72 protein-coding genes (1 of these 72 cut by a window edge) are annotated in these 51,793 nt (G+C 60.7%); 31 read left to right on the top strand and 41 right to left on the bottom strand.

Annotated features, from left to right (window positions below; genetic code table 11):
* The 35 genes from ACY3GB_RS04930 to ACY3GB_RS04760 all read right to left on the bottom strand — a co-directional run.
* Window positions 1–177 carry the 5' portion of a hypothetical protein gene (locus tag ACY3GB_RS04930; protein WP_463087773.1) on the bottom strand. It extends 111 nt beyond the left edge of the window, so only the first 177 of its 288 coding nucleotides appear in the window; the start codon lies at window positions 175–177; its stop codon lies off the left edge, out of view.
* Window positions 177–488, bottom strand: a complete 312-nt coding sequence (locus ACY3GB_RS04925) for a hypothetical protein (protein WP_463087772.1) — start codon at window positions 486–488, stop codon at window positions 177–179. Before ACY3GB_RS04925 ends, ACY3GB_RS04930 begins: the two co-directional genes overlap by 1 nt.
* A 7-nt stretch (window positions 489–495) precedes the next feature.
* Window positions 496–1,206 (bottom strand): hypothetical protein, encoded by a 711-nt coding sequence (locus ACY3GB_RS04920; RefSeq protein WP_463087771.1) that lies wholly within the window; start codon window positions 1,204–1,206, stop codon window positions 496–498.
* The gene (locus ACY3GB_RS04915; RefSeq protein WP_463087770.1) at window positions 1,196–1,432 is read right to left on the bottom strand and encodes a hypothetical protein; all 237 of its coding nucleotides are present in this window, start codon (window positions 1,430–1,432) and stop codon (window positions 1,196–1,198) included. The genes ACY3GB_RS04920 and ACY3GB_RS04915 overlap by 11 nt, the downstream gene beginning before the upstream one ends.
* Complete coding sequence (locus tag ACY3GB_RS04910) at window positions 1,429–1,794, bottom strand: hypothetical protein (RefSeq protein ID WP_463087769.1); 366 nt, start codon at window positions 1,792–1,794, stop codon at window positions 1,429–1,431. Before ACY3GB_RS04910 ends, ACY3GB_RS04915 begins: the two co-directional genes overlap by 4 nt.
* A gap of 5 nt (window positions 1,795–1,799) precedes the next feature.
* Window positions 1,800–5,870, bottom strand: coding sequence for a TipJ family phage tail tip protein (locus ACY3GB_RS04905; RefSeq protein WP_463087768.1), 4,071 nt, complete (start codon window positions 5,868–5,870; stop codon window positions 1,800–1,802).
* On the bottom strand, window positions 5,861–6,244 hold the full coding sequence (locus tag ACY3GB_RS04900; RefSeq protein WP_463087767.1) for a hypothetical protein: 384 nt from the start codon (window positions 6,242–6,244) through the stop codon (window positions 5,861–5,863). The genes ACY3GB_RS04905 and ACY3GB_RS04900 overlap by 10 nt, the downstream gene beginning before the upstream one ends.
* A 13-nt stretch (window positions 6,245–6,257) precedes the next feature.
* The gene (locus ACY3GB_RS04895) at window positions 6,258–6,734 is read right to left on the bottom strand and encodes a DUF1833 family protein (RefSeq protein ID WP_463087766.1); all 477 of its coding nucleotides are present in this window, start codon (window positions 6,732–6,734) and stop codon (window positions 6,258–6,260) included.
* Window positions 6,735–6,989: 255 nt separating this feature from the next.
* Complete coding sequence (locus ACY3GB_RS04890) at window positions 6,990–7,337, bottom strand: hypothetical protein (RefSeq protein WP_463087765.1); 348 nt, start codon at window positions 7,335–7,337, stop codon at window positions 6,990–6,992.
* Window positions 7,338–7,346: 9 nt separating this feature from the next.
* Window positions 7,347–10,265: a phage tail tape measure protein gene (locus tag ACY3GB_RS04885; protein WP_463087764.1), complete on the bottom strand. Its 2,919-nt coding sequence runs from the start codon at window positions 10,263–10,265 to the stop codon at window positions 7,347–7,349.
* Between the two features lie 58 nt (window positions 10,266–10,323).
* The gene (locus ACY3GB_RS04880; RefSeq protein ID WP_463087763.1) at window positions 10,324–10,761 is read right to left on the bottom strand and encodes a hypothetical protein; all 438 of its coding nucleotides are present in this window, start codon (window positions 10,759–10,761) and stop codon (window positions 10,324–10,326) included.
* Between the two features lie 14 nt (window positions 10,762–10,775).
* Window positions 10,776–11,069: a DUF1799 domain-containing protein gene (locus ACY3GB_RS04875; RefSeq protein WP_463087762.1), complete on the bottom strand. Its 294-nt coding sequence runs from the start codon at window positions 11,067–11,069 to the stop codon at window positions 10,776–10,778.
* 17 nt (window positions 11,070–11,086) lie between these two features.
* Window positions 11,087–11,398, bottom strand: coding sequence for a phage tail assembly chaperone (locus ACY3GB_RS04870; protein ID WP_463087761.1), 312 nt, complete (start codon window positions 11,396–11,398; stop codon window positions 11,087–11,089).
* 24 nt (window positions 11,399–11,422) lie between these two features.
* On the bottom strand, window positions 11,423–12,067 hold the full coding sequence (locus tag ACY3GB_RS04865; RefSeq protein WP_463087760.1) for a phage tail protein: 645 nt from the start codon (window positions 12,065–12,067) through the stop codon (window positions 11,423–11,425).
* A gap of 47 nt (window positions 12,068–12,114) precedes the next feature.
* Window positions 12,115–12,555, bottom strand: a complete 441-nt coding sequence (locus tag ACY3GB_RS04860; RefSeq protein WP_463087759.1) for a hypothetical protein — start codon at window positions 12,553–12,555, stop codon at window positions 12,115–12,117.
* Window positions 12,552–12,899 (bottom strand): DUF3168 domain-containing protein, encoded by a 348-nt coding sequence (locus ACY3GB_RS04855; protein WP_463087758.1) that lies wholly within the window; start codon window positions 12,897–12,899, stop codon window positions 12,552–12,554. The genes ACY3GB_RS04860 and ACY3GB_RS04855 overlap by 4 nt, the downstream gene beginning before the upstream one ends.
* A 2-nt stretch (window positions 12,900–12,901) precedes the next feature.
* Window positions 12,902–13,357, bottom strand: a complete 456-nt coding sequence (locus tag ACY3GB_RS04850) for an HK97 gp10 family phage protein (protein ID WP_087697510.1) — start codon at window positions 13,355–13,357, stop codon at window positions 12,902–12,904.
* A gap of 8 nt (window positions 13,358–13,365) precedes the next feature.
* Window positions 13,366–13,677 (bottom strand): phage head closure protein, encoded by a 312-nt coding sequence (locus ACY3GB_RS04845; RefSeq protein WP_463087757.1) that lies wholly within the window; start codon window positions 13,675–13,677, stop codon window positions 13,366–13,368.
* Window positions 13,674–14,270, bottom strand: coding sequence for a head-tail connector protein (locus ACY3GB_RS04840; RefSeq protein ID WP_463087756.1), 597 nt, complete (start codon window positions 14,268–14,270; stop codon window positions 13,674–13,676). The genes ACY3GB_RS04845 and ACY3GB_RS04840 overlap by 4 nt, the downstream gene beginning before the upstream one ends.
* A gap of 2 nt (window positions 14,271–14,272) precedes the next feature.
* Window positions 14,273–14,548: a hypothetical protein gene (locus ACY3GB_RS04835; protein WP_463087755.1), complete on the bottom strand. Its 276-nt coding sequence runs from the start codon at window positions 14,546–14,548 to the stop codon at window positions 14,273–14,275.
* Window positions 14,549–14,597: 49 nt separating this feature from the next.
* Window positions 14,598–15,917, bottom strand: a complete 1,320-nt coding sequence (locus ACY3GB_RS04830) for a phage major capsid protein (RefSeq protein WP_463087754.1) — start codon at window positions 15,915–15,917, stop codon at window positions 14,598–14,600.
* 75 nt (window positions 15,918–15,992) lie between these two features.
* Window positions 15,993–16,946 (bottom strand): S49 family peptidase, encoded by a 954-nt coding sequence (locus tag ACY3GB_RS04825; RefSeq protein WP_463087753.1) that lies wholly within the window; start codon window positions 16,944–16,946, stop codon window positions 15,993–15,995.
* Window positions 16,946–18,202, bottom strand: a complete 1,257-nt coding sequence (locus ACY3GB_RS04820) for a phage portal protein (protein ID WP_463087752.1) — start codon at window positions 18,200–18,202, stop codon at window positions 16,946–16,948. The genes ACY3GB_RS04825 and ACY3GB_RS04820 overlap by 1 nt, the downstream gene beginning before the upstream one ends.
* The gene (locus ACY3GB_RS04815) at window positions 18,202–18,369 is read right to left on the bottom strand and encodes a hypothetical protein (RefSeq protein ID WP_463087751.1); all 168 of its coding nucleotides are present in this window, start codon (window positions 18,367–18,369) and stop codon (window positions 18,202–18,204) included. The genes ACY3GB_RS04820 and ACY3GB_RS04815 overlap by 1 nt, the downstream gene beginning before the upstream one ends.
* Window positions 18,366–20,066 (bottom strand): terminase large subunit, encoded by a 1,701-nt coding sequence (locus ACY3GB_RS04810; protein ID WP_463087750.1) that lies wholly within the window; start codon window positions 20,064–20,066, stop codon window positions 18,366–18,368. Before ACY3GB_RS04810 ends, ACY3GB_RS04815 begins: the two co-directional genes overlap by 4 nt.
* Window positions 20,067–20,070: 4 nt before the next feature.
* The gene (locus ACY3GB_RS04805) at window positions 20,071–20,568 is read right to left on the bottom strand and encodes a phage terminase small subunit P27 family (RefSeq protein ID WP_463087749.1); all 498 of its coding nucleotides are present in this window, start codon (window positions 20,566–20,568) and stop codon (window positions 20,071–20,073) included.
* Window positions 20,569–21,151: 583 nt separating this feature from the next.
* Window positions 21,152–21,301 carry a hypothetical protein gene (locus ACY3GB_RS04800; protein ID WP_463087748.1) on the bottom strand — a complete coding sequence of 50 codons (150 nt, stop codon included), beginning with the start codon at window positions 21,299–21,301 and terminating at the stop codon, window positions 21,152–21,154.
* 475 nt (window positions 21,302–21,776) lie between these two features.
* Window positions 21,777–22,025, bottom strand: a complete 249-nt coding sequence (locus ACY3GB_RS04795) for a hypothetical protein (protein ID WP_463087747.1) — start codon at window positions 22,023–22,025, stop codon at window positions 21,777–21,779.
* Window positions 22,022–22,405, bottom strand: a complete 384-nt coding sequence (locus tag ACY3GB_RS04790; RefSeq protein ID WP_463087746.1) for a hypothetical protein — start codon at window positions 22,403–22,405, stop codon at window positions 22,022–22,024. The genes ACY3GB_RS04795 and ACY3GB_RS04790 overlap by 4 nt, the downstream gene beginning before the upstream one ends.
* Window positions 22,406–22,413: 8 nt before the next feature.
* On the bottom strand, window positions 22,414–22,872 hold the full coding sequence (locus tag ACY3GB_RS04785; RefSeq protein ID WP_463087745.1) for a RusA family crossover junction endodeoxyribonuclease: 459 nt from the start codon (window positions 22,870–22,872) through the stop codon (window positions 22,414–22,416).
* Window positions 22,869–23,432: a hypothetical protein gene (locus ACY3GB_RS04780; RefSeq protein ID WP_463087744.1), complete on the bottom strand. Its 564-nt coding sequence runs from the start codon at window positions 23,430–23,432 to the stop codon at window positions 22,869–22,871. Before ACY3GB_RS04780 ends, ACY3GB_RS04785 begins: the two co-directional genes overlap by 4 nt.
* The gene (locus tag ACY3GB_RS04775) at window positions 23,432–23,809 is read right to left on the bottom strand and encodes a hypothetical protein (RefSeq protein ID WP_463087743.1); all 378 of its coding nucleotides are present in this window, start codon (window positions 23,807–23,809) and stop codon (window positions 23,432–23,434) included. Before ACY3GB_RS04775 ends, ACY3GB_RS04780 begins: the two co-directional genes overlap by 1 nt.
* Entirely contained in the window at window positions 23,806–25,203 is a 1,398-nt protein-coding gene (dnaB, locus tag ACY3GB_RS04770) for a replicative DNA helicase (protein ID WP_463087742.1), read from the bottom strand. The genes ACY3GB_RS04775 and dnaB overlap by 4 nt, the downstream gene beginning before the upstream one ends.
* Window positions 25,203–26,093, bottom strand: coding sequence for a replication protein (locus ACY3GB_RS04765; RefSeq protein ID WP_463087741.1), 891 nt, complete (start codon window positions 26,091–26,093; stop codon window positions 25,203–25,205). Before ACY3GB_RS04765 ends, dnaB begins: the two co-directional genes overlap by 1 nt.
* A 186-nt stretch (window positions 26,094–26,279) precedes the next feature.
* Window positions 26,280–26,738, bottom strand: a complete 459-nt coding sequence (locus tag ACY3GB_RS04760) for a phage regulatory CII family protein (protein WP_463087740.1) — start codon at window positions 26,736–26,738, stop codon at window positions 26,280–26,282.
* A gap of 144 nt (window positions 26,739–26,882) precedes the next feature.
* On the opposite strand from ACY3GB_RS04760, the gene ACY3GB_RS04755 reads away from it, so the two are divergent.
* A complete protein-coding gene (locus tag ACY3GB_RS04755) occupies window positions 26,883–27,455 on the top strand; it encodes a hypothetical protein (RefSeq protein WP_463087739.1) in 573 nt (190 codons plus the stop codon).
* Window positions 27,456–27,787: 332 nt separating this feature from the next.
* Here ACY3GB_RS04755 and ACY3GB_RS04750 read toward each other — a convergent pair whose 3' ends face one another.
* The 4 genes from ACY3GB_RS04750 to ACY3GB_RS04735 form a co-directional block, all read right to left on the bottom strand.
* Window positions 27,788–28,111 carry a helix-turn-helix domain-containing protein gene (locus ACY3GB_RS04750; RefSeq protein WP_463087738.1) on the bottom strand — a complete coding sequence of 108 codons (324 nt, stop codon included), beginning with the start codon at window positions 28,109–28,111 and terminating at the stop codon, window positions 27,788–27,790.
* A 112-nt stretch (window positions 28,112–28,223) separates the two neighbouring features.
* On the bottom strand, window positions 28,224–28,568 hold the full coding sequence (locus tag ACY3GB_RS04745; protein WP_463087737.1) for a helix-turn-helix domain-containing protein: 345 nt from the start codon (window positions 28,566–28,568) through the stop codon (window positions 28,224–28,226).
* Between the two features lie 209 nt (window positions 28,569–28,777).
* Complete coding sequence (locus tag ACY3GB_RS04740; RefSeq protein WP_463087736.1) at window positions 28,778–29,335, bottom strand: hypothetical protein; 558 nt, start codon at window positions 29,333–29,335, stop codon at window positions 28,778–28,780.
* A 509-nt stretch (window positions 29,336–29,844) separates the two neighbouring features.
* On the bottom strand, window positions 29,845–30,186 hold the full coding sequence (locus ACY3GB_RS04735) for a hypothetical protein (RefSeq protein WP_463087735.1): 342 nt from the start codon (window positions 30,184–30,186) through the stop codon (window positions 29,845–29,847).
* Between the two features lie 573 nt (window positions 30,187–30,759).
* Here ACY3GB_RS04735 and ACY3GB_RS04730 point away from each other — a divergent pair.
* Window positions 30,760–30,936 carry a hypothetical protein gene (locus ACY3GB_RS04730; protein WP_230644046.1) on the top strand — a complete coding sequence of 59 codons (177 nt, stop codon included), beginning with the start codon at window positions 30,760–30,762 and terminating at the stop codon, window positions 30,934–30,936.
* Window positions 30,937–31,182: 246 nt separating this feature from the next.
* Here the strand turns inward: ACY3GB_RS04730 and ACY3GB_RS04725 are convergent, their stop codons facing one another.
* On the bottom strand, window positions 31,183–31,386 hold the full coding sequence (locus ACY3GB_RS04725) for a hypothetical protein (protein WP_230644044.1): 204 nt from the start codon (window positions 31,384–31,386) through the stop codon (window positions 31,183–31,185).
* Window positions 31,387–31,438: 52 nt separating this feature from the next.
* Here ACY3GB_RS04725 and ACY3GB_RS04720 point away from each other — a divergent pair, with 52 nt between their 5' ends.
* The 11 genes from ACY3GB_RS04720 to ACY3GB_RS04670 all read left to right on the top strand — a co-directional run bounded on the left by ACY3GB_RS04720 (window position 31,439) and on the right by ACY3GB_RS04670 (window position 38,424).
* Window positions 31,439–31,690, top strand: coding sequence for a hypothetical protein (locus ACY3GB_RS04720; RefSeq protein ID WP_230644042.1), 252 nt, complete (start codon window positions 31,439–31,441; stop codon window positions 31,688–31,690).
* On the top strand, window positions 31,687–32,364 hold the full coding sequence (locus ACY3GB_RS04715) for a hypothetical protein (RefSeq protein ID WP_463087734.1): 678 nt from the start codon (window positions 31,687–31,689) through the stop codon (window positions 32,362–32,364). The genes ACY3GB_RS04720 and ACY3GB_RS04715 overlap by 4 nt, the downstream gene beginning before the upstream one ends.
* A 10-nt stretch (window positions 32,365–32,374) precedes the next feature.
* Window positions 32,375–33,325, top strand: coding sequence for a recombination-associated protein RdgC (locus ACY3GB_RS04710; protein WP_463087733.1), 951 nt, complete (start codon window positions 32,375–32,377; stop codon window positions 33,323–33,325).
* Window positions 33,313–33,735, top strand: a complete 423-nt coding sequence (locus ACY3GB_RS04705) for a hypothetical protein (RefSeq protein WP_463087732.1) — start codon at window positions 33,313–33,315, stop codon at window positions 33,733–33,735. Before ACY3GB_RS04710 ends, ACY3GB_RS04705 begins: the two co-directional genes overlap by 13 nt.
* Entirely contained in the window at window positions 33,732–34,076 is a 345-nt protein-coding gene (locus tag ACY3GB_RS04700) for a hypothetical protein (RefSeq protein WP_463087731.1), read from the top strand. Before ACY3GB_RS04705 ends, ACY3GB_RS04700 begins: the two co-directional genes overlap by 4 nt.
* Window positions 34,073–34,399 (top strand): hypothetical protein, encoded by a 327-nt coding sequence (locus tag ACY3GB_RS04695; RefSeq protein WP_463087730.1) that lies wholly within the window; start codon window positions 34,073–34,075, stop codon window positions 34,397–34,399. Before ACY3GB_RS04700 ends, ACY3GB_RS04695 begins: the two co-directional genes overlap by 4 nt.
* Window positions 34,400–34,556: 157 nt before the next feature.
* A complete protein-coding gene (locus ACY3GB_RS04690) occupies window positions 34,557–35,027 on the top strand; it encodes a hypothetical protein (protein WP_463087729.1) in 471 nt (156 codons plus the stop codon).
* A 54-nt stretch (window positions 35,028–35,081) separates the two neighbouring features.
* The gene (locus ACY3GB_RS04685) at window positions 35,082–35,318 is read left to right on the top strand and encodes a hypothetical protein (RefSeq protein ID WP_463087728.1); all 237 of its coding nucleotides are present in this window, start codon (window positions 35,082–35,084) and stop codon (window positions 35,316–35,318) included.
* Complete coding sequence (locus ACY3GB_RS04680; RefSeq protein ID WP_463087727.1) at window positions 35,308–37,509, top strand: DNA cytosine methyltransferase; 2,202 nt, start codon at window positions 35,308–35,310, stop codon at window positions 37,507–37,509. Before ACY3GB_RS04685 ends, ACY3GB_RS04680 begins: the two co-directional genes overlap by 11 nt.
* Entirely contained in the window at window positions 37,506–38,033 is a 528-nt protein-coding gene (locus ACY3GB_RS04675; RefSeq protein ID WP_463087726.1) for a hypothetical protein, read from the top strand. Before ACY3GB_RS04680 ends, ACY3GB_RS04675 begins: the two co-directional genes overlap by 4 nt.
* A gap of 94 nt (window positions 38,034–38,127) precedes the next feature.
* Window positions 38,128–38,424 carry a hypothetical protein gene (locus ACY3GB_RS04670; RefSeq protein WP_463087725.1) on the top strand — a complete coding sequence of 99 codons (297 nt, stop codon included), beginning with the start codon at window positions 38,128–38,130 and terminating at the stop codon, window positions 38,422–38,424.
* A 273-nt stretch (window positions 38,425–38,697) separates the two neighbouring features.
* Here the strand turns inward: ACY3GB_RS04670 and ACY3GB_RS04665 are convergent, their stop codons facing one another.
* Complete coding sequence (locus ACY3GB_RS04665; protein WP_463087724.1) at window positions 38,698–38,853, bottom strand: hypothetical protein; 156 nt, start codon at window positions 38,851–38,853, stop codon at window positions 38,698–38,700.
* A gap of 56 nt (window positions 38,854–38,909) precedes the next feature.
* Between ACY3GB_RS04665 and ACY3GB_RS04660 the strand changes: the two genes are divergently transcribed.
* The 18 genes from ACY3GB_RS04660 to ACY3GB_RS04575 all read left to right on the top strand — a co-directional run bounded on the left by ACY3GB_RS04660 (window position 38,910) and on the right by ACY3GB_RS04575 (window position 51,451).
* Window positions 38,910–41,405, top strand: coding sequence for a DNA methyltransferase (locus ACY3GB_RS04660; protein WP_463087723.1), 2,496 nt, complete (start codon window positions 38,910–38,912; stop codon window positions 41,403–41,405).
* Window positions 41,402–41,965 (top strand): hypothetical protein, encoded by a 564-nt coding sequence (locus tag ACY3GB_RS04655; RefSeq protein WP_463087722.1) that lies wholly within the window; start codon window positions 41,402–41,404, stop codon window positions 41,963–41,965. Before ACY3GB_RS04660 ends, ACY3GB_RS04655 begins: the two co-directional genes overlap by 4 nt.
* A 25-nt stretch (window positions 41,966–41,990) precedes the next feature.
* Entirely contained in the window at window positions 41,991–42,413 is a 423-nt protein-coding gene (locus ACY3GB_RS04650; RefSeq protein ID WP_463087721.1) for a hypothetical protein, read from the top strand.
* A gap of 2 nt (window positions 42,414–42,415) precedes the next feature.
* Entirely contained in the window at window positions 42,416–43,045 is a 630-nt protein-coding gene (locus ACY3GB_RS04645; protein ID WP_463087720.1) for a hypothetical protein, read from the top strand.
* Between the two features lie 2 nt (window positions 43,046–43,047).
* Window positions 43,048–43,464 (top strand): hypothetical protein, encoded by a 417-nt coding sequence (locus tag ACY3GB_RS04640; RefSeq protein ID WP_463087719.1) that lies wholly within the window; start codon window positions 43,048–43,050, stop codon window positions 43,462–43,464.
* On the top strand, window positions 43,464–44,339 hold the full coding sequence (locus ACY3GB_RS04635; protein ID WP_463087718.1) for a hypothetical protein: 876 nt from the start codon (window positions 43,464–43,466) through the stop codon (window positions 44,337–44,339). Before ACY3GB_RS04640 ends, ACY3GB_RS04635 begins: the two co-directional genes overlap by 1 nt.
* Complete coding sequence (locus ACY3GB_RS04630; RefSeq protein WP_463087717.1) at window positions 44,339–44,677, top strand: hypothetical protein; 339 nt, start codon at window positions 44,339–44,341, stop codon at window positions 44,675–44,677. The genes ACY3GB_RS04635 and ACY3GB_RS04630 overlap by 1 nt, the downstream gene beginning before the upstream one ends.
* A complete protein-coding gene (locus tag ACY3GB_RS04625) occupies window positions 44,674–45,252 on the top strand; it encodes a hypothetical protein (RefSeq protein WP_463087716.1) in 579 nt (192 codons plus the stop codon). Before ACY3GB_RS04630 ends, ACY3GB_RS04625 begins: the two co-directional genes overlap by 4 nt.
* Window positions 45,253–45,254: 2 nt before the next feature.
* Window positions 45,255–45,674: a hypothetical protein gene (locus ACY3GB_RS04620; protein ID WP_463087715.1), complete on the top strand. Its 420-nt coding sequence runs from the start codon at window positions 45,255–45,257 to the stop codon at window positions 45,672–45,674.
* Entirely contained in the window at window positions 45,671–45,892 is a 222-nt protein-coding gene (locus tag ACY3GB_RS04615) for a hypothetical protein (protein ID WP_463087714.1), read from the top strand. Before ACY3GB_RS04620 ends, ACY3GB_RS04615 begins: the two co-directional genes overlap by 4 nt.
* Before the next feature lie 163 nt (window positions 45,893–46,055).
* Window positions 46,056–46,346 (top strand): hypothetical protein, encoded by a 291-nt coding sequence (locus ACY3GB_RS04610; protein ID WP_463087713.1) that lies wholly within the window; start codon window positions 46,056–46,058, stop codon window positions 46,344–46,346.
* On the top strand, window positions 46,343–46,732 hold the full coding sequence (locus tag ACY3GB_RS04605) for a hypothetical protein (protein WP_463087712.1): 390 nt from the start codon (window positions 46,343–46,345) through the stop codon (window positions 46,730–46,732). Before ACY3GB_RS04610 ends, ACY3GB_RS04605 begins: the two co-directional genes overlap by 4 nt.
* The gene (locus tag ACY3GB_RS04600) at window positions 46,726–47,028 is read left to right on the top strand and encodes a hypothetical protein (protein WP_463087711.1); all 303 of its coding nucleotides are present in this window, start codon (window positions 46,726–46,728) and stop codon (window positions 47,026–47,028) included. The genes ACY3GB_RS04605 and ACY3GB_RS04600 overlap by 7 nt, the downstream gene beginning before the upstream one ends.
* Window positions 47,012–47,422 (top strand): hypothetical protein, encoded by a 411-nt coding sequence (locus tag ACY3GB_RS04595; protein WP_463087710.1) that lies wholly within the window; start codon window positions 47,012–47,014, stop codon window positions 47,420–47,422. Before ACY3GB_RS04600 ends, ACY3GB_RS04595 begins: the two co-directional genes overlap by 17 nt.
* 63 nt (window positions 47,423–47,485) lie before the next feature.
* Entirely contained in the window at window positions 47,486–48,121 is a 636-nt protein-coding gene (locus ACY3GB_RS04590) for a nucleoside/nucleotide kinase family protein (RefSeq protein ID WP_463087709.1), read from the top strand.
* Window positions 48,122–48,215: 94 nt separating this feature from the next.
* Window positions 48,216–48,458 (top strand): DUF4224 domain-containing protein, encoded by a 243-nt coding sequence (locus ACY3GB_RS04585; RefSeq protein WP_463087708.1) that lies wholly within the window; start codon window positions 48,216–48,218, stop codon window positions 48,456–48,458.
* A gap of 1 nt (window position 48,459) precedes the next feature.
* On the top strand, window positions 48,460–49,545 hold the full coding sequence (locus ACY3GB_RS04580; RefSeq protein ID WP_463087707.1) for a tyrosine-type recombinase/integrase: 1,086 nt from the start codon (window positions 48,460–48,462) through the stop codon (window positions 49,543–49,545).
* An 889-nt stretch (window positions 49,546–50,434) separates the two neighbouring features.
* The gene (locus ACY3GB_RS04575; RefSeq protein ID WP_463087706.1) at window positions 50,435–51,451 is read left to right on the top strand and encodes a tyrosine-type recombinase/integrase; all 1,017 of its coding nucleotides are present in this window, start codon (window positions 50,435–50,437) and stop codon (window positions 51,449–51,451) included.
* The last annotated feature ends 342 nt before the right edge of the window (window positions 51,452–51,793 follow it).

The following is a 51,793-nucleotide window of genomic DNA, read 5'->3' as shown; positions in this document are numbered from 1 at the left end:
GCACGCCGCCAGTAGCGCGAGCTTGGTCAGCAGCAGCGCGGGCAGCACGCCGACGCGGCCCATCGCGCGGGCCAGCCAGCCATTGGCCTCGCGGCCGATCCCGGTGCGCAGCGCGTACCAGGTGCTGGCGATGTCCAGCAGTTGCTGGATCGAGACGATGGCCATCAGCAGGCGCATCACGACGTGCCCCCCGCCGCGGCATTCGCGAGCTGCGCGCGCAAGCCCGCGATCTCTGCGTCTCGCTCCGCCAACTGCCGTCTCAGCGCCTCGACCTCGGCTAGAGCGTTGACGTTGAGCGCAGCGGCGATGTCGCCCAGCGCCTCGCCGGCGGCGCCGGCCACCAGCGCCACCGGCTGGGCCATGCCAGTTTCCGTTCGACTCTCGCCAGTCAATGCGTTTTTCGCCTCGGCGGCATAGATCACATGCGCGCCGGCGATGCCGTTCGCCGTACCGCGCACCAGAAATTCATACAGATAGGGTTCGCTCATATGGCCCTCAAAGGTCTGTCATTGTTTGAATGCGCCATTTCTGGCCGTTGCTGAAAACATGCGACTGCCCGGCCGGCCCGTCGGTAATATATGCGACCGCTGCAGGCCACAGATCTGCAGCCGGCAGCGTAGCCCTGGTATATGCGCCAGGGACAATGAGCCCGCGAGCGAGAACGTGCCCACCTCCACTCAGCTTCACATTTTGACCACCGGCAGGGCTTACAACCGTGAATGAGCCGTCACCCATCATTTCAAAAACAGCATCTCCCTGCGTCGCATCCGCGCCATTCGCAACCCGAAACTGCACGGTCGCAGACGAGCCATCGTAGTTGCGCGCATGAACCATGCAGTTCGCCAGGAAGCGGGCTGCCGAATCAGCCCGCCAGAGGGTGTAGGCCGCATCGTTCCGCGCGCAGTACAGCGACAGAAATGACCCAGCGGATCGCCACTGCGAGAATCCTGAACCGATGTCCGCCGCCTGCCGCATGCTGCCGTTGGCGACACCCGTGAACGTCATCTGTCCGGAAATCACGCGATTGTTGATGGCATTCGTCATCGCCCGCCAGGACGGCACCTGCCGCGTGCTGCCGTCCTCGGCAATGATCGTCGCAGTATCAGCACCAGGGTCGAACACGCTCCAGTAACTCCGCGCAGCGACATACCACGCCTGCTGCATTTTCCCAAGCTGGGCCGCCAAGCCCGCCCAATCATCCGCCATGTTCCTCGCCCTCCAATGAATCAGCCCCGCCGGTTTGATCCTGGCGGGGCTTCGGGAAATTTGTTTTTACGGCCCTGATGCGGTCCAGCATCTGCCGCATCTCGTCGTTGAGGAGCTCCGGCGGCAGGCTGGCAACCCAACGCCACAACACGTCCCATTGATCACCCAGCGGCGGGTACTGCGATTTGCGCGCGGCGCGGTGGTCGCCGTGGTGATGGATTTTCATGTCGCTACCTCGAACGTGGCGGACTGGGCTGGCCAGGCCTCAACCTGGATGTGATGCAGTCCCGGCAGTGCAAACGACAGCTCACACTCGGCGTCGTCGCAGTCGTACGGCGTGCCGTCCACCACCAGCACGCATGGCGCCGGCAGATCGCGCAGCACCATGCCATCCAGCCGGGCCGGGTTCGGCGGGCGCGCCTCAAACACTCCGTCGCCGCGGACATATTGCGTCAACGGGTCCGCCTCGCCCTGCAACAGCGGTTTGCCCATGGCAAATTCGACCTCGACGTTTTCGAGCGAGGCGAGACCGGTTTGCAAAATGCGGCCGGTCTCCTCCTCATACTCAATGATGCTGATTTTCTCCATGCATCCTATCTCCTGTACAAAACGGCACCATAACGAATCTGGCCTGATGTTCCCTGGTTCTGGATCGGCATGTTGACGCCCACCGTTACCGTTTCGCCTGCTGACACATCAAGCACCAACACACCGCTACGCCCCCCGAGCGGCGTGCCACGCCCACGCGCATATAGGTTTGCAGCAGTGGTTACCGGATCATCGGCAAACACGAGCAGCGTGCCACGATCACTGCAGTAGAACGGAAATGAATAATCGAACCGCGGGGCCCATGCCTGAACAGAAATCGACCTGGTGTCGTTTTTGCTGACTGCCTCCCCTTTGATTTGCAGGGTGTCCACCTGCAGGTTACGGATGTACGATGCGTCCATGCCGTTCATGCTGACTATGACGCTACCGAGCGAGTCGCGGATGGTCATGCCGCGAGTGTCGATCTGCCCGACCGTCAACAGCCCCTTGATGTACCCGGCGCCCATACCCGTCATGTCGACCACGACATTGCCGGCCATGTCCCTAATTGTCAGGCCTCGACTGTTGATCTGCCCGGCATCCACCGAGCCGTCTACCAACACGCGCCGACCGACCAGCGATCCGTCGGCAATCAGATCGCCAGCCAGGCCCAGCGCCGGCCGCCCGTTGATGCTGGTGAGGATGAACACCTGGCGCGAGCCGTTGCCATCCGGTTGAGAGACCACCAGTCGGTCGCAGAGAAAATCGACCGCGCTGCCATTCGGATCAGTCCGCAAGCCGATGCCGGCGACCTTCCCCGAAGAGTTCAACTTGATGATTTTCTCGGCCACCACGCCGTCTACCGTCCGGCTGATCTCCTGTAGGCTGGCCGTGTGGTTGCCGACCGTGGTCTGCATCGTCCCGACTCGCTCCGTCAGCGCCGAGTCAGCCGCGGCGCGCGCCGTGGACTCCTCGACAATGCCGGCGGCGGCCGCATCCACCCGAGCGGCCAGCAGCAGCCGCTCGTTCGCCTCCTGCCGCAGGCTGTCGCCCAGCGTGCTGAGCTGGCGCTTGGCGAACGCGTAGTGGTTGCCCTGCGTGCTGCGGATCTCGTCCGCCGTCAGCATCTGCTGCATCTGCGCCTGGATCAACGAGTTGACGCTGCCCTGGACACCCGCGGCCTGCTCGATGGGCGTCCGCAGCGACTCCTGCAACTGCGAGCTGGTGAGGCTGTTTTTCAGTTGTTCCAGCAGAAGATCGACATTGCGTACCGTGGTAGCGCGCGCGGTTACGGCATCGCCAACATTTCCCCAGGTATCCACGATACGCAATTGATACTGCACCGTCGTCCCAGCGATCAGGCCCAGGTGCGTGTACACCGCGGCCGGGTAGGCAATGTCGGCCAATTTCACCCAGGCCGAGCCATCGGTGCTGGCGAACAGCTGCGCGCCGCGCAGATCGGCCCGGTCCGGGTAGGCCCAGCGCAGGGTGATCTGCATCATCTCGCCGGTCGCTGTGAACGCGGTCGCCACCGTCGGCGGCGTGGCGTGGCCCTGGATTTTGAGCGAGGCCACCGCCGGCGCCGAGATCGTGCCGTCGGCGAACACTGCCGACACCGACACCTCCAGGTCCTGTGGATCGGTATCCCAGCTGTACGACGTATCCGGCACCACAGCCGCCTGCCACGCGCCGCCTGCGCGCCGGTATTTCAGCTGGTAGTTGATCGCGCCGCGCAGCGGTGGCCAGACGGCCGTTACCACCGCCACGCGCCGGCCATCACCGGTCACCCGGCTGGACTCCGACAGCCGTAGGAAACCCAGCGCCGGCGGCAGCGACGGCGCCGCGCCGCCGGTGCTGAAATCGCCCGACTCGGCTGCGTAGTACGCCGGGTTGTCGTCGATCGCCGTGAATTTCACGCCGTCGGCGGCAGGTTTGACGTCTACGATTTTGACGCGGCGGCCAGGCTGCGAGCCGTTGTCGTAGAACCACATCCAGTCATACGGCACGCTGTCCGGCGACTCATCCGGCACCGGCAACGGGCCGCCGGCATCTGACGCGGGAATCAGGTCACGCAGCTGCAGTACATCGCCATCGCCGCTGCCCGGCTTGACCCGGTAGGTCGCATAGCGGCCATCCGGAAACCGGATGCCGATCCAGCCGCTGGCGCCCAGCGGCACGGCGCGGTCCAGCCGCAGCTGGCCGCGACTGCCGCCGAGCAAACGGCCGGAATAGGACCAACTGGCCAGGTCGTGGCTCAGCAGCACCACGTCGCCGCGCGTCGCCACCAGGCCCTCGAAATCGGTCTCCCAGCTGACGCGGCGGCGGTGGTACAGCTGCGAGGCGGCGATCAGGTTCGCCTCGCGGCCGGCCATGCTGGCATCGCAGCAGCCGACGAAATCCAGCGTGACCGGATTGGTCGGCGCCACGACGCCCGGCACCCGTACTCGCACCTGGTCGAGCTCATATCCGCGAGTGGGGTTGCTGAAATTGACCACCACCTCGTCGGCGGTCTGCTCAGCCGTGTACTCGATCCGGAACGAGCCGGCGCGGATGTTGGCCGGGCCGAACACCGCAACCACCGGCAGGTCGGCGGCATCCCAAATCACCCCGAGTTTGCCGGTCTGCCAGGTGTAGCGGGCGCGGCCGCAGCGGGCGATCATCGTCAACACGTCGGCGATGCTGTAGGCGCGGTCCAGCACCAGGCCGACGCTCAACTTTTTGGCGTCGCACCAGGCGGCCCACACCCTGATCGCGTCGATGTCGATGCGCGCATCCGGCAGGCCGGCGCCATACATCCGCCGGCCCTGGGCGTCGAATGCGCCGCGGGCAAACCACAGATACCACCACGCCGGGTTCGTCGTGGCTTGCGTCGTCCAGCCGCTGCCGGTCCACACCGGGCAGCTGGCCACTGCCATCGCCGACAGCTCGTCGACGGCGCCGTTGAGCTGGCTGGAGGCCTTGATCTTGAGCCCGACGCGGCGCTGGCCGGCGTAGTTGGTCGTGTCCTGCCGGTAGGCGCGCAGGCCGGCCAACGCGAAATCGTTGCGCTCGCGGCTGGTGCTGACGTCGCCGCTGGTCTTGCGGACGCGGATCTCGTACTGCGCCGCCGGCAGGTCCTGCATCAGCGACCGGCGCACAGGCGTGATGCTATTGCCCGCTAGCCGGTATTTGCCGTACTGATCACCGCCATACGGCTGCCAGGCGCCATCCGGCAGTCTGCGATACTGGATCTCGGTATCGACGTTGCGCCACTCCATGTCGCCGCGGTCGTTGGCGTAGTAGCCTACACCCTGCAGGTCCATGCCGATGGCGATGGTGTCGCGCGCAACCTGGCGCACCACCCAGCCGTCCGCGGATTTGATCTCGCGGCCGGTGTCCATGTTCACGTTGCCGAACACCGGCGGCAGGCGGCCATCCGCACCGGCATGGGTCAGCTCGACGCCCTGGTAGGTGCCGATTGGCGTATCGCCGATGCGGATGTCCGACAGCTGCAGGTCGGGCTGCAGGCCGAAATGGTAAACCTGATACAGATATTGGTCCTGACCATCAAACTCTGTGAACGGGTTGCCGCCCGCATCCGGCACGAACCGGCGTTGGCCGATCACCAGCGGCATCGGCGCGAATGTGCGGGCGCGGTTGCGCGCGCCGGACAGCGCGTAGTTCTGGCTGATGGAGGCGTCGCCGCGCCCGCCGGCTCCGCCGATGTCCGGCATCGGTGGCGGCAGCAGTGCATTGATCAGCATCGAGCCGCCGAGCATGATTAAAGCGGCACCTGATGTGGCGGTGATGCCTAGCGCCCCGGCCATCGCCGTACCAGCTAAGGCACTGCCAAGTGGTGCGGCCACCAAGACCAATGCTACAAGGGCAACGGTACGAAGTACTTTATTGCCTCCGCCGCCACCAGCCACCACCGCGCGGATCTCAACCAGGTCTCCGCGGCGCATACGGTAGCAATGCCAGTCCGGCAGAGGCCGGCCGTTGACGCATACCGCCAGTGGTCCGCGATCGACATCGATACGCAGCCGCCGCAAATAGCCGAACAGCGTTTCGTTGCGGCGGTGCGGCTCGTAGATCACCTGCCTGCCGACGGCAGTCAGCGGGTGCGGAGAATGCACCAGGGTTGGTTTCACAGCCATTCGTAGAATCCCTCAATCTGATAGCCCTGCCTCGACAGGTCGCGCACGCGCTGGCGCAGCACGAACCCGGCGCACTCATCGGCGTGCAGCACCCACCACTCGCCGGCCAGATGGCACATCACGCCGATGTGCTGGGCGCGGCCGCGCGCGATCAGCAGCACCGGCTGGGCGTCTGCCGGCGCATCGACGCGGCGGGCAAACTCGTCCTGGTGCTGTTGGATCAGCGCGTTGCGCCCGAACGGCCCTGGCCGGCGGGTGCCGGGCAGTTGGATGTCCAGGCCCAGCACGTCGCGCGCGACGGCGCTTGCCAGAACGGCGCAGTCGGCCGCGTCGGGCACGTAGTCGTGGCCGACATAGCGATCAGACCAATGCATGGGGAAACCTCGATCAGAACAATGCCGGAGCAGTGCTCGGCGTGTAGTAGCGGGTGACTGCTGGCTGGTTGAGCAGATCGGCGTAACCGAGCGTGGCGGATACCCGTTCCCGGTCCATCGACAGTCCACTCATGTCCAGCGTGATGTCGAACTCGATGAGATTCGGCGTGAACCGCATCACCTGCATGATTCTGCAGGTGGCACCCACGCCGCCGCCGGACTGCTCCAGCCACTGGGTCAATTCGCGGCCGATGTTGTCGATCTCCAGCCGCGCCTGCGGCAGCTGGTTGTCGGTATCGTCTGGCAGGGTGATGTCGAACGCGCAGGCGATGAACTCGTCGCCGGCGACAACGATATTCTGCGTGTCGCCTACCACCCGAACAGGCACCGCCAGCAGCGGGTGCCGGATCTCCAGCAGCATCAGCAGGATGTCGTCGCCGCTGGTGGCGTTGAGTTGTTCGCGGGCATGCTGTGAGTAGGGGCGGGCCATTCGATCCTCCAGAAAGCAGAAACCCCGCCGAAGCGGGGTTTGGATTTATGACTTACTCAGCCAAGCGAGTAAACAACTCAACATGAGCATAACAACCGCGGTGATACGGGTTTCAAGGCCTACGCAGTCAATGGTCAGAATGAAAACGCAGAGGCAGTAAATATTGCACTTCATGTTTGATAGTACCCATTCATTGTTTTGGGACCATCAAATTGTCGAGTGCACCGAGCGAGCATTCCTCTTGTGGGATTTCCGCTAACCGATGGTTTCGATGGAGGCGGACGCCGCCCAGGCATCCGGCCCAGCGGGCCGAAACGTAGGAGGCTCGGTGAACCTGGCGCGAAGTTGCTTGCCGAACAGCGCCAACGTAAACCAGTCTGCGCCACCGTGAAGGTCCTCGCCATACCAGTTATCGAAGATCGCCCGATTGCCGGCTCCTCCGATCAGCAGCGTGGCGCTGCGGCTGACGATGGGCAGCGACCACCTGGCCCGCTGTTTCGGCATACCGCCGTCCATCGCTGACCGTTGCAGCCCGTAGTCCGATTTCTCGCTGTAGCCATCCAGATCGATCAGCACAAACGAGGGCAGGGCAGGAATTGACATGCGTTCTCCTTATCCTCCGCGGCGCAGGCCATAGGCGCGTTCCATGGTGGATGAAATCGGACCACCACGGCGCATGTCGGTCACGATCAAATCGACGATCACATTGCCGAACTGATCGAATCGCGGCTGCCCCTGCTGCTGGGCCTGCAGCGGCTGGCTGCTCTGGTTGATCACGTTGACCTGCACATCCACCGACGGCGCGCCGCCGCCAGCCGAACGCACGCCCAGCCTGCCAGATCCGTCCCGGGTCAGCGGCATGATCGCCTCTGGCCCGGCCTCTCCCATAACACCCAACCCGGCCGCGTGCGCAAACGCAGTTGGTCGAGAGACGATGGAATTTGTGAACGCCGCGCCGGTGGCGAACAGCTGCGCACCGGATAGCCAGGCACCACCCTTGGCTTGCAAAGGGCCGACGCCGGTAGCCGTGCCATCCACAATCGGCGCGGCAGGGCCAGAGCTTCCAAACATGCCCGATAAAAATCCTGATAGCGGTCCGGTGACGCTTTGTCTGATTTGAATGCGGACCATGTCTTCGATGATGCTGTTGGCCAAGTCCCTGAACGACAGCTTTCCAGTTGTTACAAACCTAGTCAGCGCATCCTCCATGCCACCCATTGCCCGGGAAAACGCGGCCCCTACCTCATCACCGATACGGATGGCGTTATCGGCATAGTCTGCTAGAGCCGCCTTGGCGCCCACTGTCCAGTTGCCAGCCAAGGACAGCTTTTCGTCGACTGCCCGTACTGCGGCCTCGGCCCGTTGCGCGCCTGCTTTGCCCAACAGTCGTTGTTCAGCCTCCAGATCCTCGACTATGCGCTTTCGCTCGGTGCGCGCCGCTTCAGTTGTTGCTGCGGCCTCATCGGCTTTGGCCTGGTTGATCTTGATCTGCAGGTCCAGCAGTTGCCGCTTGGTTTCCACCTCTACGGTCCATTGCGCTTGAGCACGCTCGCGCTGGCTAATGCTCAGAGTCATGAACTCCAACTGCTTCGCCATATCCTCGCGTTGCAGTTGCATTTCGCCGGTGCGGCGCTGGTCGGCCTCGTCCAAGCTTTTCTGGACGCTGATCCGGTCCTTCAGCGCGGCGGTCAGCTCCTGCCGCTGGCCCAGCTCGTCGGCCAGGCTGGCGCGCAACCGTAGATTGGCCTTTGCTGCCTCCGTGGTAGCCACGCCTTCCTGGTAGCGGAACTTCAGTGCCAGCTTGGCGCCTTCGGTCATTTTGTCGTAGGCGGCGCCGTTTTTCCCCATGGCCTCTGCAATCTGATTTTCGGCGGCAATGCGTGACTGCAGATCGGCGACTTCGCGGTCCTCCTGCTTGCCGAACGGCGATTCTTTGCGGGGTTTGTCGCTGTATTTTGTGACGATGTCTTGCCTCATTTTGGCGACAGTGGCGTCATCGTACTTATTGCCCAGCCCGGCGGCGCGAGCTGAGCTAACCAGCTTGTCCAACTCTTCCAGTTCGTGCTTGATTTTTTCTTTACCGCTACGGAGGGATTCAACACGCTTGTCTAGGTCCTGGCTTGCCTTGATCCCAGCTTTGTTGATTGCTTCTCTGTCTTGTTGCTGTTGTGCCAAGCTTTTTTCTCGGCGAATATCGGCTTCGAGTCCAGCAATTGTAGCTCGTAATTGTGGGATTTTCTCGGCTTCCCAAGAGGCGCCATTTTTCGATAGGGATTCGATCGTTCTCAGTTCATCTTGGGCTGATTTTAAACTATCGGTTAATGTTGTGGGGGCTTGAATCTTTTTAATTGCCTCCCAGTAGTCACCAATGGACTTTGTAAGCGAGCGCCACATTTTTTCTACAGTGCCAAGACTATTTTGGGATACTTCCGCAAAGTGGCTGACCAAAATTTGCGAGGCCTCATATTTGGCTTGTTCTTCTTGGCCGACTTCCTTCAGTGCAGCAATGTGATCAAATTGAATGGCAGTTAAGAAACCAAACCTGCTATTCAATTCGACTAATTTTTCAATGTTTCCGCTGATGGCTTCTGCAAATTCGTTTGCGGCTTTTGTGCCTTTTTCTCCCGTTGCATCCGCATAAATCTGAGCAGAAGTCGCAACGTTTTGCAGCGCTTGCCCGGCAAGTTTTCCTCCATTCACCAGTTCCAACATGGTGTCGCGAGTTGTGCCTAGGCTCATGCTAGAAGCTTTGGCTACGGCCTCTGTCATTTGCTGGAAGGACTCTGCTGACAAGCCAGCCGCATGGCTTGTCATGTCTAACGTCATGTTGAGCTGGCGCAATTCCTTATGGCTTGCATATGCGGCATAGCCAAGAACAGCCGCTGCAGCGGCGGCAATCGTGTATGGATTGAGAAGACCCAGCACATATGTGGCCATCCCCTTGGCGGCTTCGCCAACGCTTCCGAACATATCCTTGATCTGGCCGCCTTGTTGCATGAACACGGTAAATGCATTTTGACCACTGGATAGGGAAACCACTATATCGGTGAACTGGGCAGGCAGCATTCGCATGGCGTTGGACATCTGTCCTGCACTGATTCCAACATTCTTCTGTTTGGCAGATACTAATTCAAGTTGTTGTAGGTAGGGCTCTAGTGCTCCGCTGTCAATCCCACGTTGCTGTGCAAGTATCCTGAAGTAGTCAGAGCTGGCTTTACTGCCAACTTCCATGCTGACAGTTGTGCGCTGGATCGAGTTGATCATGTTGCGGGTGGCTGCTTCCATCTTGCGCGCTGCAGCGTCGCCACCCTGTCCAATCTGTTGCACCCGCGCGCTGGCAACCTCGGCTGGCTGAGCTGCCTCCTTGAGACTAGCCAAGCTTTTGCCGGTAGAGTCGACCGCTTTTGACGCTTGATCGGTAGTCTTCTCCAAACTGCTCAGCGCTTGATCTATTTTGGCAATGGACGCCGTCGCTCCAGACTCCCTGACCTCAAACTCTAGTATTCCACGGCCTATTTGTTCATTGCTCATAAATACTCCGGCATAAAAAAACCCGCCTTGGCGGGTGGTTGAAGCTATTTTGGAATAATCAACTGGTTTTTTTGCCTCTTACATATTCTTTAAACTTGGCATGTGAGTAATACACTTCATTCATGCAGCCATTTGGGATCCCGCAATATGCTCCAACTAGAATTCTGTATTTCCCATTCTCTAATGGCTGCTTGGTGATTTGATAAGCAAGGAATGGGCTGTATTCTGGAGGGTTATACGTATTTATTACAACATCGGTAACTAACTGGAGCTTAAAACGTGAATTTGTTGCAACCCATACTTGCGCCCTCTGCCAATATAAATCACATTGTTCTTTGCCATCGCAGATTAGAGGCTTTGCAGCGGCTTCTGCTATTGCTGGGTCAATAGGTTTGGTTGCACACCCGCCTAAAAGGAGTGCAGTTGTTATTGCAGTTAGTATATTTTTCATTAAAACACCCATTACTATGATGGAAGGTATGAGCAGTCTATTCAAACGGCATTCCGGTGTCACTTTTCTTGCATAACAAACAAAACTGCCGCCTCCATCGTTTGAATGTCTGCTTCCATCTGGTCGAACTGCTCCGGTTCCAGCTCCAGCCTGTCCATCATCCGGTACAGCACGTTGTAATCCAGTCCCACCGCGCCACCAAAACCTACCCGCCACTGCGTGCTCATGCGGTTGAGCAATTGAACGGCCTGCCAGTTGTCTGGCCAGACCTCCACATCCTGCTGCTGGCCCAGGTCGGCAGCGGTCAGCCCAAACGCCTCCAATTCGGCGGCATCGGGCTGGCGTTCATACATGGCGCGCGCGGCGGCGATCAGTTTTTTTCGCGGAGTCCCGTGAGCTCGCGAACGTAGGTATTCCAGATGGCCAGCGCGGCGCCATGGTGGTTTTCCAGCAGTTGGCGCACGTTATCGGGCGTCCAAGCGTCCACTAGATCCCAGCCGGCGGCGATTTGCTGGACCAACTCGATATCCGGCGTGGATTCCAGCTTCTCGGCCAAGCCACGAAGTTCGGTCCTGGTTTGGTGTTTGAAGGTGAGCGCCACCTCGGCGCTATCGCCGCCTGGCAGCGGGATGGCGACGGCGGCAGTGAATGTTGGCGCGACGGCCAGGGTGAGTTTTGCCATGGTCTATTCCTATGCGTAGTGGGATCAGTAGCGGGTGGACTTGCCCAGCAGCGAGAGGGTTACTTTTACCGCCATCACGTTGTTCTGCGACAGCTCCGGGGTCTCGTTGAACGAGACGTAGCAGTTGTAGAGAACGCTGCCGCCGTTGGGCAGGCTGAGCATGACAGCAGTGGGTTTGCGGCTGGCATCGGCGGCGCGCAGCACGGGGTAGCAGGGCAGGGACGGGTCATCGGCAATCTTCAGGGCAATCGACATGGCCGACCTGCCGTTCGGGATCTGTTGTTCTTCATCAGACTCCAAAAACTGGTAATTGGTGAATTTGGCCTCGCCACCGCTGGTATTGAAATCCAGCACCTGGGGAATCGGCGTCCAGCCGGTGACGGCCCGAGCGCTGCCCGCACCCAGGCCCACGCCGAACAACTTGGCATCGCTGGTATCAATGCCGTCGATCTTGAACGAGTCGGCAGCCGGCGCGGCGCCGACGCGGACAATGCGATTGTTGAGGCGAGCCCAGCCGCTATTCAGTTCGAGGATGTCGCTGGCGGCGAAGCCGTGCGCCGCGGCGCTGGCTACAGCCGGATTGGCGTTGCTGAGGGCGGTGATGGTTTTCGCCGGGCCGTAGGCGCTGGCGATCTGCAGAGTGCTGCCGCTGGGAAGGTAGACCGACATGTCGTTTCCTTTCAAATAAAACAGCCCGCGCGGGGCGGGCGAGTGGGTCAGGTTGCGGTGATGGGCGGGGCGGTCAGCGTCAGCGTGAATCGGCGCGCCAGCAATGCGTCCGGCGACCGGCCGCCGGCGGCGCGGGTGGTAACCAACGCGGTAAACCAGTATGTGCCGTTCGGCTGCACCATCCGGAATGCCGCAGGACCGGGCTGGTTATAGGCCTGCATCAGCAGGGCCTGTCCGGCATCGGTCAGCTGCAGCAGATCAATGTCCTGCTGAATGGCGCTGCGCCAGGTTTTGGTGACCAGCGGGTAGTCTCGGTTGGCCAGGTTGTTGGTGGTGGTTTGCCACTGCTCAGCCAAATCGCCGACTGTTCGCACGCCGCGCACCGCCGTGTAGACGAGAACGCTGAAGCTGGCGGCGTCCAACGCTGCCGGCAACGCCAGCGAGATGGCCAGCGTGCTGCCGACGGCGAGCGCTGGCTCAGGCATCATGGGTCTCCTTTGAAGTAGAAGTCCTGCTGGGTTCCGCGCAGACCAAGCTCATCTTCGTGGAGGGCGACGGAACCACCGGCGATGGTGCCAAACAGCGGCGCGCCCACCAGCAGCCGCTGCGCGGCGCGCTGCAACTGGGCGGCCTGCAGGCGCGAGTCAGACCAGATGACGATCTGCATCCGCGGCGACACCGTGCTGCCGTCACCCTCCAGAAACTGCACTGGAATGCCGCCGACCTGCTGATACAGGATGTAGGGGCGAGGCGTTTCTGCCGGCGCGGTATCCGGAAACACATTGCCGGCCACCAGCGGCGACAGGACGCTGTAAAGCTGCTCTTCCAGCATGTTCAGTCCTCCAACAGGCGTTGCCGCATTCGATCTCGGGCTGCGTCGAGCGCTGCTCCGATTTTGGCGTCGTAGGCCGGCCGCAGGTAAGGTTTGGCCGGCACCCACACCGGCTTGGCCAGCCGCTGCTTGGTCGGCACCCATTCCCCTGATTCCAGCTGAACGAATTTGTTGATGCGCCAGTGGCCGAACTCGACCAGGTGCCAGTGTTTGGCGATGCGCTTGCGGACGCTGATGACGTAGACCTGCCGGCCATCGACTGAGCGCTCAGGGATGTATGCCCGATAGACGCTGCCCTTGAGCTTGCCGGTCTTTTCCGGCACGCGCTGCAGAACCTCGTCGTAGAGCACATTGGCGCCGGCCGCCGCGCCGGACAGCATCACATCGTCCCGCAATTTGGTCTGGAACTCCTGCAAGCCGGCGGTGATGCTGCTGCGATCGAAGCCGATTTTCAGCATGTGAACTCCTACTTGATGACCTTCACCGCGACGTCCTGATACTCACCGCTATGGTCGGGCAGTACGGCGGAAATTTCGTATACTTCGCCGCGGAAGCGGACGCGCATGCTGGCGGTGACAGGTCGTTTCCGGATGCGAATGCTGGCTACGCTTTCCTGCTGCTGACGGTCTGCACTGATGTACTCGCGACCACTCACAAACAGGACATTGGCCCAGACTGCGGGCAGATCCTGCCATGTGTTTGTCGGTTGACCGGCCGAGTCTCGGCCCTTGACCTGCTTTTGGAAAACAACGCGCTTGTCGAGTCTGCCCGCCCTCATAGCGTTACCTCGTCCACCATGTAGGGCGACAGCAGCCCATCCACGAAACTGCGCGGCAACTCGGTCAACGTGGCGCCGGCCAGGAGTGCCTCGCGATGCTCGTAGTAGGTGCCGACCATGAACAGCAGCCACTGGCGGACATCCTCCGGTACGCCGCTTCCACTCTCGGCCAGGCCGGCCCGGTAGTCGATCTGGATCGCATCGGGCAGGGCATCCACCACCGGCCATGCACCATTACGCGGCCTGACCTGCAGAAGCGGCCCATCTGCCAGCGCGACGAAGTCGCTCCAGGGCTGACGCTGCCCTACCTGCGTCAAGTTGATAGCAGACACCTGCATAGCACCGGCGGTAGGCAGCGACAACCATGGCATTCGCGGCCATTCATCCAGCGTCAGTCGGTAGTCGGCACTCAGCAGCGGGCCGCGGATTTTGCCTTCGCACGCGCGAATCGCGGCGCGCTCCAGCCGCTGCAGCAGCCTGTCTTCCGCGGCGGTATCTTCGGGTGTCCATCCGGCATCGATCCGGCACTGCTGCCGCATTTCCTCGACAGTCAGTACCGGCCCGTCATTCCGTCGAATGAGCGTGGCCGGCATGATCAAGACTTCTTGCTGGAGCGCGGCGCTGGGGACGGCTGATCGCTGCTGGCTGTGGCTTCTTCAGCGCCGGCACTGGTATCGTCTGACTCGACCAGCTCTTGTTCGCCGACTTGTTCAGCAACTTCGTGGCCATACTTTGCGAGGTCTTCATCGGTCGGGCCGATGATCTTGGCAATGGCCAGCCGTTCCAACAGTTCTTGGTCCTTCTCTTCGAAGCCGGCCACCTCGCCAGGGTTGTATTTGCCCCAGTGCTTGAGGAATTTCACGCTATGCATAGTGTTCTCCATGGAAAGGGACGGCCCGCGCGCGGCGGGCCTGCTTGGCTTATTTGCCCCACTTGACGCCGGTGCCGATGGCGATGCTCTCGACGTGGCGCGGGCCGAAATCGTGTTTGGCGATTACGCGCACCAGGGTCTGGTCGCGTGCGAAGGCGCTTACCATCTTGCCGTCCTGGCCGATGTAGGTGGCCTCCTTGGAAAAGTCGATGGTCAGGCCTTTGTCCTCGCCGATGAAGCAGTCAGCGAAATCGGCGAAGTAGATCTCCGACTCATCACCACCGGCACCGAGATTGTTCGGGATCTGGGTGGTTTTACCGATGGGATAGCCCTTGAGCTGGCCTAGGGCAATTTCCGGATAGACCTTGTTGCCTTTGCCATCACGCAAACCTTCCAGGAAACGGAAGGTGCGCGGAGACATCCCCCAGCCAGGTTTCACCAGGTTGGCGTCCACACCTTCCAGCAGCAGGATCAGCGCGTTCAGGAAGTTCTCGACGGACTGAAGGAATGCGGCATCCACCGCGGCGGGAGCCGGCGCCGCGATGCAGTTGCCGGTCAGCGCCCAGCCACGCATGCCCTTTGGCGTAGTGCCGCTGCCATCGCCACGAAGGAAGGCCAGGTCTTCACGCGCAGCTACAGCGGAAGTCAGATCATCGACCACCACTTGCTCGACATCCGGACTGATGCCAGCGTTGCCGAGCAGATCATTGCTGATCGGCACCAGTGCGGCCATTTTCTTGGCCGACAACTTCAGGTCGCCGAAGTTTTGTTCAGTTGCCGGGATATCGCTGTCGGAGCCGATATAGCCGACCGAAGCCCCCCCCTTCAGGCGCGGAATGGTCAGGTTGCCATTGTTCAATGGCAGCGATCTGGCACCCAGCCGGCGAACGATGGCCTTGGGGCGCAGCAACTCGATCAGCTCCGTGGCCATGTTGGTCGGGATCAACACGCCACCGGCGGACGGCGAGCCGCTGTTGAGGGCGGCAGCAACATCAGCGCCAAAACCGTTCTTGTCTGCGTAGTCGGCGGCCGCGCGGTAGTTGCCCTGGGCTTGGATCAGCGCCACGGCCATACGGGCAACGTTGCCGCCCCGAACAGCCTCACCCGCAGGGGTGGCCGGAACACCAGCAGGCGGTGCACCTTGACCTCTCAGGGTATCGACCTGCACCGCGGCGGCGGCGACCATGCGTTCGGCGTCTTCCAACCGCGCCAGCTGCGCGCCCAGCTGGTCAAACTCGGCTTTCAGCGTATCCAGCTGTTGCAGTTGCTCGGCGCTCAGCGCGGTGCCGCCGGACTCCAACGTGGCGAGGGTCTGCACTTCCGCCGCGATATCAGCACGGCGCTTCTTCAGTTCCAGGATCTTGGACATCAGGTTCTCCAGGCGTAAAAAAACCGCCAACAGGCGGGTGAGGGTGCCCTATCGGGCGCTGACGCCGTGCGGCGGTCAGGTGTTGAGGGACATTTGCATGGCGGTGGCCAGCGCGCTGGCGCGTCGAGCCGTGGGCGCGATGGGTTTCCGCCTCGCCGCAACCTCGGTGACGATGCGATTTACGGCCTGCTGCTGGCTTTCCACCCGGTCGGCCAGGCCTGCGGACACGGCCTGCGGGCCGTAGAACAAACCGGCCTCGGTGTCCCGAATGGCTTGGACACGCAGGCCTCGGTATTCGGCCACGGTCTCGCAGAATTGCTCGTAGTACAGGTCCAGCAGCTTGTCGGCGTTCGCGCGCGCGTCATCCGATAGCTGCGTATCGCTGGCCATATCGTTTTTGCGCGCGCCGCGGTACAACGTGGTGACGGTAATGCCATCAGCCTCCAGCTGCTTGCTGATGTCGACGTGCTTCATGATCACGCCGATGGAGCCGACGCCGGAGGTCTGCGACAGCACGATATCGGAGCAGGCGCAGGCGAGGGCATAGCCGGCACTGTAGGCGCTGTAATGCACCAGGGCAGTGACGGGTTTCACTTCGCGCGCAGCGCGGGTGTCGGCTGCCAGCTCGAAACATCCCGTTACAGCACCGCCTGGCGTCGCCATGTCGTAGACGATGTGTTCGATCTGCGGGTCGGCCAGGGCGGCATTCAGCTGGGCGCGGACGCTTTCGTAGCTGGTCTGGTTGGCGCATAGGCCGACATCGTTGGCGCGCGGAACCAAAATGCCCGAGACCGGAATCACCAGCACGCCGGTTTGTTGCGCGGCCTGCTGGCGACGGTCGGCCGGGCTGGCGGCCTCGACTTCTCGGGCGCCATCACCCTTCCAGGCCATGCTGGGCAGGTTGACGTTGACCTGCTGCAGGTTCAGACCCATACGCGTGCCGGCCCAGGCCACGGCTTCATGCAGCATGTCCGGCAGCACCATGTGCGGCTGATTGAACAGCTGATGCAGATACAGGTGTTGTTTCATCACGTCTCCAGAATCTGTTGGATCTCTGCCACGGCGTCGGGCGCCGGATTCGTCGGCTTGGCCGCGCCGGCTGGGATCATGTTGAGGGGCTGCAGGTAGACCTCTCCGCCCGGGATGGGCGGCAGGTTTTCCAGGCGCCGGATGTCGTTGACTGACAGCCAGCCCCATTGCCTGCCCACCGCATAGGCGGCGTAGCGGCTGGCGGTATCGCCGCGCATCAGACCGCCGACGTTGAACTCGATGTAATAGTCGCCGCGCTCGCTGGGCAGCAGCAGGTCGCGCATCATGGCCTGCTCGTGACGGCGTAGCCACGGCAGCAGGCAATAGATGACGAACTCAATCGCCTGGTGCTCGATATTGTTGTTGGTGGCGCGCTCGAGCAGGCCAACCTTGTGTGGTGGCACCTTGTAGATCTGCGCCAGCTCCAGCGCCGACATCTTGCGGCTATCGATCAGCTGCGCGTCCTCGTTGGTCATTGACAACGGGCGGAATGTCATGCCGTCCTGAAGTACTGCCACCTTCATGGCGTTGTCCGTGCCGGAGTACTCCGATTTCCACGACTCCTTTACCTCCTTTATGCGCTCCGGTTTCAGCGGTTTCAGTTCTTGCTGACCGACCACGGCGGGTCGTTCCAGCACGCCGGCCAGGTGGGTGCCGTTGGCGAAAACCTTGGAGGCGTGGTTTTGGGTCGCTAGTGCCAGTCCAATGGTGTCGCAATGCAGCCGGACCGGACTGACACCGGTGTAGCCGTCCAAGGTCCACCAGCGAACGTGATGGACCAGGCGCATTGGCACGGCTTCGGCGCCGCCGATGCGGTAATACGGCAGGTTGTCGCTGCCGCGCAGCACCTGCACCTTGTTGAAGTCGAGCGGCAGCAGGGCAGTGGGCCGCCCCGCGCCGTCGCGTTCAATGAACGAAAACGAGGAGCCACGCAGGCCGGCGCTGATTTGGCATTGTTCGCGATACTCGATTGGCGTTTGCCAATCATTCGGCGTGTCGTGGATCAGCCGATAGACCGGATGATCGGTGGCGCGCACACGCGAGTCGCCTTTGCGGAGGTACAGCTCGCACGGCAGCTGCGCCACGGACTCGGCGATCAAGGAGACGCAGGCCTGCAGCGTGGTCAGCGCCAGAGCCTTCTCCGGCGACACCATCACGCCGGCCGCGCTCTGCGCGCTGGCTCCGAGGAGGCTGGAAATCCAACCCGGCTCCGGGCTGCTGATCCGCTGGTCGCCAAATTGGCGGGACATGAACATCAGGCAGCTCCTCTCGCGGCAGCACGCGCCGTCAGGTAGGACCAGGCCAGGCCAAACACGCCGCCGACAATCCAACCGGCGGACGGGTGGAGCAGGGCGGCACCGGTGGTGACCGCGCCCGCGCCCAGCAGGCCGACCGCCAGGGTCGCCTTATCGGTGGTGGTCATAGATATACCTCGTCTTCGTAAGCGGACTTGTAGCCATCATCTGGCGTTTCCGGAGCCATGGCCCGCGTCATGCCGATGATCAGCGCCACGGCGCCGTCGATCTTGTTTTGTGGGGCTTGCTTATCCGGGAACAGGTTGTCGTTCTTGTCGGCCCGGGCCGTGACGTTGGACATCATCCAGGCCAGAACCGGATCACCGTTGTGGTGCAGCCGACCCGCTTTCAGAGCGGCCTCAATTTCACGCATGGCCGGGGTCAGGTACATGGCTTTCATCGGCACGTCCACGACGGTCGCGCCGCCATGCACCAGCTGCTGCGCTACCCAGGCGGCGCCGAACTTGTCTTGGCAGAATTCGGTCACCTGGTGCTTGGTAGGCATCTCCTCCAGATCCTGGAGAATCATGGCGAAATCGTTTTCCGGCCCGTCGTGCTGCTCAATCCATCCCGTGTCGCGCCAACGTACGCATGCTGCGCGGTTCGGATTGTCGTCCGATTCCAGCGTCTCCTCTGGCAGGTAATGCTTGGCGAAGATGTAGTAATGGGCCTTGTCGAAGATGCTCCGCTTGAAAATCTTCACCGTGGAGGCGAAGTCCAACTTGCTGGCCAGGTCGTAGGACACCACGCATTCCGCGCCGGCGAAGTCCTCCTCGCGCAGCGTGGCATCAGCCGCCGCGTGCCAGTGGGTCATATTGGCCCAGGCCGATTTGGCAGAGCACCAGATGTTCAGGTGCTTGGTCTTGAATGCGGTCTGCTTGGAAGGGGTTTGTGCCGCCTGACGCTGCTGTGTCAGCAGGTAGTCTTCCAGCACCGATACGCCGAAATTTGGATTGGCCTTGCGCAGGGTGGCCGGCGCATAGGGGTCATCGTCTTCGTCGGCGCCAAACATGATGCAGAACAGCTGGTCATTCTCTACCAGCCCCTGCAGTACCTTCTCAGCCTCAGTCCGTTTTTCGTAGCACGGCCCGGCCAGGTTGTAGCCGGCAGTGGTGATGATGAATGCCAGCGGCTGTTCGCGCGCGCCCATGCCGGTGATCATCGTGTCGTACAGCTCCGGCGAGTCGTGTTCGTGAAACTCATCGATCAGCGCGCAGGAGGGAGAGGAGCCATCGCCGGGCTTGCCGATGATGGGCTCGAACCGGCTGCCATCCTCCGGTATCGCCATCGACTTCGCATAGACTTCAGCGCCGGTGGCGTCGAGGAGATCTTGCGATCGCTCCAGCATCATCTTGGCCGGGCGGAACACCTCCCAGGCCTGTTTCTCGCTGGATGCGCCCGAATACACCTCTGCGCCGTATTCGCCGTCGGCGGTGAAGCAGTACAAGCCCACGCCAGCGGCCAGTACCGACTTGCCGTTTTTCCGCGGGATCTCGTTGTATGCCTCGCGAAAACGCCGCAAGCCGGTTTTCTTGTGGACCCAGCCGAATATGTTGACGAAGATGAACGACTGCCACGGCCCCAGCTCGATGAGCTGCTGCTCGCGCGCCCACTTGCCCTTCGTATGCGGCAGCTGCTCGACAAAGGCGCAAGCGCGCTCCGCTTCGTCTTCGTCGAGCTTGTATGGAAATGCCTTGGTTTTGCTGCGCTTTAGGTCATCAAGGAAGCGCTGGGCGGCAAGTCGCGTCCACTTGCCAGCCGGGAAGCGGCCTGCCACCACGTCGCGCGCCCATTTCTTGGCAGCAGTGACGTGCTGGTGAGCCATGGAGTCATGAGGCCTTCTTCGGTTTCAGCAGGTTGGTAAATCGGTTCTGGGCTTGCTTGCCGCCTGGGATATGGATCCGGGATCGGCTGGACGGATCCAGCCCCAGCATCGCGCCGAAAGTCGAGAGCTGGCGGCTGGTCTCGTTGATGATGGTGCAGGCCGGGTTTTTCTTGGGCCCGAAAGCCGTTTCAACGACCACGCCCATTCTCGCCACCAGATCCTCCGCGTCGCGCCACCGGCTATAGGCCTGACAGAACATCTCAAGGTTGTGCAGATCGACGTCAGTCAGCACTTTCGTGCCAGAAAGCTGGGGGGCAAGTTCATGCCATTTATCAGCCGCGATGGGTGACAACCAGCCCGGCGGCGCCGGCACTTCGATCGCCTCGTATTCCGGCTCGTCCTGGTTCAGTTTTCTTTTGCCGGGATTGCCGCTGATCATTTTCAGCGTGGTCGGTTTGGGTTTTCGCCCCCCGCCTGGAGCCCGCGGCGCGCCTCTCGTCATCGTTACCCCTAAATTTCTTATTACGCGGCGGTAAAAATAGAGGGGTACGCGCGGTCACATTGGTCGGTTTCCCTCAAAGGATTGACTACCCCTACCCATATAGTCATGACTAGGAATGTCCAATTGCTTGATGTGTGATTTCGTCCGCCACATGAACATCCTTGTTAGGCTTATCGTGCATTGCCGAATCCTCCGTCCTCCGCTGCCGTCTTGCGTGAGTGGCAGCGCCTGCACAGCGGCTGCCAGTTGCTCGAGTCCCAGAACAGGCGCTTAGCATCTGCGATCCTCTCCGGATCGCCGCTCTCCATCGCCTCTCGGTATCGTGGCGGGGTGATGTGGTCGACATGATCGGCCGCAACCAGGCGGCCGTCTTGTCGCTGGCACTCGGCGCAGAATGGATGTTTGGCTCGATACGCCCGAGCCGCGCGCGACCAGGCGTTGGTGTATCCGCGCTCCACCCGTGTCCCTCGTTGCCGGTCCGCCTCGCGTTCGGTTACCTGGCGGCGATGCTCATGGAAAGGGCAATGCCGGGCCGGCGGCCTCACCAGCGCACCACAGCCAGGCGTGGCACACAGCTTGGCTGTCAGTCCAGCCATTGCCAGTCCTCCACCAGCATCAGCCATGCGGTGCCTGCCGTCTCCGCGTCGCAGCAGTCCAGCAACTGGCAGTCGCTGCGGACATGGTCATCCACCAGCAGCCGGCGCCCATCAGTCTGCAGATACCAGGTGTGCATCCAGTGAGCTCCAGAAACAACGAAGCCCCGCGGCACGATGCGGCGGGGCTGATGTCGGTGACTGTTCATGAGCGATGCTGAGGGCTCATGTGGTGGCAATAAAAAAATCCCCGCAAACTACATTGCGAGGATGGCGGTTCATTGTTTGTTTCGTGGGCGCATTTGTCCCTACACGACGTCAATATACCCGATCCTTGATTTTATTGGGGTATACAAAAGTCGTCGGCATATATGCCGAAATCAGATTTCCAGCGGCCTCCATGTTTCGTCTAAGGTGCCAATGGCTTGTCGTGCTCCTCGATCATCGATATGGACGCACCCGCAATAACAGCACCTCATTGGCTGATTGAGGCTCAACGCCTTGAGAGAAGGCTGGTCTGTGATTCTGGCAATTTGCATTTCAGTAAGGGGGCGCTGTCTATATGAATCTCTACCTGAGCAGCGGCGAGGGCATTCGATTCGCATTAGTTTCTTTCTACAATCCTAACGAAGTAGCCATCAAAGTATACCCTCTTGCGAGTCGCCGTCCTGGACCATTGCGTTCAATCGTCGTCGCTTCCACCTTGCCGGCGCGCTGCATCTTGACCAGCGCCGACATGATCTCCGCCGCGGTGTAATGGAAATCGAGAGACGACTCCAGTTCGCCCAACAGCATGGGGCGCGGCGCGTCGGCCAGCACATCGGCCAGCTGGCGCGCCAGTCCGTTGCCACGTGGCCGTTTCATGCCGCCTGCTGCTGGGCGCGCTGTTCACGCCACAGCTTGCCAAACCGCACCGCGGCCGACAGCAGCACGGTATCGAACGACCGGGCCGACATCGCCAGCCGGCGCGCAACCATGTCGTCAACCAGTCGCGGCCAGTTCACGTGCCGGGCGCGCAACACCAGCTTTTCCTGGTCAGGCAACCGGTTGATCAGCCGTTCAACCTGCTCACCGATCCGCGGATCGTACTGCGGACGGAGACGCTTCTCGGCGTCGTCAGCGAAAACGTAGCGCTCCTCGGCCCTGGAGTATCGGCCCTCGGCCGAGTAGCAGGTCTCCCGCCAGCTGCCGCCGTCGACAGCCCAACGGGCCCAATGGATTAATGCTGCTGCTGGTTCGATCATGGTGTTCCTCACGCTGCCTCGGCGTTTTCGATGGGTTTAATCTTCACCATCACGCCCGGTTGTTCTGAATACCGCTTTCTTTTCACTACGTCGCATACCTGCGCATCGTCATTCCATACGACTTTGTTCAGGGCGTCATTTATCGCTTTCTCGATGTTGTCGACGTCCGGCTTCACCGTGGGCAACACCAGCCCAGCCAGCGCCAGAGCGCGGCGCCGCTTGGACCAGCTGGCCGGCACCGGCAGGAAAATCCGCAGCTCGATGTCCACCGGGCCGGTGATCAGGGGCAGGGAGCCAATGGCTTTTTTGGCTGTCCACGACACCAGCGCCTCGTAGTTCACGGTCTCCGCCGGCGTGTAATGCCGGGTCGTGGCTTTGGCCTTGCCGTTGGAACCTGTGGTGATCCTGGTGGAGCTGCGCGCGCGCTGCTTCCCCACGGGAACGCCTGGGACAAAAAAGTTGATCATGCTGCCTCCTGTTTCTTCAGAGCGTTCCACATGCGCAAGCTGGCGAGGCGAGCAATGTCCACAGCCTGTTCGGGGCCGATCTTGCCGGCTTCGCGGCACGTGGTTGCGCGGCGCTTGGTGCTGATGGTCAATCGGCCTCCCTTATCGCGATCCAAGAGCAACACGCCGGACATCGGCGACGGCAGCGCGTCGATCAGGTCGTCAGTCCAGATTGCGGCCGGCATCGCGTAGTAGTGCTTCCAAGCCTTTGGCGGCCACTGCCGCGCCGTGTCTTCGGTCAGCCGCTCCCGCGTAATGGACACCAGCCGACCGTCCTTGAAGTGCTCCACGGGGTCGGTGTAGCCCTTGAACTCGCGGTGCCACCACTTCTCCTTCTTGGCGTCGGCCTTCAGATCGGCGCGGCTGATCTTGATTTCCACATCGATGATGCGCAGGTCGTTGGTCACCACCAGCAGGTCGCACTCGTAGCCGGTCCAGTTGCAGTTCGGCACCACCACCAGGTATTTCCGGTTGAAATACTCAGTCGCCAGCGCGCCGGCAATGCTGGTCTCGCTCCACATCAGCCGATCTCCTTCAGGCGTTGCTTGTCGATTCGCACCAGGCCGGCCAGTGCCAGCCGCTCCAGGGTATGCACGATGGCGCGGTCCATCTCCCGGCGCCGGAACTCCAGATTGAATCGGTTCCCGTTGTCCAGGGCGTTGTGGCAGTCCAGGCACAGCGCGGCGGTCAGGGCGTCGGGGTTTTTCATCGACATACCCTTGCCCTCGTTGCGGTGCGCCACCTGCACGGCGACGTTGCTGCCACAGCGAACGCAGTTGCGGATGGTGCCCACGGCAGCCAGCCAGTCAGAGTTCGCGCGAAAATCTTCGCGGCGGCCGGAACCTGGCTGATCGCCGGGGCGCGGCACGGTCTTGGTAGGGCGTTGCGTCGAGCTCAATCCTCAAATCCTCCTCTGTGTGGGTTGTTGCTGAGGGTAGGGCGGGGCATCCAGTCGTTCTGTAGGTTGGTCATTCGGGCATACTGGCCCTGCCATCCAAGGCGGACTGTTTTCGCCTCACCCTGGCGGAGCTTTCCGACGATGATTTCGGCCGTGCCGGCGTCGGCGCTGTCGGGGTTGTAGTACTCGTCGCGGTAGGTGAACAGCACCACGTCGGCATCCTGTTCGATGGATCCAGAGTCGCGGAGGTCGGACATCATCGGCCGCTTGTTGGCGCGGGACTCAACAGCTCTGGACAATTGGCTCAGCGCTGCCACAGGGCATTCAAGTTCTTTCCCAAGGCTCTTCAGTGCGCCTGTGATGAATCCGATTTCGTGGTTTCGGTTATCGCTGGTGCCATGGCCTGGGCCGCGCATTAACTGGAGGTAGTCAACGACGATAAGCGCCGGGCGTCCGTGTAGGCGCGCTAGGTATCTGGACTGGCTGCGAACCTGATCCGGGCTGAGTCCGGCGCGAAAATCGACGTGCATCTGCATGCCTTGCACCTGGCTGGCGTAGTAGGTCAGCTTTTGCCAATCTGCATCTTCCAGTCGGCCAGTACGAATCCGCTTCAGATCAACGCCACCCAGGCTGGCCATTTGCCTGTCGCTCAATTGGGTTGGGCTCATCTCTAGGCTGAACACGAACACTGGGCCGGTGGTGCGCGCGACGTGCTCAGCTACATTCATTGCGAATGCTGTTTTCCCCATGCCTGGGCGGCCAGCAATGACCACAAAGTCGCCTGCCTGTAGGCCGCAGAGGGTTTCGTCCAGATCCGTGAAACCGGTGGCGAGCCCATCCAGCTGACCTTCCTCCATAGACCAGCGCCGGTCGACATTATCGAAACCGCGCTTTGCCAGTGCTACGGCATCGAATGTCTGGTCAGCAGCGCCTTGGTCGGCGGTCAGGCTCTCCAGCGCGCCAGCGGCGCGGTCTACCAGCTCGGCGGACTTTACGCCCTTGGGCGTCTGCAGCTCCCCGATCAGCTCTCCGGTGATGTGGATTGCCTGCCGGGCGATGGCCTTGTCCTGCAGGATGGCGGCGTACCGGCGGATGTTGGCGGCGCTGGGCGTGCTCTGCACCATGGTGGACAGAGCAGCAATGCCGCCGGCGGCTTCCAGCTTGCCCTGGGCCTCGAGGGCTTCGGATACCGTCACCACGTCGACTGGCGTGCCGGCGTTGAGCATGCTGAACATGACCTGGGCGATGGCGCGGCGGGCAGGGTCGAAGAAATGCTCCGGCGTCAGGGTGTCACTCACCTTGTCCCACGCCAGGTTGTCCAGCAGCAGGCCGCCCAGCACCGACTGTTCCGCGCCAGGGTGATGCAGTTGGAAAATCTCGCTCTCGGCGTGCATCAGTTCGCCCCCTTCTTGTCGGCGGCTTGGGCGGCGTTGCGCGCCTGCAGGCCGGCGGTGCTCAGTTCGCAGTTGCCGTCGTCCTTCATCCACCACAGCTTGTACCAATTGCGGCGGACGGCATCGCGGAAATGGGCGCGCCAGTCCACGTATTGCTTGCTCGCCAGCTTGTCGGTGTAGGTGGTGCGGAATTCGATCCAGGCCAGCCGCAGGAACTCGCGGTCAATGCCGGCTTGGGCGGCGTACTCGAACACCGGATCGTCTTCAGGGATCAGCGCGGCGCCGGCGGCCTTCGTCTCGTCGCGCCATTGGGCGAATGTGCGCTTCACGCCCTTGGTCCGCGGCGGGCGTTTTGGCTTGGGCGGCGTAGCGTCTGCAGCAGGTTCGCCAGCAGGGGCCGGTGTTCCTTGGGGGGATATAGGGGGGATAGAATTACTTGGGTTTTGGAGTTGTATATTGTGCGTAGCGTTTTGCGACGGGTCAGCGTAGCGTTTTGCTACGTTCGTAGCGGTAGGCGTAGCGTTTTGCTCCGCATCGTCAGATTGCCAGTTCGCCGGCGGATTGAGCGACACCAGCTGTCCGTGGCGGCCTTTGCGCGCGCTGATGATGCCCAGGTCCAGCAGCTGCTGCATGGCCTTGCTGGCGTCAGGGCGGTGCAGGCCGGCGACGTGGGCCAGCTGGGTGATGGTGCAGTCGTCTTCGGCCTTGCCATAGCCGATGGTCTTGCGCACCACGGCCAGCGCCAGCTTCAGCTGCCGCCCGGTGAGGTCGGCAGCCAGCAGGGCGTCCATCAACTCGTTGGGAATGGCCAGAAAACCCTCCTTGCGCGGCGGATCTTCCACAACCGGGCGCCGGTCGGCCAGGTGGATGACTTTCTCGGCCGCGCTCATGACGGGCTCCTGCTCAGCGGCGTGCCTGGGTTGCAGCGACGCCACGCCTCAGCCGGCGTTTGCCGTGCGGGTACCTCGGGGTGATTGAAAAATGCTGTGCTCATGGGCATACTCATGTGGCAAACCCTCTACGAAGCCCCCGCGAGCCGCGCCAACGGCGATGACCGGGGGTTTTGTTTTTGATTGTCATCCCCTGACCCGCTGCAGCAGGCCGGCGCCAGCCGACAGCAGATCCCACAGCGCGCGCTCGATTCGCCGCGCCTCGCTCGGGCTGATGCGTTCTCCCCACTCGGATTCAGGATGCTCTGCCGCGTTGATTTCCTGGCCTACCTCCCCGCACTCGGCCGCCAGCTGGCAAAACGCCCTCGACAATTCCTTCAGCGTGAGCTCGCCAGAGGGCAGGGCGACGGTGATCCGGTTGCACAGCGCGGCCAGGGCGTCGGCGATTGCCGGATCCTGCGTGCGGTCGGTGATCTCGGCCGCCTCTTCCAGCGTCAGGTGATTGGTATCGCAGTTCGGGTTCAGCTTGTTGGCCAGTACGACCGGCCCCTTCTGCATCGCCACTGCCAGGCCGGCAATGCCGTTGTGGTGGCTCTTCGCTACGGTCTGGGCGGTAGCTGTGACGTGGGTGTAGCGGGTGTTCATGAGTAGGCCTCTTTGTTCATGTCAAATGAGTTTGCGCTGTGGGCTACCCTTACATCACTTTGATGGCTCATCCCAATCGCTCAGCGAGACTTGGTTCTGCGTCTCATGCTGAATGCGCCGCGCCAGCGGAATGGATGGGTTCCTATGCTTCCCGGCGAGCTGGTAGAGATAACTCACGGTTGTGCCGCAAGCTATTGCTATCCGTTCGCGCTCATCGGGCGTGATGGTTCGGAGGAAGTCGTGCATCTTCATGGGCAAAACTTTAGCAACATGCGAAACTTTAAGCAAGCGGAGTACATAAACTTTTGCAAAGCGTTTATTTCGCAAAATGCTAAAAATTCCTACCATCTCATGATGGATATTGACGTGAATGAGATCCGCCGACTGAACCTGAAGGCGCTGCTTGCTCCACGTGGGGCAGCTGCTCGGATCGCAAGTGCTACTGGCTCCTCAGAGTCGTATTTATCGACGCTGAAGGGAAAGTCGCGACAGCTTGGATCCGACTTGGCGAGAAGAATTGAACAGGCAGAAGGCCTGCCTCATGGTTGGTTTGACCAGCTTCATGAGGGAGAGGCTGAGGTGGCCGCCCCTAAAACAGAGACAAGCGCTTTTACTAAAGAAGAACTTATCGCCCAAATCGGTGAGTTGGAGACCGATGAGCTTCACTTGGTGATCACTCGAGCCCTTGAGTACCATGCCAAGAAAAAGGCGCCCTGAAGGCGCCTTTTTTCATCGTAGGAAAAAGGCCGTTATTCGGTCTGTGTCCCCAATGCGTTTTACCGTCAACTCACCCGTCTCGGCAAGGCTGATGACCAGCTGAGCAATCGGTGCTTTCTTCCGATCTATACGAATTCGTGTTGGCCTAAAATCGCTGCAATTCTTGGCATTGATGCAAGCGTTGCTACCAGTGCAATTCATTCTATCGCTCCAATCGACGAGTTTTTTTCTATGCGCGATGGGGCGTTGGCGCCATCGCTGCATGCACGGATAGGCTACGTCAGATCAGGGTGAACGTGTATCGATACAGAATTATAGTCTGTATGCTTTTGCTACACTTTTGTAGCAAGAATCGACTCGGCCAGGTGGATCATGGCTTCGACGTCCCTGGTAGATAGGCCAGTGGAAAGAGCGAACAGCCTATGACAGGCGGCCATGTGCTCTGGGGCGATTTCGGTGCCGCTGAGGAGGGTGCTGGGACTGATACCTAGGTATGCTGCCAGTCTATTTATTTGATCGTCATCTGGCATTTGGGATTTACACCAGCGAGTTACAGTATGCCGGCTGACTTCTAGGTGTGCCGCAACGGCTGTTATGGTGGTTCCGCGGTCCTCGATGGCGGCCCGCAATCTACTGTGGAATGTCTCTGATGGCACGGCTTGCTACGCATTATTACGTACCCTTAACAATAGCAGCCGGACCGATCACTTTTGTAGCAAAAACAGCGTGGTTTGCGCACAACATTGCCCCGAAGGCTAGTTGACCGCCCTATTTTCGTTCAGCCTGTTTCTTGACGATCAACGCCATAAGCTGGCCAATCACATCCGCGCCGCGGGCGAGCAGCGCGTCGGCCAGGTCATCCAAGGAGTCGGCCGTGAGGTAGGGGATGCTGGAGTCAGGAACGGGCTCACGAGGGCCTTTGCCAGTCTCGAGCCAGATGGGGTTCACCTTCAAAGCCTTTGCGACATCCAGGATTTTAGTGGTCCCATGGTTCCGACCACGCTCCAGGTCACCAATGATCCCCCGGCTTACCTTCGCGCGGCGGGCCAGATCTTCTTGCCGCCAATTGAGCTTTTTCCGCTCAGCCTTGATTCGTTCGCCTCGTCCGTTCATCGGTACATTTTCGATGAAAGGAAGGGCGTGTCTGCGTTATTGCATGACGTGAATACGGCATTTCTGGGCGCAAAAAAGCCCGCGCGTGCGGGCTGGTCTGCGGGCGCCAGGTGTTTTTATCTGAACGAGTAGGCTCAGTCTGGCGCTTGGGTTGAGTCTGCCGGCGGCGGCCGGCTGGGTCAAGGTGAAGAAAAACTCGCCGATGCAGGTTACTTGTGAGGGACTGTTTGGGCAGGTGCAGGCTGAGCCGGCAGCACGATCACCGCTGGTGGTGCAGCAGCTGGCGCCGGTGCCTGGGCCTGCTTCAGTTGCATGTAGCTGACCCAGAAGGCAGCAATAGCAGCGATGATGGTAATAACCCACTGCATCATGTTGATGGATGACTTCAGCCCATCTATCTTGCCCTCGAGACCTTTCTCTACTCCGTCAATCTTTGCCCCAAGGGTGGAAAATGCAGCCTCCGTCTTGGACGCTTGTACTTCCATGAACGACCTCAGCTCAGAGAACTGGGCATGATTGTCAGCGCGCAGCGCGGTCATTTCAGATCGCATTTCCGACGCAACGGCCTTCACTTCTGCCACGTTGGCGGCAAGTTTGGCGTCGATCTCTTCACGTGTCGGTGCAGTGCTCATAGGGACATTATGGCTAGTCATAGCCATCTCCACAATATCCGAGTAAACGTCGCTATCGCCTTCAGACGCTTCAATGTGTGGCGCGGAGGCAAGAGGATCAACAACCCTAAGAGGTCTTATCTTGATGGTCTGCATTGCCTTGCCTTATCTTGTTCATGATAGAGAAGTAATTGAACAGGTAGATATGACCGCAATCCTCGCATTCCGCAGCTGCGACAAATAGCACCGTGTCAATCCCGGAGGTTACCGTTCCTTTGAGGTTACCGTCATCGCCTTTGTATATGCGCGCGTGTAGTAACGCTCTCAGCCCAGGCGAGGTGGCATCTTGGGAATGTATATGCAGCCCCCAATTATTACCATCACACCAAGGGCATTTTCTCTTGTCCATCCTCACCAAGAAGTCATCTAGCTCTTGCATGGTAAGTGGAGTAAAAGTCTCTGCCATGCTGACACCTTTCATTGGTTTGATGCATTAATCTAGCCTCTTCTCGGTCCCATGACTGCCTTACTGCATCCTCCGCGAAGTTGCGGTCGTCTGTCTACAGCTCAGCGCTGGCGAGATGGCCCGCTTTTTCAGTATGCCGATGACCCAGACGCAGTGGGAGCGAAGCGAGCAGGTGCTGCGTTATGAATGCCGTTACACCCTAGACCGCACTCCAGAGCCACTTCATCCCGCCCCAGATCACCCAGCAGACCACTGCTGCGATCATCGCGAACACGATGTACATGCTCAGGAAGTAGAGCGCGCCGCCGCTCACGGCGGCCCCGATCAGGGTGATGAACAGCCGCAGGAACTTCGGCCACTCGGCGCCGCCGTGCGACATGATCGCCGACCAGGTCAGCCACCCACCGCCGACAAGGCCGACCAGCAGCCCAAAGCCGCGCACCTTTGATTCGAACTCGCGATCATTGGCCCTCTGCAGCTCCTCGGCGGAGTTGTAGTGGGCGGTGACGCCGTCTCCTACGCGCTTGCTATAGCGTGCCATGGATCATCCCTCCAGTTTCAAACTTCAATCCTACGCCATTGTCATTGAGAGGTCGATTCGCTCCTTGTTGCAGTTTTGCACAATCTTTCGCAGAAAGTTTAACAAATGATTTGCACAAAGTTTTGCAGGTTGCTAAAGTTTGTTTCGCAAGCAGCGAAAGTTCTGCTCCGATCTTTAACAAGCCAAAGTAGTAACGGCACACCGCCTACCGGGATCACCTGGCGCAACCAGGGACGAAGAGGGCGGCCAGCGCCGGCACATGAACGGATGCAACCAGCGGCGCCAGGCGGGGATGAAAACCTGCAGGGCGAGCGGGAAGCGGCGAGGCCGCAAGATGCAGATGAAGGGAGTGAAGCCGGGGTAGTAGAGCGCCGCTTCTCACGAGGCGGCACACTGGATGGGATCGCGCACTGGACATGCGCAAGCGGCGGGAACCGCGAGGCCCAAGCTGGAAAAGTTGTCCACCAGCCCTATCCAGCGTGAGCAGCAAACAGGCAATGCGGCGGGCCTGACCCAATCGCTGATGCAACCGGGCCGCCTTGGGCGGCCCACTCAATACCAGAGGGAGAGCATATGAATATCGGTACCAAGGTGAAGTTCACGACCAGTGGCGGCCGCGGCAAACCGCGTAGCGGCGAAGGCGTTCTGTCGGAGATCAAACCGGCCCACAAGGGCTCGTTCTACGGCGTGAAGGAGGAGGGCAAGGAAAAGCTCACCTACGTCCGCGAAAGCCAGCTGCAGGCTGCTTGATCACGTAGGCGATGACATCCCCGAGCAGCCTCTCAAGGCTGCTGCAGGATGCCATTGGAAGCGATCAATCACCGACTGACTGGATTTGGCCTCGTAAGCGGTTTACGGCTATTGGCTTCGACTTGAATCTTATCCGCCAGGCTGAACAAGGCTTCGACTATCGCTTCGTCTGTAACGTAGCCTTCCCCCTCCATAGAGGCCAGCCTGCCGGCATGCAGCGTGGCAGCCAACCTCAAAGCTTCAGGTCTATCCACGGTTTTCCTCCTTTGCATCCCGTTTGGCGGCATCTGCGTGTAGGACTTCTTGCAGTTTGTTGGCGATCAGCTTCGCTTCCTCCTTCTCGCCAATGAAGAGCGTAACGCCACCGGCAGCGCCCAGATGCAGCGGGTCTCTTTTGCGGAAAGAGACGATGTTCTTCTCAACCAGGTCTCCCACGGTTTCCAGGCTCAAGCTTCCATACCCTGGTATCCACGTTACAGACCATAACTCTGTGAGGTTTTCCATGATTCAAGGTCGAGTGCTGTTTGTTGATGACGAAGACATGCTAGCCGAACCCGGCGGCAAGCTGCCATCTCTTTATGACCTCAAGCAGGACATCCTTTCTGCAAGTGCAGAGTTTGATCTGGTTATCTATCAGGGGGCGCGGAGCAGGGGCTACGAAGTTGTCATCAAGAGCCGCATGGGCGCCCATGGCCATATCGAGCCGACTTACAACCACAGCCAGACAGTTTCGCCTCACTCCATATTTGCGTGACCGGTGGAGTAGGACGCATCTACGAGCAGCTTGGCTTCAGGCTGCTGCAGGATGCGACTGCATCGAGTGTAGACATCACCCCCTTGCGCCCGGCCATGTGCCGGGCATTTTTTTGCCTGGAGGTTCTATGCGTCTCCCGGAACACATCATCGGATGGATCAGCGAAGAGCTGGCCGCCCTTTATCGGCAGCAAGGAAAGCATCTGCAGTTTGTCCGCTTCTGCAAGGGTGGATTGCCGGTCCACATCGTACGGCGCGCAGCGTGATGCGCGCGGTCATCAACTGTCTCGTTTGCCTGGCCGTGGTGGTTATCTACTCCATCGCCGGGCTCTGGGGGTAACCATGTTTCGCAAATCCCTTTTCTCCGCGGCGCTGCGCCACACCAGCCAGGAAATGATCAACAACCTGAAGTCGCTGGAAGCGCGGCGCGACGATTTCGAATTGGTGGAAGGGCTGGTCGCGGATTCCCGCGGCGCTGGCCTGGATGCCGAGGCAATGTTCCGGCCGCCGGCGACGCCTTACATGTCGGTGCGGGCGCAAACCGGAATGGACTGCCTGCTGAAGCAGGTGGCTGTTGCCCGAGGACTGAACCTCGCAGAAAACTTCCCGGCTGGCTGGCTGCTGGTCAACCCGAGCAAGAACACTTTCGCGATCGAAGTTGTCGCGGCTGAATGAAAGGTAGGCAATGGTCTGGTTCAACAATGCATCTATATACCGTCTGAGTGATCTTCCGGCCGAAGCCAAGCTGGCCGAGGCCCTGTCCAATCGCCCATTCAAGCCGTGCGCAGGCCTGGACTGGTTCAGCGAAGGTTGGGTGGCGCCGGCCGCTCATCTGGATTCCGTGGTTTATGCCTCGCGCGGCAGGCTGCTCGTGCGCCTGAAGCGCGATGACAAGGTGCTTCCGGGCACCGTGATCCGCGACTCCGTCGAAGCGAAGGTGACGGAGATCGAGGACAAGGAGATGCGCAAGGTCGGCCGTAAGGAAAAGCTGGCGCTGAAAGAGCAGATCACCGACGAGCTGCTGCCGCGTGCTTTCACCAAGTCCAGCTGCGTTTCGGCATTCATGTCCGGCAACTGGTTGATCGCCGACACCAGCAGCACTCCGCGGGCGGAGGCCCTGGTCTCCAAACTGCGCGAAGCGCTGCCACCGTTCCCGGCCGCGCTGCCGCGAACCAAGATTGCGCCGCACACCGCGATGACCGACTGGCTGGCCGCCGGCGAAGCGCCGGGCGGCTTCGAGCTGGACGCCGATGCGGTGCTGAAGGACGGCGGCGAGAACGGCGCCGAGGTCCGGGTGAGCCGCATCGACCTGACCAGCGACGAGATTCGCCAGCACATCGCCACCGGCAAGCAGGTGACCAAGCTGGGCCTGATCTGGAACGAGAAAATCCGCTTCCAGCTGACCGACACGCTGCAGCTGAAGCGCATCCAGTTCCTGGACATGCTGCAGGAAAAAGCCAGCCAGGCCGGCGACGACCGCGAAAGCCTGTTCGAAGCCACCTTCATCCTGATGAGCGAAGAACTGGGCGAACTGGTGGAAGCGCTGGCGGAGGCGCTGGGCGGCCTGGATGACAGCCAGGCAGCTGCGCCCGTTGCTGAGACATCCGAGGCGGAGGAGGTACCGTGGCCGATTTGATGAAAACGCCGGTACAACTTGCTGAGCAGGCGCTGGAAAGTTTCGATAAAGGCCTGATGCTCAGCCGAGCAGCACAGGCGGACGAGCTGGTGCAGAGGATGATTGCTGCAGGGTTCTATCTGCGGGCTCCAAAGCATGCTCCTTTCAGGATGGCCCTTGGCGGCGCGTACCACCCTGTCACCATCCAGCTCAGTTACGCCCTCGTGGATGAAAGCAAAACAAGGGAGGTGCTGACCTGGTTCTGCATGCAACGTGACGGTTATCTCGGAACCATCAACCAGGGTAATGAAATGGTTCTTTTCGTCCTGGATTCCAACATCTCATTCTTCCTCTACAACATTGACCAGGCCGTCGCGCTCGACTTCGAGAAAGAGCGCAGCGCAGCCACTGCTGATGAGGCAAAGCCATGAACAGTATTGCAATCGATATCACCGTCATTGAAACCGGTGGCGCCGAGTCGGCCGAGCTGGCTGCGCGCCTCGAGCGCATGAAAACGTCCCATACGGCGCTGCGGGCCGCATATTCCAGCTTGGAGCGCCAGGCGGCTGAGTCGCTGAGTGAGTTCGCAGCGCGCCTGGCCGAGGCACGACGCGACGCTGCACATGAGCGCGACCGGGCAGACCGGCTGGAGCAGCAACTGGAGGCCTCCGACAAGCTGGTCGACGAGCTGCGCGGCGCGGTGGTCCTCTTCAAGCTGCAGCCTGATTCCCGCGAGAACGCGATCAACATCGTGCGGGGGGCCGCGGCGTGAATGGGCTCAACCAGATCCGCCGCGGTGGCCGGCCGCCGGCGATTCCTTCGCTGCTCCAGCTGCTGAAGAGCATCCCTCCCGAGCAGCTGCTGCCGGCACCGGGCGAGGTGATCGATGTGGACGCTGTCCGCATGCGGCGGATAGTGCGCGAGGTCCGGCCGCCATTCACCTGCCCGGACGTGGCGCGCCGGCTCGGAATCAATGAGAGCGCGGCGGCGGGGCTGATCCGGCGCCTTGTAGTGCTCGGGAATCTGGCTCCCCAGGATCAGCTCATCAACAAGCGGCGCGCCTACTGCGTAGTCTCGAAGCGGATTTCGGCATGAGCTATCAGGACTATGCCGATCACCATCTGATTGCCCGGGACGCGCCTCCTGCAGATGAGTGCCCGACGATGCGCCGCCCGCGCGCCGAATGCGGCTGCCCGGGCTGCTGCAGCTCGCGGAATCAGGATGAGGGGATCGAAAGCGAAGGAGGTGATGCATGAGAAAGCAGTGCAAGCGCCGGCCGGTCATCATCCCGTCGGGTATCCCAGGTCTGCCGGTGGGCTCCGCATTCAGCCCGACTGCCGACCGTTGCCAGTCCAGGTCCATCAAACGCCTACTCACCGCGGCGCGGCCGGCGGCGGAATGGACGCCTCACGATGTCAACGAGCTGATTTTCCTGGCCAACACCTGCAGCACGCTGCTGCGCCGCTGGCCGCAGTACGACACACCAGCACGTCAACAGGATGGAAATGACATGGTTGCGGTACTCGCTGAGGTGAAGCGACGGCGACAGCAGCATGGCCACTACGGCGTGACGGGTGACGAATGGGCAGTGCTGCGCCGGACGGTTACCTCTTTGCAATGCTGGCTGGAGACTGTGCCGACGCAGCGGCTATTCGCTGCAGAGGCTGAGGTGGGAAGAGTGGCGGCGGCCGATGACCGGCGCCGCGAGCAAGAGGCGGCGTGACCGCCAGCAACAACAAGGGCCCTCAAGGGGCCTTTTTCAATTAAAGGATGCTGCATGATTCGCTCCTCCGAACCGGCCACTGTCCTGGCCCACATCGCGCTGGCGTACCCAGACGTACATAACGAGCACTTCCCGCTACCCGAAATCAACCACCTCATGCTGTCTCCAATGGAAATAGCCGAGCTGGCTGGTCTTTATCTGAATGCGTTGCATGCTGCACGTCCAATGAGCTGGCCAGGATATTCGATCGCGCCGGATCTGAAGCCTATGGAGCGTCCCGATGCTCCGTGAAAACATCCCGTTCGAGCCGGCGCCGATGGCGCGCCAGCTGCACCTGCTCACCACCGAGGAAATCATCGTCGACCTGTTCGCCGGCGGCGGCGGCATGGGCGTCGCCATCGAGCAGGCCCTGGGCCGAGGCGCAGACATCGCCATCAACCACGACGACGACGCGATCAGCATGCACCGGGCGAACCACCCGCAAACCCGGCATTTCTGCGCAGACGTGTTCGAGGTGGATCCTCGCGCCGCGACTCAGGGGCGGCCGGTCGGCCACCTGCATGCCAGCCCGGACTGCACGCATTTCAGCCAGGCCGTCGGCGGCCAGCCGCGCAGCAAGGCCATCCGCTCGCTCGGCTGGGTTGTGGTGCGCTGGACCGGCCAGGTCAGCCCGCGCTCGCTCTCGCTCGAAAACGTCCATCAGATGAAAAAATGGGGGCCGCTGATCGCCAAGCGCGACAAAGAAACCGGCCGCGTGATGAAGCTCGACGGCACCGTGGCCGCGCCAGGCGAGCGCGTGCCGGTGCAGGAGCAATTCCTTGTTCCGGATCCGCGCCACGAAGGCCGCACCTGGAAGCGCTTCCTGCAAATCCTGGCCAGCCACGGCTACGCCTACGTGGTGGACGGCCTGGTCGCCGCCGACCACGGCGCGGCCACCACCCGCGACCGCCTGTTCATGTTCGCCCGCCGCGATGGCCAGCCCATCTACTGGCCGCAAGCCACCCATTACGCCAAGCCGGCCAAGGGGCAGTTGCCCTGGGTGCCCGCCGCGCATCACCTCGACTTTTCCGACCTCGGCAAGTCCATTTTCAACCGGGACAAGCGACCGCTGGCCGCGGCGACGATGCGCCGGATCGCCAAAGGCATGCGCAAGTACGTGCTGGACAACCCGAAACCCTACATCGTCGAGCTCGCCAACTGGAGCAACAAGAACGGCAGCCGCAGCACCGACGAGCCGCTGGCCACCGTCACCGCCTGGCCGAAGGGCGGTTCGATGGCGCTGGCCAGCCCGGCGATGGTGCCGCTGCCCCACCAGGGCGGCGACCGCGTCTACGATCCGCAGCAACCGGCGCCGACGATCACGGCTGCGCACCGCGGCGAAATCGCCATGGCAGCCGCCACCCTGGTCCAGGCCGCCCACGGCGACGGCAAACCGGGCCGCGCCCAACGCTGGGGTGATGGCACGCGCGACATCGAGCGCCCGATCGGCACCGTGACCGCCAGCGGAAGCGGCGGCCAGGCGCTGGCGGCCGCCACCATGGTGCAGCTGGGCTACGGCGAGAGGGAAGGGCAGTCGCCGCGCTCGCTCGACATCGACAAGCCGCTGGGCACCGTGGTCGCCGGCGGCCGCAAGCATGGCCTGGCTTCGGCGATCCTCGTCGGCGCCGGCGGCCCCAGCTACAGCGGCAAACCTGTCGCCGTGGACCAGCCGCTCGGCACGATCCTGAAGGAGAACCATCGCCACCTGGCCACCGCCTACATGATGCAGGCTAACGGCGGGTTCAACGAGACCGTCGGCCGAGGCCTGGACGAGCCGGCCACCACCATCACCACCACCGGCAGCCAGCAGCAGCTGGTGACGGCGCACCTCGCCCACCGGCGCGGCAACTGCGACGGGCGCGACGCCGACGAACCGCTGCGCACGCTGAGCGCCGGCGGCGAACACCACGGCCTGGTGGCCTCGCACCTGGTGCGCCAGTTCGGCAAGAGCGTGGGCAGCGGGGCAGACGAACCTGTCGGCGCGATCGTCGCCGGCGGCGGCGGCAAAACCTCGCTCGTCAGCTACCAGCTGAGCCAGGAGGACGAGGCAGGCGCGCTGCAGGTCGCGGCGTTCCTGATCAGCTACTACGGCACCGACAACGTGAGCGGCCTGGACCAGCCCATGCCCACCGCCACCACCCGCGACCGGCTGGCGCTGGTCACGGTCTGGATCCGCGGCGAGCCGTGGGTGATCGTCGACATCAAGCTGCGCATGCTCACCCCGCGCGAGCTCTACAACTGCCAGGGTTTTCCGCCGGACTACATCATCGACCGCGGCCACGACGGCAGGAGATTCACCAAAACGGCGCAGGTGCGCATGGTCGGCAACAGCGTCAGCCCGTACCCGGCCGCCGCGCTGATCGCCGCCAACTGCATGGACCTCGCCGTCCACAACCTGAAGCGCACCCCGCTACCCAAGATTGAACGGAGGATCGCAGCGTGAAAACTGAGTTACTTCACATCCTGCAACACTCGCGCGGCCTGGACGAATACGGCCAGGGCCGGCGCTATCGCAATCACTACGTTGCCGGCGGCAAGGACATCGCGCGTTGCCGCGAACTGGTGGCCATGGGCTACATGGAGGAGCGCCCGGCCAGCGAGCTGACCGGCGGCTCGCCGTGGTTCCTGGTGACCGGCGCCGGCGATCAGGCCATCGACCAATTCAGCCCGGAACCGCCACCGCCGCCAGTGCTGACCAAGGCGCAGAGCCACTATTGTGACTATCTCGATGCCGACGGATGCACCGGCGACACGTTCGCCGAACATCTTGGCATCCATGTCCCGTCCGTCGAGATACAGAGCGAGTGGGTCAACGGCAAGATAATCCGGCAGTACCGCTATTCGCGCAGACTGCCATACCACTGGGGCTATGACTCAGTGATCGGCGAGTGGAAGCTCACGAAGAAAGATGCCAAGGCAAGCTACAAGGCCGCGCTGCAGGCCCAGCGCCGGAGGATCGCTGCATGACCTGACCCTATGACTGAGGCCACTTTCTGCCACCCGACACGCAAGGCGAGGAGTAAACTCGTTGTTCATTTTGCATTTTTATTGAAAGGTGTTTATGCAAACTACAACGAATTTTGATGAATGGCTTGATGCAGCCGATCCTTGTGATGCCGCGAATGTTGCGGGCCTTGTTGAAGCTGTTGAGCGCGAGTGCGACTTCTCTGGCTTCAAGGCCGAGCGAGCAAAGAATGGTAAGTTGATTGTGACTGCTCATGGCCTTGATCTTGCACTGATTTTGACAACCAAAACCGCAGAAGAATCCTTTGTTCGTTGTATCTATGGAAGATATGTGCCTAGTGGTCAAGATGCTGGCACATGGGCTGCTATTGAACACCACAATGATGGTGACTAGCCCTTTAGGCTCCATGGAGTTTAAAACCGCCTTCTGGCGGTTTTTTTACATCATGACCTACCCATAAGACCTATGGCTACCGGTCCAGCCGATCGACCAACCGCCGCTGCCCGCGCCTCAACAGCCGGGCAGCGTTGATTTGAGTTACATATTAAGCAATTCGGTTGTGATTAGCGTAGCTACGCCATGGCTGCGCAGAATTTCTTCTAATGGCTCGGCAAGTTGATGCCATTCTCCCTCGAGTTTGGCCTTGCACGATTCAAGATCGTAGTCCTAAAGTTGGAAAAAATCTGCAATTGCACCCATCGAAATCAAAAAGGGCGCAGGGACACCTTCCAGGTGGGCTTGAACTTTTATCAAGTCATTGGGTGCAACTTGGGCATCAAAAAATTCCAGCACGATCATTTCTCCTGTTGTGGTTTTCATCATGGTAATCGAATTTCAACTTGCCGCCACTTATGGCGGCTTTTTCATTGTGAGCCGACATGGAATACATCGACTTCTTGCGCGCCAAGATCAGGATGGCCAGCTTCAGCGGTTTCGAGGTCCAGCCGGCAGCCGTGCATGCACGGCTGTACCAACACCAGCGCGACATCGTCCGCTGGGCGGTGCTGGGCGGCCGGCGCGCCATCTTCGCTTCGTTCGGCCTGGGCAAGTCATCGATGCAGAACGAGTGGCTGCGTCAGATCGTGATGAAGGTCCAGCGGCCAGGCCTGATCGTCTGCCCGCTTGGCGTTCGTCATGAGCTGGTTGCCGAGGCCGCGCTGCTGGGCATTGAGCTGAAATTCATCCAGAGCGATGCCGAGGTGACGGCGGACCACCTGTTTTACATCACCAACTACGAGACGATACGCGAGTGCAAGCTGGATCCTCGCCGGTTCGCCGCGGTCAGCCTGGACGAGGCCAGCGTGCTGCGCTCGTTCGGCAGCAAGACCTACCAGGAATTCCTGCCTCTGTTCGAGGGCGTCGAGTTCAAGCTGGTCAACACCGCGACGCCGAGCCCGAACCGCTTCAAGGAGCTGATCCATTACGCGGGATTCTTGGGCGTGATGGACACCGGCCAAGCGTTAACCAGGTTTTTCCAGCGTGACAGCGAGAAGGCCGGCAACCTGACCCTGTACCCGCACAAAGAGGAGGAGTTCTGGTTGTGGGTGTCCAGCTGGGCGGTGTTCATCCAGAAGCCCAGCGACCTGGGCTACAGCGACGATGGCTACAACCTGCCGCCGCTGGACGTTCGTTATCACGAGGTGCCCAGCGACTACAGCGCTGCCGGCGCCGATAAGGTAGGCCAAAACCTGCTGTTTCCGGATCTGGCGCTTGGCCTGCAGGCGGCCTCCGCCGAGAAGCGCGACAGCATGGCGGCGCGCGTGGCCAAGGCCTGCGAAATCGTCGGCGAGGATCCGGACGACCACTTTGTGCTGTGGCATGACCTGGAGGCCGAGCGTCACGCGATCCAGGCTGCGCTGCCTGAGGCTGTCAGCGTGTGGGGCACTCAGTATCTGGACGAGCGCGAGCGGCGCATTGTCGATTTCGGTGCCGGCAAGTACAGACTGCTGTCCACCAAGCCGATCATCGCCGGCAGCGGCTGCAATTTCCAGCGCCACTGCCACCGCGAAGTGTTCGTCGGCATCGGTTTCAAGTTCAACGACTTTATCCAGGCGATCCACCGCGTGCAGCGCTTTCAACAGCCCCATCCGGTCCGGATCGACATCATCTACAGCGAGGCCGAGCGCGAGGTGTTGCGAACCCTGCAGCTGAAGTGGGCCCAGCACGAAGAAATGGTGCAGAAAATGACCGAAATCATCCGCCGCTATGGCCTGAACCAGCTGGCCATGCAGGAAACGCTGGCGCGCGCCATCGGCGTCCAACGCATCGAGGCCAGCGGCGACCGCTACCTGGTCGCCAACAACGACTGCGTGGACGAGGCGCGCCGGCAGCCCGAGAACAACGTCGACCTGATCGTCACCTCGATCCCATTCGCAAATCACTACGAGTACAGCCCCAGCTACAACGATTTCGGCCATACCGAGGACAACGAGCATTTCTGGAGGCAGATGGATTACCTGACGCCGGAGCTGCTGCGGATCCTGAAGCCGGGCAGGTTGTACTGCTGCCACGTCAAGGACAGGATCCTGTTCGGAAATGTCACCGGTGCCGGCGCGCCGACAGTCAGCCCGTTTCACGCTGAGGCGATATTCCACGCCCGCCGGCACGGCTTCGACTACATGGGGATGATCACCATCGTCACCGACGTGGTACGCGAGAACAATCAGACCTATCGCCTCAGCTGGACCGAGCAGTGCAAGGACGGCACCAAGATGGGCGTGGGTTCGCCGGAATACGTTCTGCTGTTCCGCAAGCCGCAGACTGATCGCAGCCGCGGCTATGCCGACAACCCGGTGGCCAAGTCCAAGGCCGACTACACCCGGGCTCGCTGGCAGGTCGACGCACACGCGTTCTGGCGCTCCAGCGGCAACCGCCTGCTGTCGTCGGAGGAGATGGCCAGCTACGGCCCGGCCAAGCTGGCGCAATTGTTCACCGACTACAGCTTGGCCAACGTCTACGACTACGAGCACCACGTCCGGGTCGGGGAGGAGCTGGAGGCCCGCGGCGCGCTACCGGCCAGCTTCATGTCGCTGGCGCCGGGCAGTCACCACCCTGACGTCTGGCACGACGTTAGCCGGATGCGCACGCTGAACGGCGACCAGGCCCGGCGCAACGTTGAGCAGCACGTCTGCCCGCTGCAATTCGACATCGTCGACCGGCTGATCGAGCGCTACAGCAATCCTGACGAGCTGGTCTACGACCCGTTCGGCGGCCTGATGACAGTTCCCTACCGCGCAATCCTGAAGGGCCGCCGAGGTCAGGCCAGCGAGCTGAACCACGGCTATTTCCTCGACGGCGTCCACTACTGCAAATCGGCTGAGGCCGAGTTCGCTATGCCGTCCCTGTTTGATTTCGATAAGGAGGTGGCAGCATGAACATCGACCTTCAGCAGTTCTGCGCCAGTGAGCATGATCGTCGCACTTGGCTGCGTACGCCGTTCAACGTCGGAGGAAAAACCGGGGCGTCCAACGGACTGATCATGATCGAGCTGGATGCTGTTGGGGATCATCCTTCGCCACCATCCGACTTCAACATGGCGAAGGTGCTGGACAGCACTCCGACCGCCGGCTACGAACCCCTGCCGGCCTTACCTGCCCCTGTCCTTGTGCCTTGCCGTAAATGTGGCGGCCACGGCCACGGCCGGAAGTGCGAGTCGTGCGATGGCGATGGTGAGTTTGAGCACCACGACCATCACTACGAGTGCAAGGCATGCGATGGGGAAGGGGAGCTCGCAGGCGAGTGCCCTGATTGCAGAGGGACCGGGAAGAGGGAGACCTCAAATTTGGTCCAGATCAATGATGCCTTTTTCAACCTCCGATACCTGTCGCTCGTTGCTGCTCTGCCCAGCGCTGAAATCGCAACGGCAGGTCCGAGTGGCATCGCCGGCTTCAGATTCATCGGCGGTCGAGGCGCGCTGATGCCGACCCGGACCTGACCACTACCATTACAAGGAAATAAGCATGGAAGTCACCGTCGAAGTCGCTGTCCGCGCGCCGGAAAGTCACATGGCCCAGAAATGGGCCATTCATATTCCTGGCCCGGACGACCTATACGCCGCCCCCAGCCATGCCGAGGCCGTATTTGTGGCCGAGCATCACAACAAAACGACCCTGCCCGCTATTCAGAAAATCATGGACAGCAAGCCGCCGGAGGAGCGGCGGATGTATCCGCCAATCGAGTGCATCGCAGCTGAAGTTGTGCCGTGGCCATGGGATGACATCGGCCATGAAGAGTCGCTATCCGAAGACTGGCCAGAGTTTCTGGAAGAATACGGATTGACCGTGGAGGGCGTTGCTCTCTCCTCCAGGAACGCCACCACCAAGGACATGTTCGACAACACCGGCGATAGCGCCTGCTCGGACACTGCGAGAACGGAGGATTGACTATGCCCAGCATCAAAGAGCGGCCGATCCTGTTCGGCGCCGACATGGTACGTGCGCTGCTGGCCGGCACCAAGACGCAGACGCGGCGAGCCATCAAGTTCAAGCAGACGCCTTGCATGTCCATCGAGGAAAACGAGGAAGGAAAGCCGTGGCCTTGGCGTGAGGACTGCGACCGCGGCGGCGACATTTGGTATCCATGCCCCTATGGCCGCCCCGGCGACAGACTATGGGTGCGGGAGACGTGGCGCAGGATCGGCGCCGAGTGTGGCTGCTCCGAGTCTCCATGTTGCTGCCCGAAGCTTGGCGATATCGCCTACCGCGCCACCCAGGATGATGCTGATAGCAAGTGGAAGCCCAGCATCCACATGCCCCGCGCTGCCAGCCGCATCCTGCTGGAGATCGTTAGTGTGCGCGTGGAGCGCCTGCAGGACATCAGCGAGGCCGACGCCGTCGCGGAGGGATGCGTGGCCGAGCCGTGCGATCACAAACGACAGAGCTGCGAGGACATCGGCTGCTACGGGCCGACAGCTGCAGGCGCATACCACTGGCTGTGGAATCAGCTCTACGGCGCCGGCAGCTGGGACGCCAACCCCTGGGTCTGGTGCGTGTCGTTCAAACGAGTGGAGGAATGACCATGCAACCCAACACAAAACCCGCTACGCCGCCGGAGTTCGTGGCCACATCCTACGCCCGTGCGCTGAACGCGTGCCAGGCGATGGTATCGGCGCAGCATGCTGGGCCTATCACTCCGGACATGATGGCCGCCTGGGATAACGGGCGGCGCGTCGTCAACGAAGCCGATGGCGCACAGGCGCTGAAAGCCATCTCGATGCTGCAGGCGGCGCTGAAAGAGGCCGAGGACGAGCTGTGCAACATCGGAACCGAGCTAACGAACGAAGGTTGGGACACCTGGACCATCAGACTTGCTCTGGACGTGATCCGCATCGCCCTTTACGGCGGCGATGGCGACGGCCAAGGCCCGGAGCATTTCGAAGCCGCCCGGGCAGCGCTCCAAGCGCAGCGTGACAAAGAAGACAAGGAGATCGCGTGATGCAAACCCTGACCCAACTGGCGGACGCCGTCGAGAACGCGCTCGCCGAAGACGCAGACCAAGAGACGCTGGACGCCATCGCTGCGCTGATCGCCGGCGTGCGCGCTGCAGAGCAGCCGCCGGCCACCGAGCAGAGCGGTGAGGCGGTGGCGTGGCAATTCTATGACCAAGGCCGCTGGCACAACGGCAACGACCAGGTCAAAGACCATCGCAAAAACACGGAGGCGGCGGGCATTCCTACTCGCGACCTCTACACCCGCCCGCAGCCCGCGCCGACCGTGCCGGATAGGTGGCGTTCGGCTATGGAATTTTCCAGCGCGGCACTTGCTGAGGCGATCCAGATCGCACCAATAGATCGACTGCCGCCGATGGCGGGAGCTGCCATGCAGCAGCTAGAAGCCTTGCTCGCCGACGAGCCGCAGCCAGCCCAGCAACGCACGATCACCGACGACGAGCTGCTTGATGCGTTCTGGCAGCACGCCGAGGTGAAAAGCATTGGGACGATCAGCGGCCTGGTCGATGGGCTGCGTGCGGTCGAGAAGCTGGTGGCGCCGCAGCCGGCCCGGCAGCTGCCGTCTGTGATCGATGAGATTGCCGCCGAGCGCCGCCGGCAGATCGAGGTCGAGGGCTGGACGCCTGAGCATGATGACCAGCACGGCCCTTACACACTGGCAGTAGCAGCTGGCTGCTACGCAATGTACACACTTGCATACCCTGCAGGTGATCCTCCGCCGGCCTGGCCGTGGGATGCAGCCTGGTGGAAACCCAGCGAAGAATATCGCCACAATCTGATAAAAGCAGGCGCGCTCATCGCAGCCGCGATGGAGCGGATCGATAGGGCAACCGCTCGGCAGCCGCTGGAAGGGGACGAGTAATGGGCGGACTGGACAACATCATTGCGCAACGGATTCAGAACAACACCAGCGCGCAGCGGCTGGGCCATAGCCCTGCTGCCGAGATCAGGGCTGATGGCGTCGGGTGCAAGGCGGCATTTCTGACGATGGAAGGGGAAAAACTGCCGCTGGGCTCCCCGTTGTTTGCTGGGCCGGTCCAGCCTGGCCAGCAACTGCCTGCTGTTATCGAGGAGATTGCCCAGCAGTGGGACGGTTGCATCTACGATTCGCCCAGCGGCGACATTGACATCGGCCAGGCTATCCGGGCCGCCGGCAAGCGGCTGGTGAGCGAGCAGCAGAAGGAAGGGGGCGAGGCATGACGCAACTCAGCGAATCCATAGCCGCCGGCGCAAAGCTGACGCCGGAAACCTTCGCGGACTTTATCACCAGGCTACGCCACGATGTTGAGGGCGACGGCGTCGATGAACACTGCACTGCTGACGCGCTATTCATCGTCCAGGCGAGGCGCATCGTCACCGGCATCGACACCGACTACACCGATCAGCTGTGCGTGTGCTGCGAGGACTCGATGTGGTTCAGCCCGCAGGAATATTGGGACGACTGCAGAGAGGACGAGCGCGAAGAGCTGAACAGGCTGGCCAGCGATGGCGAGGAGGCGGACATCCTGTTCCTTGAGCTGGACACGGCGGATCAGTGGGAAATCCTTGGCGATCGACAGGACCACACCGTCACAGGCTGGCATGACCGGTGGGATTACGTGAACTCCCATTTCACCCAAGCGGCGGCCGAGGCCTTTATCCAGCGCAAGAAGCATGACTACAGGCATGGCCTGCGCGTATTCGTCGAGTCGCAATACTACTGCTGGGAGTTCAACACCATCGTGAAAGCGCTGCTCAGCGGCGAACTGACGTTCAAGCCGAAGGAAGGGGGCTAGCCATGAACGAATACCTCATCGCCCACATTGGTCACACGATCAGAGATCACGAGCACATTACCTGGTGGAGGCCAGACAGCAGAGGCTACACGATCTGCACCCACAAAGCTGGCGTTTACACCGAGCTGGAAGCGCGGAGCATTTGCACGCCGTCCGGCGGAACGTGCATTGCCGTCCCTAAAGATGTCGCGGCAGCCATGGCGTTGTCCACTCCTTACTATCGGCGTCCTAATGGCACGCTGCAGAGGCTGTACGACGGCGACCGACATGCCCCGGTTCCCAATAGCCGTGACGCATGGAGTGAGCTGAGCGTCGCAAAGCTGGACACAGGCCGCATGGCTAAGCCTACGCCGATAGTGCCAAGCAAATCACAGGCAATCTACCTGCCGGCGAATCTTTTGCAGGAAGGGAACGAAGCGTGAGCCTCAACAATGGAGCCGCCGAGTGCGGCAAGAGCCTGGCATTCCCGGACGTGGCATTCGCAGGCTTCCCGCCGGCAGGGTTTCAGCTGGCCGGCGAGCTGGCTGCAATTCGAGCCGAGCTGACCTCGCTGCGTGAAGCATTGCAGCCACCGCGCTCGATCATCATCACCGGGCCGGAAGTGGAACGGGTACTGGTGGCAATGAAAGGAGGCGCGTGATGGCCACCGCCAAATCCAAGAAACCAAAATGCCGCACCTGCGGCGGCTACTGCGGAAGAAAAAGGGGCCAGCGCTGCCAGTTCGCTGCAAATGAGTCGAGGCGGCAGGCCAACGAGTTATGGTCAGCTATGACGGGCGGAATGCGGCAGAAAGGAGACGAGTAATGACCTGCACACGAACCTACATGTGCCTATCGGTTCGCGGCGCGATCAACGACCTGCAGCGCCGACGCAGCCGCAAACCTACCGAATACCGTGATGACAATGGCCGCGCGCTGTACCGCGAGCAGGCAATCGATGCGCTGATGGACGAGCTGGCGAAAGGACGCGAAGTCATCCCGATGCATCGTGGCTGCGGCAACCCCTGCAAGAACAGCTGCCAGTGCAAGGGCTTCGACTATAAGGATGGCGGTTGCCCAGGACACCCCATAGAAGATAAGGGAGAGGCCGCATGATCGCCCGCATGAACCCTCGCCAGTTCAAAAAACTGTGCGCCAAGTGCCACGCGCTGGCAATCCAGATCAAACCTGAATATGCCAGATCCACGCATGCCGCATTGCTAGGCGAGAGTTATGACTGGCGCCATGATGACCGAGATGTTTTGAAGGGCACCTTGGGATTCGGCGGCATGTCTGGTTACTACGAAGTCGAGTGGTGGGATAAGTCGGCATGGGAGGCACTGAGCGATATCGTCTTCTCTCATTTCGTAAAGTGGATCGATGGTGAAAAGGAGCTCGATTTTCCTACACCAGCTTGGCCCGCCGGCATGGCGCCAAAATCCTGGCGCGACTATCTGGAACTTGGTCAGCGTGTAGCGCTGGAAGTGAGGAGCCAATGCTGACCCCTGACCAACCTGTCACCCAACAGAAGTACAGCGATGCCGACTACCTTGCGTTCGACCCATTTCAAGGCGACGAAGCAGAAATCAAATGCCGCACGAGAAATATCAGGACCGCCCGGAAACAGCACCTGTGCTACACGCTGACCGGCCGTCAAGATCATCACATCGAGCCCGGCCAGCGATATCGCCATGAGCGCGCTCTGATCGATGGCTCATTCTGGGGAGAGTACCGGATCTGTCTCTCGTGTATTGACCAGTGGATAAACGAAGGGGAAGAGGATGACGCCGACGACTGACCAACTTGCAGCCCTGCGCGCGGCTGCCGAGGCTGCACTTCAGCCTGGCGTATTCTGGTACCAGCAGGACATGCTGGAGCGCTTCACCAAGCAATTCACGGGTGCCGATGCTGATGCCACGTACATCTCAGCCGCCAACCCGGCCGCAGTCCTGGCGCTGCTCGACCACATCGACGCCCAGGCCGCGCGAATCGCCGAGCTGGAGCGGGACGCGGCGCGGTATCGGTGGCTGACCCAGGATGCACATATTGGTGAGTGTTTTACTGAACAGGGCATCGTGCTTGAAATATGCGGTACGGATAGAGAAATTCCCGTACTCCAGGAGAGATCGACCGATAGGGATGAAGTAGACGCCGCTATCGACGCCGCGATGGCGCTGCAATGCACCAGCTGACCACGCAATCCATGCCAATCTACACAGGCCGCCATTGAGCGGCCTTCGTTTTGGGAGAGCTACATGCAACTAATCGGCCTCGCCGGCCCGAAGAAATCCGGCAAAGACACCGTAGCTGATCACCTGGTTGTCCATCACGGTTTCGTGAAGGTCGGCTTCGCGGACAAGATCAGGGAGGAACTGATCGACGCCTACGGACTGGACTGGGACTCCGTTCTGTTGGAAGACCAGAGCGGAAAGGATGTCGTAGTTTCTCAGCTTGCAATGCACCACTGCAGCGACGAGCAGTTTATCTTGTGGTTGCTTCAGCAGAGCAGGATCAACGGGCCTCAGCCTGACGCTACTCCGCGTTCACCGCGCTGGCTTCAGCAGCAATGGGGCGACTATCGCCGCGCGACGGCCGGCTGGGATTATTTCATCTGCGCTGTGCGTGAACGGATCGAGGCGACCGCGGCGCCGGTCGTCGTGTCCGGCCTGCGCTACGCCGCCAGCGCGCCGATCCCGACCGCCGAGGCCGATCTGATCCGGCAGCTGGGCGGCTGGGTGTGGCACATGAACAGGCCGGGCTATGGAGCGTCACAGGAGCATTCGACCGAGATCGCCCTGCCGCGCAGGCCTGGAGAATTCATCATCAATAACTACGGTGACGTTGAGGCGCTGATCGAAGCTATCGATCTGGCCTGCCGGGCACTTGCATAAAGCTGAACACGCCACATACATAGGCCGCCTTTTCTGGCGGCTTTGTTGTTTATAAGGGCTGCCGGGTGGCGGCCCTAGTAATTTGGAGAGACCCATGGAAGACGCTATCCTGACTTACGATGAATTGAAAGACATCAGCGGATTCAAGACGGCATCCCGGATTTGTGAATGGCTAACTTTGAATAATATCCCCCACCTAACAAATGGCCGCGGCCGGCCATTGGTTTCTCGAATGGTAATTAGGACTGCTCTTGGAGAAAATCATCTCCCCCAGACTTTCCGTGCAGAACGCTCAATCAATCGCGATAAATTAAACCAGGCAACTAGAAGGCAATAACATGGCCAGGCCCAGGAAGAAAGACCGTGATCTACCACCACGTATGTATCGCAAAAATGGCGCTTTCTACTATGTCACCCGAAAAAATGAGTGGATTTGGCTTTCGCGTGATTTGGAAGAGGCAAAGCGGCGCTGGGTTGAAATAGAGGCACCTTGTAGCCTTCCATCTCAGGGAATGATGGCCGTTTTTAATCGATATATGGTTGAAGTTATGCCGAGGAAATCGGCCTATACCAAAGAATTGCAGGCTCCGCAGATGAAACTGTTGGAGGCAGCATTTGGAGATTTTCGACCAGATGAAATTAAACCAAAGCACATTGGCGAGTACTTGGATGCTCGGCTTGAGCAAGGCGGTCCGGTGGCGGGTAATCGGGAGCGAGCATTGCTGAGCCATGTTTTCACATTTGCAATGCGTTGGGGGATTGTTGACAGCAATCCTTGCCGAGGCGTGACAAGAAACAAGGAGCGGCCGCGCGACCGGTATGTCGATGACGCTGAGCTCGAGCAGTTCATCCTTTTCTGCCGGAGTCTGGTGCACGGAATGCTTGCCGAGAGGGAAGGGCAGGCCCCACGTCCCACAAACAAGAATTACCTCGAGCCGCTGATGTCGGGCCAAGTCGTGGCTGCCGCCCTTGAAATTGCCTATCTGACAGGTCAACGCCGGCAAGATATTTTGAAGCTGCCTCTGGCCCATATCCTTCCAGAAGGACTGAGGGTAAAGCAATTGAAAGGCGTTGATCGCAAACCAATCACGGTACAGATAGAGTGGTCGCCACGGCTCTCTGCAGCTATTGGCAGGGCTATGAAGCTCTGGCGCCCGAAAGATTCGCCATACCTTTTCGTCAGCACTCGCACTGGCCAACCTTACACGTCCGACGGCTTCAAGTCGCTGATCCAAAAAATTCAGCGCGCCTGGGCCGCCGCCGGTAATGAGCGGTTCCACTTCCATGATGTTCGGGCCAAATCGACAACCGACCTGCTTGACCAAGGCGAAGTCGCAAAAAATACCACCGGGCACAGCAACGACGGGACCGTCAGTGCAGTCTACGATCGCAGGGCAATTCGCAAGGGAAAACCGGTCAAATAATCCTCTAATATTGAGTTTTAGACGGCCCTGAAATCCAATAACCACGGGGGGGATTTTTTGGCATATGTCATTTTTATTAGAGAGTCTTGCATCCAAAACTCTTAGCTGGTCTAGTTTTCCGCGTGCCATACCCTCTAACTTGTAATCAGGGGGTCGCGAGTTCGATTCCTGCCGCCGGCACCAATAAAATCAAGGGCTTACGAATTAATTTTCGTAAGCCCTTGGTGCATTTTAGACAGAATATTAGACAGCGCTGTCTAATATTCGACCGGTTTTCCCCTCTTTTACGTGTGTCCTGCACGGTCTTTTCCCCACCTTTGATCGCCTCTTTTTATTCCCAAATGCATATCGAAACCGCTCGTCGAATGCTTGTTGCCGGCGGAGCATCTATCGCGTAATTTGAAATTGTACAAATTCAAATTGCTATCTGTATGACTTCAACTGCTTGCTTGACCCCTCGAGAGGGTGGTGGGGTATTGCCGCTCGTTCTGGCCCCGGTTCGTGCCGGGTTTCCGTCACCAGCTGACGACTACCTCGACGACAGCATCAACCTGCATGAGTACCTGGTTAATCCACCGGCGACGTTCATTCCACAGAAGTGCCGACTTCTCCACGCGGGATTGCAGACGGCCCCTGCTCTTCTTTCTTTTTTCTTTTAAAAAATCAAAGAGAAAGAGAAAGAAAGCGGAGAAAGAAGGGTGTGAGGGCAATCCACGGTTTCAGAGAGCTGCCTATTTTTTGACCCACAGTTTCAAAACCCGGAAAACACTGTTTTGGTGGATTTCGTGGAATGGTAAAATGTTGATTGAACAGGGTTTTAGCCGGATTCCGGCGGCAATCCACAATTCCACAGGTTATTTTGCTAGTGGGGCCCTTTTTTGGAGCCGTGATGAATCGACTGATGGAAGAGTTCTTGCTCTTCAAAGCTGATAACAAGGGCCTTGCGGATCGGTCCATTCGGGCATACCGCGACATCCTGCAGCGGTTTGAGGACTGGCTGGAGGGTAGAGATCTACTGGCCATAGACGGCGACCAGCTGCTGGCATTCACGGGCCCATACCTGCACAAGGCGCTGGGCCTTGCCCCCGTAAGCCGAACCCCATACGTCGCCTGCATCCGCGAGCTGTATCGATACCTCTGGTCGGTGCGCAAAATGCTCCCGCGAGATCCGGCCGCGTCGATCCCGTACCCGCGTAAACCCCGCAAGCTGCCGACATCCATGGAGTTGAGTAACGCCGAGCGGTTGATGTGGGCCCCGGATTTCAACCGTTTTGAGGGCGTGCGCGATGCGGCCATGCTGGCAGTGCTGATCGGCTGCGGCGTCCGTATCAGCGGCCTGGTGCGGCTGAATGAGGGGCACCTGACCACGCAGACCATCGATGGCGAAACCCGGATGGCGATCCGGCCGATCGAGAAGGGCGACAAGGAACGCCTGATTCCCGTCCCGCGGGAGGCGGATCTGCTGCTGCGCGTGTACCTGGAACATCCCGGACTGGCTGAAATCGATCGCGCAACGGAGGACGGCGACCAGGTGCTGTTCGTGACCACTCGGAATCGGCGTTGCCCGGCGCATGAGTACTACGGCGAGCGCAGGCGTTTTTCCACGCGGGGGGCGTTTGCCATGCTGCGGCGCCATGGTCTGGCGGCGGGGATTCCTGCGGCACAGCTGCACCCTCATGCCCTGCGCCACCTCTACGGCACCGAGTTGGCGGAAGAGGCGGTGGACGTCCTGGAGCGTCAGCAGCTGATGGGGCACGCGGACCCGAAGTCCACCAGCATCTACACCCACCTGGCAATCCGTAAGCTGACTAACAGCGTGGACAAGGCGAATCCGTTGAGCAAGGTCTCCACCCCGGTTAGCCAGCTGCTGGGCGAGATGACGCGCAAACCAACGGGCGCGCGTTGAGGTGGCTTTGTTTCTTACAAGTCATGGTGGCGGTAACTGGCTGTGAGGTGAGAGGGCCGTGCCGAGAGGGTTGCAGCGGATTCTCAAAGTGACCCTCAAAACGGGCTAAATCGAAATCAAAGCGTTGTTGCTGTCCAGGGGCTACCACTTCGCCTTCTAACAAAATGCGAAGTGGCTGGACGGTAGCACGGGGTGTCTGGAGGGTGTGGCGATATGGAAAAGCGAAGTGGCACGGAAGGAATTGCACATGGCGGTATCGTCATGAATTGCATAGTCCTAGATGGAACTAAAGAAGCTGCACATCCTGAAGTGGTTCGATATAGGACTATCCTAGGGGTGGGG

It is taken from the genome of Chromobacterium sp. Ag138 (genome assembly GCF_055181315.1).
Note: the sequence above shows the minus strand (reverse complement) of the source record. Positions and strands in the feature narration are given on the sequence as shown.

Coding starts and splice junctions, on each gene's coding strand:
- ACY3GB_RS04815 (WP_463087751.1), bottom strand. CDS start 18,369: ATGACCACCACCGATAAGGCGACCCTGGCGGTCGGCCTGCTGGGCGCG.
- ACY3GB_RS04755 (WP_463087739.1), top strand. CDS start 26,883: ATGCTTCCCGGCGAGCTGGTAGAGATAACTCACGGTTGTGCCGCAAGC.
- ACY3GB_RS04760 (WP_463087740.1), bottom strand. CDS start 26,738: ATGAACACCCGCTACACCCACGTCACAGCTACCGCCCAGACCGTAGCG.
- ACY3GB_RS04765 (WP_463087741.1), bottom strand. CDS start 26,093: ATGAGCGCGGCCGAGAAAGTCATCCACCTGGCCGACCGGCGCCCGGTT.
- ACY3GB_RS04780 (WP_463087744.1), bottom strand. CDS start 23,432: ATGTGGAGCGAGACCAGCATTGCCGGCGCGCTGGCGACTGAGTATTTC.
- ACY3GB_RS04655 (WP_463087722.1), top strand. CDS start 41,402: ATGAACATCGACCTTCAGCAGTTCTGCGCCAGTGAGCATGATCGTCGC.
- ACY3GB_RS04660 (WP_463087723.1), top strand. CDS start 38,910: ATGGAATACATCGACTTCTTGCGCGCCAAGATCAGGATGGCCAGCTTC.
- ACY3GB_RS04620 (WP_463087715.1), top strand. CDS start 45,255: ATGAACGAATACCTCATCGCCCACATTGGTCACACGATCAGAGATCAC.
- ACY3GB_RS04650 (WP_463087721.1), top strand. CDS start 41,991: ATGGAAGTCACCGTCGAAGTCGCTGTCCGCGCGCCGGAAAGTCACATG.
- ACY3GB_RS04640 (WP_463087719.1), top strand. CDS start 43,048: ATGCAACCCAACACAAAACCCGCTACGCCGCCGGAGTTCGTGGCCACA.
- ACY3GB_RS04890 (WP_463087765.1), bottom strand. CDS start 7,337: ATGTCAATTCCTGCCCTGCCCTCGTTTGTGCTGATCGATCTGGATGGC.
- ACY3GB_RS04590 (WP_463087709.1), top strand. CDS start 47,486: ATGCAACTAATCGGCCTCGCCGGCCCGAAGAAATCCGGCAAAGACACC.
- ACY3GB_RS04790 (WP_463087746.1), bottom strand. CDS start 22,405: ATGATCGAACCAGCAGCAGCATTAATCCATTGGGCCCGTTGGGCTGTC.
- ACY3GB_RS04785 (WP_463087745.1), bottom strand. CDS start 22,872: ATGATCAACTTTTTTGTCCCAGGCGTTCCCGTGGGGAAGCAGCGCGCG.
- ACY3GB_RS04915 (WP_463087770.1), bottom strand. CDS start 1,432: ATGAAAATCCATCACCACGGCGACCACCGCGCCGCGCGCAAATCGCAG.
- ACY3GB_RS04610 (WP_463087713.1), top strand. CDS start 46,056: ATGACCTGCACACGAACCTACATGTGCCTATCGGTTCGCGGCGCGATC.
- ACY3GB_RS04825 (WP_463087753.1), bottom strand. CDS start 16,946: ATGAAACAACACCTGTATCTGCATCAGCTGTTCAATCAGCCGCACATG.
- ACY3GB_RS04585 (WP_463087708.1), top strand. CDS start 48,216: ATGGAAGACGCTATCCTGACTTACGATGAATTGAAAGACATCAGCGGA.
- dnaB (WP_463087742.1), bottom strand. CDS start 25,203: ATGCACGCCGAGAGCGAGATTTTCCAACTGCATCACCCTGGCGCGGAA.
- ACY3GB_RS04850 (WP_087697510.1), bottom strand. CDS start 13,357: ATGCTGAAAATCGGCTTCGATCGCAGCAGCATCACCGCCGGCTTGCAG.
- ACY3GB_RS04830 (WP_463087754.1), bottom strand. CDS start 15,917: ATGTCCAAGATCCTGGAACTGAAGAAGCGCCGTGCTGATATCGCGGCG.
- ACY3GB_RS04710 (WP_463087733.1), top strand. CDS start 32,375: ATGGTCTGGTTCAACAATGCATCTATATACCGTCTGAGTGATCTTCCG.
- ACY3GB_RS04600 (WP_463087711.1), top strand. CDS start 46,726: ATGCTGACCCCTGACCAACCTGTCACCCAACAGAAGTACAGCGATGCC.
- ACY3GB_RS04905 (WP_463087768.1), bottom strand. CDS start 5,870: ATGGCTGTGAAACCAACCCTGGTGCATTCTCCGCACCCGCTGACTGCC.
- ACY3GB_RS04865 (WP_463087760.1), bottom strand. CDS start 12,067: ATGTCGGTCTACCTTCCCAGCGGCAGCACTCTGCAGATCGCCAGCGCC.
- ACY3GB_RS04635 (WP_463087718.1), top strand. CDS start 43,464: ATGCAAACCCTGACCCAACTGGCGGACGCCGTCGAGAACGCGCTCGCC.
- ACY3GB_RS04670 (WP_463087725.1), top strand. CDS start 38,128: ATGCAAACTACAACGAATTTTGATGAATGGCTTGATGCAGCCGATCCT.
- ACY3GB_RS04605 (WP_463087712.1), top strand. CDS start 46,343: ATGATCGCCCGCATGAACCCTCGCCAGTTCAAAAAACTGTGCGCCAAG.
- ACY3GB_RS04925 (WP_463087772.1), bottom strand. CDS start 488: ATGAGCGAACCCTATCTGTATGAATTTCTGGTGCGCGGTACGGCGAAC.
- ACY3GB_RS04860 (WP_463087759.1), bottom strand. CDS start 12,555: ATGATGCCTGAGCCAGCGCTCGCCGTCGGCAGCACGCTGGCCATCTCG.
- ACY3GB_RS04740 (WP_463087736.1), bottom strand. CDS start 29,335: ATGCAGACCATCAAGATAAGACCTCTTAGGGTTGTTGATCCTCTTGCC.
- ACY3GB_RS04855 (WP_463087758.1), bottom strand. CDS start 12,899: ATGCTGGAAGAGCAGCTTTACAGCGTCCTGTCGCCGCTGGTGGCCGGC.
- ACY3GB_RS04690 (WP_463087729.1), top strand. CDS start 34,557: ATGAGAAAGCAGTGCAAGCGCCGGCCGGTCATCATCCCGTCGGGTATC.
- ACY3GB_RS04630 (WP_463087717.1), top strand. CDS start 44,339: ATGGGCGGACTGGACAACATCATTGCGCAACGGATTCAGAACAACACC.
- ACY3GB_RS04645 (WP_463087720.1), top strand. CDS start 42,416: ATGCCCAGCATCAAAGAGCGGCCGATCCTGTTCGGCGCCGACATGGTA.
- ACY3GB_RS04820 (WP_463087752.1), bottom strand. CDS start 18,202: ATGTTCATGTCCCGCCAATTTGGCGACCAGCGGATCAGCAGCCCGGAG.
- ACY3GB_RS04625 (WP_463087716.1), top strand. CDS start 44,674: ATGACGCAACTCAGCGAATCCATAGCCGCCGGCGCAAAGCTGACGCCG.
- ACY3GB_RS04885 (WP_463087764.1), bottom strand. CDS start 10,265: ATGAGCAATGAACAAATAGGCCGTGGAATACTAGAGTTTGAGGTCAGG.
- ACY3GB_RS04920 (WP_463087771.1), bottom strand. CDS start 1,206: ATGGCGGATGATTGGGCGGGCTTGGCGGCCCAGCTTGGGAAAATGCAG.
- ACY3GB_RS04575 (WP_463087706.1), top strand. CDS start 50,435: ATGAATCGACTGATGGAAGAGTTCTTGCTCTTCAAAGCTGATAACAAG.
- ACY3GB_RS04700 (WP_463087731.1), top strand. CDS start 33,732: ATGAACAGTATTGCAATCGATATCACCGTCATTGAAACCGGTGGCGCC.
- ACY3GB_RS04735 (WP_463087735.1), bottom strand. CDS start 30,186: ATGGCACGCTATAGCAAGCGCGTAGGAGACGGCGTCACCGCCCACTAC.
- ACY3GB_RS04665 (WP_463087724.1), bottom strand. CDS start 38,853: ATGATGAAAACCACAACAGGAGAAATGATCGTGCTGGAATTTTTTGAT.
- ACY3GB_RS04595 (WP_463087710.1), top strand. CDS start 47,012: ATGACGCCGACGACTGACCAACTTGCAGCCCTGCGCGCGGCTGCCGAG.
- ACY3GB_RS04680 (WP_463087727.1), top strand. CDS start 35,308: ATGCTCCGTGAAAACATCCCGTTCGAGCCGGCGCCGATGGCGCGCCAG.
- ACY3GB_RS04745 (WP_463087737.1), bottom strand. CDS start 28,568: ATGAACGGACGAGGCGAACGAATCAAGGCTGAGCGGAAAAAGCTCAAT.
- ACY3GB_RS04835 (WP_463087755.1), bottom strand. CDS start 14,548: ATGCATAGCGTGAAATTCCTCAAGCACTGGGGCAAATACAACCCTGGC.
- ACY3GB_RS04580 (WP_463087707.1), top strand. CDS start 48,460: ATGGCCAGGCCCAGGAAGAAAGACCGTGATCTACCACCACGTATGTAT.
- ACY3GB_RS04805 (WP_463087749.1), bottom strand. CDS start 20,568: ATGACGAGAGGCGCGCCGCGGGCTCCAGGCGGGGGGCGAAAACCCAAA.
- ACY3GB_RS04795 (WP_463087747.1), bottom strand. CDS start 22,025: ATGAAACGGCCACGTGGCAACGGACTGGCGCGCCAGCTGGCCGATGTG.
- ACY3GB_RS04685 (WP_463087728.1), top strand. CDS start 35,082: ATGATTCGCTCCTCCGAACCGGCCACTGTCCTGGCCCACATCGCGCTG.
- ACY3GB_RS04810 (WP_463087750.1), bottom strand. CDS start 20,066: ATGGCTCACCAGCACGTCACTGCTGCCAAGAAATGGGCGCGCGACGTG.
- ACY3GB_RS04730 (WP_230644046.1), top strand. CDS start 30,760: ATGAATATCGGTACCAAGGTGAAGTTCACGACCAGTGGCGGCCGCGGC.
- ACY3GB_RS04875 (WP_463087762.1), bottom strand. CDS start 11,069: ATGTATGAACGCCAGCCCGATGCCGCCGAATTGGAGGCGTTTGGGCTG.
- ACY3GB_RS04720 (WP_230644042.1), top strand. CDS start 31,439: ATGATTCAAGGTCGAGTGCTGTTTGTTGATGACGAAGACATGCTAGCC.
- ACY3GB_RS04895 (WP_463087766.1), bottom strand. CDS start 6,734: ATGGCCCGCCCCTACTCACAGCATGCCCGCGAACAACTCAACGCCACC.
- ACY3GB_RS04870 (WP_463087761.1), bottom strand. CDS start 11,398: ATGGCAAAACTCACCCTGGCCGTCGCGCCAACATTCACTGCCGCCGTC.
- ACY3GB_RS04845 (WP_463087757.1), bottom strand. CDS start 13,677: ATGAGGGCGGGCAGACTCGACAAGCGCGTTGTTTTCCAAAAGCAGGTC.
- ACY3GB_RS04900 (WP_463087767.1), bottom strand. CDS start 6,244: ATGCATTGGTCTGATCGCTATGTCGGCCACGACTACGTGCCCGACGCG.
- ACY3GB_RS04840 (WP_463087756.1), bottom strand. CDS start 14,270: ATGCCGGCCACGCTCATTCGACGGAATGACGGGCCGGTACTGACTGTC.
- ACY3GB_RS04800 (WP_463087748.1), bottom strand. CDS start 21,301: ATGCACACCTGGTATCTGCAGACTGATGGGCGCCGGCTGCTGGTGGAT.
- ACY3GB_RS04910 (WP_463087769.1), bottom strand. CDS start 1,794: ATGGAGAAAATCAGCATCATTGAGTATGAGGAGGAGACCGGCCGCATT.